Source organism: Hymenobacter cyanobacteriorum, from assembly GCF_022631375.1.
Lineage (GTDB): Bacteria > Bacteroidota > Bacteroidia > Cytophagales > Hymenobacteraceae > Hymenobacter > Hymenobacter cyanobacteriorum.
This window is the reverse complement of the sequence record NZ_JALBGC010000004.1, coordinates 339526-397196: the sequence shown is the minus strand read 5'-3', so window position 1 is coordinate 397196 and position 57671 is coordinate 339526. Positions and strand designations below refer to the sequence as shown.

The 57671-nt window shown below is 55.6% G+C and carries 46 protein-coding genes, 1 tRNA gene and 2 pseudogenes (1 of these 49 running past the window's edge); 11 read left to right on the top strand and 38 right to left on the bottom strand.

The genetic code is table 11. The features are described 5' to 3' along the window. Nucleotides 1–181: 181 nt before the first annotated feature. A complete protein-coding gene (locus MON38_RS15965) occupies nt 182–1096 on the bottom strand; it encodes an aminopeptidase (protein ID WP_241937145.1) in 915 nt (304 codons plus the stop codon). On the opposite strand from MON38_RS15965, the gene MON38_RS15960 reads away from it, so the two are divergent. Together MON38_RS15960 and MON38_RS15955 are read left to right on the top strand one after the other, a co-directional pair. Beyond that, the gene (locus MON38_RS15960) at nt 1091–2461 is read left to right on the top strand and encodes a tetratricopeptide repeat protein (RefSeq protein WP_241937144.1); all 1371 of its coding nucleotides are present in this window, start codon (nt 1091–1093) and stop codon (nt 2459–2461) included. The two genes, MON38_RS15965 and MON38_RS15960, sit on opposite strands and share 6 nt — an antisense overlap. Nucleotides 2462–2464: 3 nt before the next feature. Beyond that, complete coding sequence (locus tag MON38_RS15955; RefSeq protein ID WP_241937143.1) at nt 2465–3820, top strand: hypothetical protein; 1356 nt, start codon at nt 2465–2467, stop codon at nt 3818–3820. Between the two features lie 2 nt (nt 3821–3822). On the opposite strand, the gene MON38_RS15950 is transcribed toward MON38_RS15955, so the two are convergent. The 15 genes and pseudogenes from MON38_RS15950 to MON38_RS15885 form a co-directional block, all read right to left on the bottom strand. Beyond that, nucleotides 3823–4893, bottom strand: a complete 1071-nt coding sequence (locus MON38_RS15950; RefSeq protein WP_241937142.1) for a glycosyltransferase family 4 protein — start codon at nt 4891–4893, stop codon at nt 3823–3825. Nucleotides 4894–4907: 14 nt separating this feature from the next. Continuing rightward, complete coding sequence (gene rffA, locus MON38_RS15945) at nt 4908–6077, bottom strand: dTDP-4-amino-4,6-dideoxygalactose transaminase (RefSeq protein ID WP_338423780.1); 1170 nt, start codon at nt 6075–6077, stop codon at nt 4908–4910. 11 nt (nt 6078–6088) lie between these two features. After that, entirely contained in the window at nt 6089–6805 is a 717-nt protein-coding gene (locus MON38_RS15940) for a GNAT family N-acetyltransferase (RefSeq protein WP_241937141.1), read from the bottom strand. After that, nucleotides 6802–7770, bottom strand: a complete 969-nt coding sequence (locus MON38_RS15935) for a glycosyltransferase family 2 protein (protein WP_241937140.1) — start codon at nt 7768–7770, stop codon at nt 6802–6804. The genes MON38_RS15940 and MON38_RS15935 overlap by 4 nt, the downstream gene beginning before the upstream one ends. A 53-nt stretch (nt 7771–7823) precedes the next feature. After that, on the bottom strand, nt 7824–8969 hold the full coding sequence (locus tag MON38_RS15930) for a glycosyltransferase family 4 protein (protein ID WP_241937139.1): 1146 nt from the start codon (nt 8967–8969) through the stop codon (nt 7824–7826). Then, complete coding sequence (locus MON38_RS15925; protein ID WP_241937138.1) at nt 8962–10206, bottom strand: glycosyltransferase; 1245 nt, start codon at nt 10204–10206, stop codon at nt 8962–8964. The genes MON38_RS15930 and MON38_RS15925 overlap by 8 nt, the downstream gene beginning before the upstream one ends. 488 nt (nt 10207–10694) lie before the next feature. Continuing rightward, on the bottom strand, nt 10695–11699 hold the full coding sequence (locus tag MON38_RS15920; RefSeq protein ID WP_241937137.1) for a glycosyltransferase family 2 protein: 1005 nt from the start codon (nt 11697–11699) through the stop codon (nt 10695–10697). Between the two features lie 11 nt (nt 11700–11710). Then, entirely contained in the window at nt 11711–12712 is a 1002-nt protein-coding gene (locus MON38_RS15915) for an STELLO glycosyltransferase family protein (RefSeq protein WP_241937136.1), read from the bottom strand. Nucleotides 12713–12775: 63 nt separating this feature from the next. Continuing rightward, nucleotides 12776–13714 carry a GDP-L-fucose synthase family protein gene (locus tag MON38_RS15910; RefSeq protein WP_241937135.1) on the bottom strand — a complete coding sequence of 313 codons (939 nt, stop codon included), beginning with the start codon at nt 13712–13714 and terminating at the stop codon, nt 12776–12778. Between the two features lie 47 nt (nt 13715–13761). Beyond that, the gene (gmd, locus tag MON38_RS15905; RefSeq protein WP_241937134.1) at nt 13762–14877 is read right to left on the bottom strand and encodes a GDP-mannose 4,6-dehydratase; all 1116 of its coding nucleotides are present in this window, start codon (nt 14875–14877) and stop codon (nt 13762–13764) included. 89 nt (nt 14878–14966) lie between these two features. Beyond that, nucleotides 14967–15992 (bottom strand): hypothetical protein, encoded by a 1026-nt coding sequence (locus tag MON38_RS15900; RefSeq protein WP_241937133.1) that lies wholly within the window; start codon nt 15990–15992, stop codon nt 14967–14969. A gap of 262 nt (nt 15993–16254) precedes the next feature. Next, the gene (locus tag MON38_RS15895; protein WP_277881525.1) at nt 16255–16755 is read right to left on the bottom strand and encodes a transposase; all 501 of its coding nucleotides are present in this window, start codon (nt 16753–16755) and stop codon (nt 16255–16257) included. A gap of 34 nt (nt 16756–16789) precedes the next feature. Further along, nucleotides 16790–16915 (bottom strand): annotated as a pseudogene (locus tag MON38_RS23000) (transposase); the annotation flags it as partial. A gap of 827 nt (nt 16916–17742) precedes the next feature. Further along, entirely contained in the window at nt 17743–17994 is a 252-nt protein-coding gene (locus MON38_RS15890) for an IS1 family transposase (protein WP_241937131.1), read from the bottom strand. A 223-nt stretch (nt 17995–18217) separates the two neighbouring features. Beyond that, a complete protein-coding gene (locus MON38_RS15885) occupies nt 18218–19411 on the bottom strand; it encodes a glycosyltransferase family 61 protein (protein WP_241937130.1) in 1194 nt (397 codons plus the stop codon). Between the two features lie 425 nt (nt 19412–19836). On the opposite strand from MON38_RS15885, the pseudogene MON38_RS22995 reads away from it, so the two are divergent. The 3 genes and pseudogenes from MON38_RS22995 to MON38_RS15875 form a co-directional block, all read left to right on the top strand. Further along, a pseudogene (locus tag MON38_RS22995) lies at nt 19837–20022 on the top strand (transposase); the annotation flags it as partial. Beyond that, on the top strand, nt 20010–20582 hold the full coding sequence (locus MON38_RS15880; RefSeq protein ID WP_241937129.1) for an IS5 family transposase: 573 nt from the start codon (nt 20010–20012) through the stop codon (nt 20580–20582). The pseudogene MON38_RS22995 and the gene MON38_RS15880, both read left to right, overlap by 13 nt. 70 nt (nt 20583–20652) lie before the next feature. Beyond that, the gene (locus MON38_RS15875; protein WP_241937128.1) at nt 20653–21603 is read left to right on the top strand and encodes an IS481 family transposase; all 951 of its coding nucleotides are present in this window, start codon (nt 20653–20655) and stop codon (nt 21601–21603) included. 13 nt (nt 21604–21616) lie between these two features. Here MON38_RS15875 and MON38_RS22990 read toward each other — a convergent pair whose 3' ends face one another. From MON38_RS22990 to asnB, 17 genes are all read right to left on the bottom strand, one after another. Then, a complete protein-coding gene (locus MON38_RS22990; protein WP_422388749.1) occupies nt 21617–21958 on the bottom strand; it encodes a transposase in 342 nt (113 codons plus the stop codon). A gap of 64 nt (nt 21959–22022) precedes the next feature. Continuing rightward, a complete protein-coding gene (locus tag MON38_RS22985) occupies nt 22023–22358 on the bottom strand; it encodes an IS5 family transposase (protein WP_422388748.1) in 336 nt (111 codons plus the stop codon). Between the two features lie 346 nt (nt 22359–22704). Then, a complete protein-coding gene (locus tag MON38_RS15865; protein WP_241937127.1) occupies nt 22705–23664 on the bottom strand; it encodes a glycosyltransferase family 2 protein in 960 nt (319 codons plus the stop codon). Between the two features lie 27 nt (nt 23665–23691). After that, the gene (locus tag MON38_RS22980; protein ID WP_422388747.1) at nt 23692–24321 is read right to left on the bottom strand and encodes a NeuD/PglB/VioB family sugar acetyltransferase; all 630 of its coding nucleotides are present in this window, start codon (nt 24319–24321) and stop codon (nt 23692–23694) included. 949 nt (nt 24322–25270) lie between these two features. Continuing rightward, complete coding sequence (locus MON38_RS15860) at nt 25271–26389, bottom strand: glycosyltransferase (protein ID WP_241937126.1); 1119 nt, start codon at nt 26387–26389, stop codon at nt 25271–25273. A gap of 27 nt (nt 26390–26416) precedes the next feature. Next, nucleotides 26417–27373, bottom strand: a complete 957-nt coding sequence (locus MON38_RS15855; protein ID WP_277881524.1) for a glycosyltransferase — start codon at nt 27371–27373, stop codon at nt 26417–26419. Nucleotides 27374–27468: 95 nt separating this feature from the next. Next, nucleotides 27469–28131, bottom strand: coding sequence for a formyltransferase family protein (locus MON38_RS15850; protein ID WP_241937124.1), 663 nt, complete (start codon nt 28129–28131; stop codon nt 27469–27471). 56 nt (nt 28132–28187) lie between these two features. Continuing rightward, nucleotides 28188–28931: a WbqC family protein gene (locus MON38_RS15845; protein ID WP_241937123.1), complete on the bottom strand. Its 744-nt coding sequence runs from the start codon at nt 28929–28931 to the stop codon at nt 28188–28190. Between the two features lie 96 nt (nt 28932–29027). After that, nucleotides 29028–30107: a DegT/DnrJ/EryC1/StrS family aminotransferase gene (locus MON38_RS15840; protein ID WP_241937122.1), complete on the bottom strand. Its 1080-nt coding sequence runs from the start codon at nt 30105–30107 to the stop codon at nt 29028–29030. 43 nt (nt 30108–30150) lie between these two features. Next, nucleotides 30151–31929 (bottom strand): ABC transporter ATP-binding protein, encoded by a 1779-nt coding sequence (locus MON38_RS15835; RefSeq protein ID WP_241937121.1) that lies wholly within the window; start codon nt 31927–31929, stop codon nt 30151–30153. Between the two features lie 209 nt (nt 31930–32138). After that, the gene (locus MON38_RS15830) at nt 32139–33074 is read right to left on the bottom strand and encodes a glycosyltransferase family 2 protein (RefSeq protein WP_241937120.1); all 936 of its coding nucleotides are present in this window, start codon (nt 33072–33074) and stop codon (nt 32139–32141) included. A 152-nt stretch (nt 33075–33226) separates the two neighbouring features. Further along, nucleotides 33227–34324 (bottom strand): DegT/DnrJ/EryC1/StrS family aminotransferase, encoded by a 1098-nt coding sequence (locus MON38_RS15825; protein WP_241937119.1) that lies wholly within the window; start codon nt 34322–34324, stop codon nt 33227–33229. 9 nt (nt 34325–34333) lie between these two features. After that, complete coding sequence (locus tag MON38_RS15820; RefSeq protein ID WP_241937118.1) at nt 34334–35101, bottom strand: hypothetical protein; 768 nt, start codon at nt 35099–35101, stop codon at nt 34334–34336. Between the two features lie 176 nt (nt 35102–35277). Then, on the bottom strand, nt 35278–35688 hold the full coding sequence (locus MON38_RS15815; RefSeq protein WP_241937117.1) for a sugar 3,4-ketoisomerase: 411 nt from the start codon (nt 35686–35688) through the stop codon (nt 35278–35280). A gap of 377 nt (nt 35689–36065) precedes the next feature. Continuing rightward, nucleotides 36066–37013 (bottom strand): UDP-glucuronic acid decarboxylase family protein, encoded by a 948-nt coding sequence (locus MON38_RS15810; protein ID WP_241937116.1) that lies wholly within the window; start codon nt 37011–37013, stop codon nt 36066–36068. Between the two features lie 58 nt (nt 37014–37071). Then, the gene (locus tag MON38_RS15805) at nt 37072–38430 is read right to left on the bottom strand and encodes a UDP-glucose dehydrogenase family protein (protein ID WP_241937115.1); all 1359 of its coding nucleotides are present in this window, start codon (nt 38428–38430) and stop codon (nt 37072–37074) included. Between the two features lie 96 nt (nt 38431–38526). Beyond that, complete coding sequence (gene asnB, locus MON38_RS15800) at nt 38527–40431, bottom strand: asparagine synthase (glutamine-hydrolyzing) (protein WP_241937114.1); 1905 nt, start codon at nt 40429–40431, stop codon at nt 38527–38529. 171 nt (nt 40432–40602) lie between these two features. Here asnB and MON38_RS15795 point away from each other — a divergent pair, with 171 nt between their 5' ends. Together MON38_RS15795 and MON38_RS15790 are read left to right on the top strand one after the other, a co-directional pair. Continuing rightward, a complete protein-coding gene (locus tag MON38_RS15795) occupies nt 40603–41049 on the top strand; it encodes an acyl-CoA-binding protein (protein WP_241937113.1) in 447 nt (148 codons plus the stop codon). Nucleotides 41050–41236: 187 nt separating this feature from the next. Next, a complete protein-coding gene (locus MON38_RS15790) occupies nt 41237–42892 on the top strand; it encodes an amidase (RefSeq protein WP_241937112.1) in 1656 nt (551 codons plus the stop codon). Nucleotides 42893–42980: 88 nt separating this feature from the next. On the opposite strand, the gene MON38_RS15785 is transcribed toward MON38_RS15790, so the two are convergent. After that, entirely contained in the window at nt 42981–45206 is a 2226-nt protein-coding gene (locus tag MON38_RS15785; protein ID WP_241937111.1) for a DUF4331 family protein, read from the bottom strand. 324 nt (nt 45207–45530) lie between these two features. Further along, the gene (locus tag MON38_RS15780) at nt 45531–46952 is read right to left on the bottom strand and encodes an FAD-binding oxidoreductase (protein WP_241937110.1); all 1422 of its coding nucleotides are present in this window, start codon (nt 46950–46952) and stop codon (nt 45531–45533) included. A gap of 52 nt (nt 46953–47004) precedes the next feature. Between MON38_RS15780 and MON38_RS15775 the strand changes: the two genes are divergently transcribed. The 3 genes from MON38_RS15775 to MON38_RS15765 all read left to right on the top strand — a co-directional run bounded on the left by MON38_RS15775 (nt 47005) and on the right by MON38_RS15765 (nt 51519). Next, entirely contained in the window at nt 47005–47619 is a 615-nt protein-coding gene (locus MON38_RS15775; RefSeq protein WP_241937109.1) for a C40 family peptidase, read from the top strand. A 150-nt stretch (nt 47620–47769) separates the two neighbouring features. Further along, complete coding sequence (locus MON38_RS15770; RefSeq protein WP_241937108.1) at nt 47770–51258, top strand: TonB-dependent receptor; 3489 nt, start codon at nt 47770–47772, stop codon at nt 51256–51258. A 187-nt stretch (nt 51259–51445) separates the two neighbouring features. After that, nucleotides 51446–51519 (top strand) — tRNA-Ala (locus tag MON38_RS15765). Between the two features lie 129 nt (nt 51520–51648). Here the strand turns inward: MON38_RS15765 and cysK are convergent. Beyond that, on the bottom strand, nt 51649–52572 hold the full coding sequence (cysK, locus tag MON38_RS15760; protein ID WP_241937107.1) for a cysteine synthase A: 924 nt from the start codon (nt 52570–52572) through the stop codon (nt 51649–51651). A gap of 142 nt (nt 52573–52714) precedes the next feature. Then, a complete protein-coding gene (locus MON38_RS15755) occupies nt 52715–53554 on the bottom strand; it encodes a serine O-acetyltransferase (RefSeq protein ID WP_241937106.1) in 840 nt (279 codons plus the stop codon). Nucleotides 53555–53740: 186 nt separating this feature from the next. Here MON38_RS15755 and MON38_RS15750 point away from each other — a divergent pair, with 186 nt between their 5' ends. Then, a complete protein-coding gene (locus tag MON38_RS15750; RefSeq protein WP_241937105.1) occupies nt 53741–54721 on the top strand; it encodes an aldo/keto reductase in 981 nt (326 codons plus the stop codon). Here the strand turns inward: MON38_RS15750 and MON38_RS15745 are convergent. After that, nucleotides 54718–57671, bottom strand: the 3' portion of a protein-coding gene (locus MON38_RS15745; protein WP_241937104.1) for a PAS domain S-box protein. Its footprint extends 262 nt past the window's final position; only the last 2954 of its 3216 coding nucleotides appear in the window; the start codon falls outside the window, past its right edge — the gene reads right to left on this strand; it ends in the stop codon at nt 54718–54720. The two genes, MON38_RS15750 and MON38_RS15745, sit on opposite strands and share 4 nt — an antisense overlap.

Below are 57671 nucleotides of genomic sequence, written 5' to 3'. Positions count from 1 at the left end.
GGAAATGCTATCGAATACAACCTTTTCAATTAATCTCTTTAGCAAAAGCCTTTTGCCAAGTACTTCCGGCCAACCAGACGCTCCGCAATCGATACCGGTCCAGACAGCACTAGAGCCCTGATTTGAATTGCTTCAATCAGGGCTCGTGCGGCGAAAATCGAATTATTTATTTGGCTCTCGCTTACAGCTCGCGCATCAGCACCTGGTAGAGGACGAGCATGCTATCGATGTCGCGTTTGTGCACCAATTCATCAGGTGAATGCACGTGGTCTTCAGGCGCACCAATGAAGCACCAGTCCCAAGGCGCGGCGGCGTGTTGCAGCTCTTTGGCGTCGGAGCCGCCGCTGCCTTCTACTTCGAGTTGGTGCGGGACGCCCGAAGCGGCGGCAATGGCCCGAATGCGGTTGACGTAGCTGCGGCGCGGGATGAGCGAATCGCGCAGCGAAATGGCGCAGCCTTGGCCCGCATGTACGCCTTCTGTCACCCACGTAATGTCGGAGATGAGGGCTTGGCGCACGCCGTAGGTGTCGTAAATATACTTGGCCAGGTAGGCCACCGAGCCGCCGCCGTGCTCCTCCCAACACGAGAAGGCGATGATGCCGTGCTCCAGCGTTTCGCATAGGCGCAGGGCATTCCACACGCCAAGGCGGTTGTCGAGGTAGCAGCTTTGTACCGTATTTTCGGTTTCGCGGAAGTCGCAGTAAAACGTCAGTTCGGTGCCCCGGTCGATTTCGCGCGGGAACGCATAGCCAAGTTCGCCGGTTTCTTCATCAACCGTTAAAGTACAATCTATCTCACCTTGCGAATCCTTCCCTACCAATCGATATCCGGCCTCGGCCTGCGGGCCCCCGATGCGCACGAGCTGGCGCCCGTAGCGCACCGTGAAGCCGATGCTGTCGAGGTGGGCGAAAACGGCTGTGCGGGGCTCACCAAACACCAGCAGCAGGCAATCCTGCAGGTTTTCGTGGGCCACCACGCGGGGCTGGTGCTGCCACGAAGCTTGGTGCCGACGCACGTAGTCGAGGACGAATTGGGTGAGTTGAGCTTCGTTGCCCGAGGGGGCCGCGATGCGGCAAAGCTGGTGCAGGAGTTGCATAGGAAACCGGGAAAACGTCCAAAGCTAGGCCAAAGTCCGTACTTTAGCTGTTCCATTTCCCCTTCGGCTCTTCCGCGGAACGCCAGTCCTGCCCTCTATATACCGTTTATGCTGCGTTCGCTGCTTTGTTTCTGCCTCGCGCTGCTGTTGCTGCCGCTGCCGGGCCGAGCCCAAACGCCTGATACCATTCGCCAGGTGCCGCCGATGCGCACCGTGGCTCTCGATTCGGTAGGCGTACTACCGTCGGCGGTGGACACGAAAGGCTGGCTTCTGCTCGACAAAGACATTCAGCTGGAACTAGATGGGGCCGTCCATAATATTTACAATTTTAAGTTCGACAAAGCGGAGAAGCAGTTTCGCTCGTTGCGCCGCCGCTACCCCAACCACCCCATGCCCTACTTTTTACTGGGCCTCAGCACGTGGTGGAAAATTCAGCCATCTAATTTTCAGTCGACACAGTACGACAAAGCTTTTTTCGCCTATATCGATACGGCCGCGACCAAAGCCCAGAAGCTGTTCGATGCCGACAACAACAATTACGAAGCCAGCTTTTTCCTGTCAGCCTCCTACGGGTTTTCGGCCCGGCTGCACGGCGAGCGTCACGACTGGCGCAAAGCGACCGTAGATGCTCGACGCTCACTCAACTACCTCAAAAAGAGCCAGGAAGCCAATGGACTAAGCCCGGAATTTCAGTTCGGGCAGGCCCTGTTTAACTACTATTCGGTTTGGATTGGCGAGAACTACACATTGCTCAAGCCAGTGCTGCTGTTTTTTCCGAAAGGCGATAAGAAAGTGGGGCTTCAGCAGTTGCGCAGCGTAGCCGCCAATGGCTTCTACACCGCCACCGAGGCGAAGGTATTTTTAATGCGTATCCTCAAAAATGAGGAAAACAACGCTGAAGAAGCCCTACCCGTGGCCAAGCAGTTGGCCACTACTTATCCTGACAACGGTTTCTTTCAACGCTTCTACGCGTTGCTGGCTTACGACCAAGGCGAGTTCACTGACTGTGAGCGGGTGAGCCGCGAAATTCTCGATAAAATCAACAAAGGCATGCCTGGCTACGAGGCCATTAGTGGGCGCTACGCCAGCTATTTCTTAGGCTATCTGATGCAAAACCGCTACCGCGATTTGGCCAAGGCGAAGGATTATTTTCAGCGTTGCATCGTGTTTTCGGAAAGTACTGGTGACACCGACGGCGGATTTTACCTGTTTGCCAATGCCAATTTGGCTCGCATAGCGGCGAAAGAAAAAGACGTAGCAGCTGCTAAGCGCTATTACGAAGTGGTAGCTGATAAGGCCTCTCGCAAATCGGAGATGTATAAAGAGGCAAGTCTTTGGCTGAAAAAGAACCGTAAGGCCGTATAAGCAATGGAACTCAAAGACTTATTTATTACTCCTTTTTATTTAGCTCTCATTTATGCTATTGCCTATGGAGTACGGTCATCGGTCACAAACGTATATACAAAAAAGTACTTTATTCCGGCCCTAACAGTGAAGCTGGTCGGAGCTATTGCTCTAGGCATTCTTTATCATACGCTGTACGCAGGCGATACCAACAACTACTACCACCAGGCTGGCATTGTTTACCATGCTTTTGGTGATTCGTTTGCGGCGGGTTTCGAGTTGGTTACAACTTCTGGCGATGTGACCCCGGCAATTAGTAAATACACCGACCAATTGACTTGGTTTGGTCATGGGAGCAATGAATACTTTGTAATTCGAGTAGCCGCTGTTTTTGCGCTACTCAGTTTCAACACCTACACTGTGATTGCCGTGCTATTTGCTGCCGCCACCTTCACGGGCATGTGGGCTATGTACATGACTTTCGCCAAGATTCAGCCGGCCGCTTATAAGGAATTGGCTACGGCCGTATTTTTCCTGCCTTCGGTATTTTTCTGGGGCTCGGGCTTGCTTAAAGATTCGCTTTGTTTGGGTGCGTTGGGCTGGTTGTTTTATGCTTTTTATCGAGGTGCCATCCAGCGACGTGATATTTTGCGCTGTGTATTACTCGGAACCGGGGCAGTAGGCGTTGTCTTCGCCATGAAAATCTATATTCTGCTGGCATTCATGCCGCCAGCCTTGTTGTGGGTATTCAATGAAAGTACTCGAGATATACGTAGCCCGCTTGTACGCCTATTGGCTAAGCCGGTTTTTCTGGGTTTAGGAGCTGTTGCTGCCTTTTTTGCGATGTCACAATTAGCTGCGGCCGATGCTCGTTTTAATCTTGATAAAATTGGAGAACAAAGCAAGCTTACTGCCGATTACTTGCAACAGGTAAGCAAAACAGAACAAGGCTCGGGTTATAACATTGGGGTTCAGGATGGCACTTTGGGCGGTATGGCCAAACTTGCCCCGCAAGCAGTAGTAGTAGCATTATTCCGTCCTTTTCTGTGGGAGGCTCGCAACCCTACTATGCTACTTTCCGCCTTGGAGTCAACTTATTTTCTTATTCTCACACTGCGTATTTTATGGCAAGTGGGCGTAGGCAGAGCGTTGGCCACCGTAAGCAGTGTGCCAGTGCTTACACTTTGCTTTGTGTTTAGTCTGATTTTCGCCGTTTCCGTCGGCATTTCCAGTGGTAACTTCGGCACGTTGGTACGTTATAAAATTCCCCTCATGCCTTTCTATCTGAGCGGGCTATATATTATGCAAAGCCTTATTAATTCAGCGGCCAGTCTGCGCAAGGCGCGCCAAGCAAGAACTGCCCAATTGGCCCGTGCCTAACGCTAGCTGAACAAGGCCAGAAAGTTGGGGGTGTTGGCCACTACCGAATAACGCTGCTCGATGGTAGCACGGGCTGCTGCACCTAACTGCTGACGCAAGCCGGCATCGGCCAGAATCCGGCGCAGGCTTGCTTCCCACTCCTGGGGCGTGGCGCACACAAAACCATTCTGGCCGTGCTGCACCACTTCGGTATTCATGCCCACTGGCGACACCAGCGGGGGAACACCCAAGGCCATGTATTGCAGGGCTTTAAATGCACATTTACCTTTGGCCCAAAGGTCGTCTTCCAGCGGCATCAGGCCGATGTGAAAGCCCAGTAGGTCGGCAATCTCGGTTTCCTTGCGCCAGGGAAGGTATACCAGCGAGCGCAGCGGGAAAGCTGGCGGCTGGTTTGAGATAACTCGGAACTCAAAATCCAGGCCTTCGGCCTCAAGCTGAGCCAGTACGGGCACCACTTGGTCGAGGTATTTCAAGGTGGAATGCGTGCCCGTCCAGCCAATAACCAAGCGGCCGGGAGCTGCCTGGTCGCGCACCCGGTTGTGCAGGTTCACTGTGTCGATGGTGGTGGGGTTGACAATGGCACGGGGGTTGAACTGCCGAGCGTAGTCGGCCAGATAGGTATTGCCGCAGCTGTTTTTGTAAGCCCAGCGGCAAATATCGGCCACCTTGTGGTGCCACTTCACGCCGGCGGCAATCTTGTTCGCTTCCGAAGTATTGGCTAGCCAAATGGCGTCGTCGAAGTCGTAAATAAGCTTCTTGCGCAGCACCCGGGCCATCAGCCACTCGAATATGGGCGGGCCTACCGGTGCAGCTTCGCGGTGCACAAACACAAAATCGTACTTCGGCACCGAAAACAGCAGGGCTGCCCGTCGGGCAAAGCCGCCGAGGATTCCTACCGCTTTGGCAATGGTGTGTCCGGGCCGGTATAGAATATCCCAGGTAGCTACCGACAGAAAAGGCACGAGCCGGTATTGATGTCCGCTTGCCTGCAGCACGTCAAGGTATTGCTCGAAACGGAAGCGCTGCGAAGGTGCCCGGCCGGGCGGATAGGGAACGACGAATAGAATGCGCACTGAAGAAAGCTTACTTAATAAGTTTGGTAAAATTGCAGCACAACCCCGGCAACATGGTCCTGCTCAGCAGCGGTCAGCTCATAGAACAGGGGCAGCCGCACTAAGCAGTTGCCGTAATGGTCGGCCCATGGCAGGGCCCGGCCGTCATGCTGCGGGTGGTAGTAAGGGCTGCTGTGCAAGGGCACGTAGTGGAAAACCGCCATAATGCCGTGATGGCGCAGTTCCGCAATCAACGCGGTGCGCTCGGCCAAGCTGCGGCATACGAGGTAAAACAGATGGCCGTTGTTGGTGGCGTAGGCGGGCAGCTGCGGCAAGCCCACTCCGTGGGCAGCTAGCGGAGCCAGCGCATGGGCATAGCGTTGCCAGATGGCCCGGCGGCGTTGCTGAATATCGGCTAGGTTTTCGAGCTGAGCCCAGAGATAGGCGGCAATGATGTCGGAAGGAAGAAACGACGAACCCACATCCACCCAACTATACTTAGCCACTTCGCCGCGAAAAAATGCTGACCGGGAAGTACCCTTTTCACGGATAATCTCGGCCCGAGCCCCATATTTCGGGTCGTTGATGGCTAGCAAGCCGCCCTCGCCGGCAATAATGTTCTTGGTTTCGTGAAAAGAGAACGTGCCCAGCTGGCCCAGGCTGCCCAAGGGGCGGCCGTGGTGGTAACTGTCGATGGCGTGAGCAGCGTCTTCTACCACGGCTACCTGGTGCTGGCGGGCCACGGCCAGCACCGTATCCATGTCGCAGGCAATGCCGGCGTAGTGCACCGGCACAATGGCCCGGGTACGGGGCGTGACAAGGGCAGCCAGTGCCCCGGCATCGAGGTTGGGGTTAAGCGGCGTGCTATCGATAAATATTACTTTGGCTCCGCGCAACACAAACGCGTTGGCAGCGCTCACGAAGGTGAAAGATGGCATCAGAACCTCATCGCCGGGACGGATGTCGAGCAGCAGCGCGGCCATTTCCAATGCGTCGGTGCAGGAAGTGGTCAGCAGTGCCCGGCCAAACCCAAGTTGCTGCTCGAAGTACGCATGCACCCGTTGGGTGAAAAGACCATCGCCGGATATTTTACCCGAGCGTACGGCCTGCTCGATGTAGCGGGTTTCGTGGCCGGAGAAATAAGGCTTGTTGAAGGGAATGGCAAACGACATGCGCAGGCAGCTGGCCAGCAAAGGTACGCCCAAGGGCTCCGGCTTCAGAGCCAGAGGTGGTAAACGTGCTCGATGTGCGCAGGCGTAAAACCGCAATAGGCGTAGAAACGGCACGCACGCGCATTGTCGAGCTGCGTGGTGACGCGCACTTGCGCGCACTGCCACTCCCGCGCCGCGGGCAGGGCGGCCTGCAGCAAGTACTGGCCCAGGCCCTGCCCCCGCCTGCCGGCGCGCACCGCCAGCAGGCCGATGGTGGCCACTTCACCATCGGCCTGCATCGTGAGCAGGCCAGTGGGTGTGCCATCGGGGTCAAAGCACGCCCATACTGCCCGGGCCAACTCGCCGGCGAGTGAGTCCCGCAGCCATTGGCTATAGAGCCGTTCGAATACTCCTGGGGCAAATTTCGGGTCGAGCCGGAAGCGAGAATACGTGCCGCTTTGCCAGGCCAGTTCTTCTAGAGCCGGGCTCCAGGCACGAACTAGCTGTGCATTGGACGGGCTGCTGGGGAGTGGACCGGCCAGCGGCCGCTGCAACAGCACTTTACGGTCGACGAGTTGGCCACCAACTCGCTGTACGGCGGCCGCGCTAACCGAGTCGGCAGGGTCGAGCAACAGATACACCAAGCGCAATTGCTGGGCGCGGGCCTCGGCCAGCAGCTCGTTTAGCCCATCGACGTTGACCGGGGCCACCACCGCGCGGGCCACGCCAAAACCTAAAAACTGGCTGTCCCAAGCCAGCGTTTCCAACAGTGGCGTGCTCATGAGGCGGGGGGGGAACCGGGTTCCGCCACCTCATCAATGAGGTAGAGCGGGCGGTTTTTCACCTGTTCAAAGGTCTTGCCCACGTAGAGGCCCACCAAGCCCAGCGCCGCCAGCAGAAGTCCTGAAAAAAACCAGATTGAAATAATAAGACTGGCGTAGCCGGGCTGCAGAATCAGGCCTAACCAATAGCGCACTAGCGTAATGGGCACAAACAGCAGGGCTCCGGCCGCCAGCAGCCCCCCTGCCTGTACGGCCAAACGCAGCGGTTTGTCCGAACTGACCAGTACAATATCGAGGCCCAGGCCCAGCCGGCGGCTCAGGCTATAGGTGCTGCGCCCAGCCGGCCGCGCCGCGTGCTCTACTGGTAAATACCCGGCCCGAAAGCCTACCCAGCGCACCATGGTAGGAAAGTAGCGGATGCTTTCGCGCAACGCAAGCACCGCCGCAATCACCCGGCGGTGGTAAATTCCGAAATTGCCTATCTCAGGATTTTGTGGCAAGCCGGTGAGGTAGGCCAGAACCCAATAGAAGAGCCGTGACAGCAAACGGGTGTGCCAGACATCGCGCCGCTGAGTACGGCAGGCCAGCACCAGGTCGAAGCCCTGGCGGGTGGCGGCAAACAGGGCGGGAATTTCCTCCGGGCGGTCCTGCAGGTCGCAATCCAGCACCACTACCCACTCGCCATGGCAATGGTCAAGCCCGGCCGTAATGGCCCGGTGCTGCCCAAAGTTGCGACTTAAGCGCAGGCCCCGCACCCGGCCGTCCTGCCCGGCCAGTGCTTCAATCCGCGCCCAGGAGTCGTCGGTACTACGGTCGTCGACCAAAATAATCTCGTAGGCGGGAGAGAGCAGCTGCAAGGCCGCGTGCAGGCGCTGCACCAGTTCCTCTACCGTCGCATTGGCCTGATACACCGGGCTGACAACGGAAAATTGCGGACGAGCCAATGAATAAGCGCGGGGTTTCATATACGGATACGGGCACTAAGCTACGGCGGCGCGCTGCAAGACAGGCGGCTATCCTAACGGTCAGCCACTACTGCTCGGTAGCACGCGGCCAACCGCTCGTATGTGTGAGCCGGAGCAAACTTACGCCGTACAAACGCGCGCCCGGCCACTGAAAACGCCAGCCGCTGCGCCCGGCTACCAGCCAGCTCCACAATGGCCGCCGACATAGCGGGTACGTCGCGATTGGGCACTAATAGGCCCGACTGCCCGTTTTCGAATAGTTCGGCCGGGCCGCCGCAGTCGCTGGCAATCAGCGGCACTCCATAGTAAAGCGCATCCAGGCAGGTGAGCGAGAAGGATTCGGCCTCCGAGAAGTTGAGCACCACATCGTGGTTTTTCACCAAGGCCTCTGTGTCGGTGGCGAAGCCGGAAAAATGTACTACGCCCGCCAGACCGGCCTGCTGCACACTGGCCTCCAGTTCCTGGCGGAAGGCTTGGTTCTTGGCCAAGCCCATGTCGCCGCCCACAAAGTGCAATTGCAAACGCGGCTGTTGGGTATAAGCCTGCCGGAATGCCTGCAGCGCCAAGTCCTGGCCCTTACCGCGAATGTAGTTGCTTAGGTACAGCAGCCGGATAGGTCCGGTCACGGCTTCAGCTACTTCATAGGTCGGGTGCGCCTCGCCGCGGGCGGGCAGCGGGTCGTACACAGTCAGCACCCGCGGGTGGCCGGGGGCAAAGTAAGCCCGCACGGCATCCGACACGCACAGCACGCGCTGCGCCAGGCGCTCGGCCAGCCAGCGCCACGGCCGGGCAAAGAGCTGCGGCAGCGCCTGCGGCAAAAACCGTACGTGCGTCAGCACGGGCAGCCGCCCCAGACTGAAAGCGCGGGCCACGTAGCCGGTCAGGTTGTAAAAGTCGTTGAGATGGATGGCCCGCGCCCCTTCACGGCGGGCCAGTCGGTACAGGTGCCAGCCGTTGAGCAGCAGCAGCGGCAGGTAGCGCAGCAGGTCGGCGGGCCGGCGGCTGATTTCCACGAAGGGCAGCTCGTGCACGCAATAGCCATCGGCTTCCAGCACCGGGCGCGCCGTGCTGCCCGTGGGCACCACGTACACGAACCCAAACTGCCCGCGCAGCGGCGTGGTAGCATGGCGCAGCGCATTCAGCGCGCCGGTTACCGCGCGCGAGTTATCGACAACCAGAATGGTAGGCAGCTTATTCACGGCCAACCTGCTCTATAAGCTCCACCCATTGCCCAAAGATGCGCTCCCGGGTGAAATCCTTCATGCGCAGGGCAGCCAATTGGCCTAGGCGAGCGCGCTCGTGCTCGTTCGCTAGCAAAGCCGTCAGGGAAGCCGTCCATTCGGCCTGGTCGTTGACCAGTGTGGCCGGCTGGTTGAGCATGGGCAGCAGTACCCCGTAAGCACCGGTTTCGGCCCGACGCAGCGGAGTAGTAGGGCTGGCCGTAGCAGGCGCCAGCATTTCACGGGGGCCCGTAGGACAATCGGTGCTCAGTACGGGCAGGCCGCATACCATGGCCTCGCCCAGCGCCATCGGAAAACCCTCCCAAGCCGAGGGAAATACGAAAGCCGTGGCCGGCCGCAGGTATTTGAACGGATTTTGCTGCAGCCCCAGAAAATAAACGTCGTAGTCAGGGGTGAGCGGGGCTTCTTCCCAAGCCGCAAACACTCGCAGGCCCAGCGCGCGGGCGTGGCTTAGCAGCGGGTCGCGCAGTTCGCCGTCGCCCACAAACACCAGCTTGGCCGGCTGCTGACGCAGTACCGCCGCAAAGATATCAAGTAGAGGGGCCTGATTTTTCTGCAGCGTGAGGCGCCCAGATGTTACCAGCACCGGCGCTGCGGCGTACACGGCCGCTTCGGCCGCTGAGAGTGCCTCCTGGCTTTTGGCCTCAATCTGGGCCACTTCAAAAAAGTTGTTGATGGTCAGCAGTTTTTCGCGCTTAACTCCGAACCCTTCCACCAACTCCGGAATAATGTCGCGGCTCACCGTCACAATGCGGTCGGCACGGTTGTACAGGGCCGGAATCAGCACCTTCTTGCGCAGCCAACCGATGGGACCGCGAATGTTGGCATCGTGCAGCTTCGAGCCGTGCACGCACAGAATGGTTTTGCCCGGCCCGCCGCTGAGCAGGTTCACGTAGTCGGCCCCTTCGAGATGGCTGATAACCACCAGCGGCTGCAACCGCTCGCGCAGCCGGCGCAGTCCGCTGATGCGGCGCCGAAAATTCTGCAGCTTCGCTACTGCTCCTCCCCCGCCGCTCACTTCCAGGCTCACCACCGGGTTGCCGCTCGGGTACAGGTCGTCGCCGTCGGCATTGAATACGGCCTCCGTCACGGCGTACTTATTGGCCAGTTCCACGCTGTGGTCGTGAAAAACGCGTTGCGCGCCCCCCAACCCTAGGTTTGGAATCAGCAACAGAATTTTAGAGGGGAAAGTCATCGATATGAAGGAATAGCTGAAGCGTTAGTGTTGCAGCAGCGCCGCCAGGCGCTGGCGCAGCGCGCTAGGTTCCACGAGAAAAACTGCCGAAAACGGCTGTAAGCCTACTGTCCCAATCTGGACATCATACTAATATTCTAATTTATTGGTTAATATTTATATACATTCAAAGAGTTGCTTAATAATTAAAAATAATGGCGGCGGTTTGGTTTAAAGAAGGGTGATTTTACTATCTCACTCAAATAATGCTTCCTTGACTTTGGCCTTCCCAACCATGTTGAAAGGCTTTAAAGCTGAATTGAATGGTAAAGTAAAATTTTAGATTAGATATTTCCCCATTCTAGACCACCCGCTTTTATATATTTCATAAAAATTAAACTCCTCTTCTTAATAGTATCATTCCTACTTGATGCATTTTACATTATTTGAATCAACTTCAACAAAGCAATATTAACGTTAAAAAATAAATTCGACTCAAGCATAACTACTCAAATTTTACTCAACGATTTTATCCAGAACTTAAACCGCTGCCGAAGTGTAATTGCAAAATATTTTGCCAATGGACTGTTCTCAAATTCCCAGATTCCTTTTAGCCAGTTTTGCGGATATGTATAACAGACTTCAAACCACCGTTCGCCTAAACCGTGGCGTAACGCGCTAGGTTCGAATAATGGTTTTTCATCATTATACAGGATAATTTTGAGCAGCCACATTTCTACTTCTTTTAAAGTCAAATCGCCAAGTGGGCGGTTGAGCATAGAAATGACATTATGTAGCTTTAGCTCACGCTCAGTATAGGGAAGTCCCCAGTCACTTAGCAATCGCGCACGCACCTCATCCGCTACGCTAGCCCTATCTGTCAGGATGGTGTTTTTACTAACTTTCGGTGGTACCCTATAGTGAAATAGTACTTCAGGCAGCGCAACTGCCCACAACTCTCGTATATACCGGGCAAAAAAATCGTAGTCCTCGGTCTGCCGCAATGCTGCGTCATATTGCATTCCGCCTTCCCTAAACAAGTAAGTCCTTAGCATCAGCGTAGGATTACCAATAGGCAACGTGAATAAAGTTAACACCTGGACGGCCTCCGGAGTCACCGGGTAACGATTTAAATAAATGCTGTCCCCAAAGTTTTGAATCCAACTTCCCACAGCATTTATTTCCGGATGATTTTCCAGATAAGCGACCTGACGGGCTAGTCGCTCAGGGTGGCATATATCATCGCCATCCATTTTAGCAATATACTGCCCGCGTACTGCTGCCAGCCCCGCATTGTCGCTACCCGCCCGGCCCAAATTTTGAGTATTGCGAATCAGTATTATTCGGTCATCTGAAATACTGGCAACTATCGCCGCAGTATCGTCAGTTGATAAATCATCGACTACAATTAACTCAAAGTCAATAAAAGTTTGACTTAAAATGCTTGCTATCGTTTCACGAATGTAAGGAGCAACATTATAAACGGGCAATAAAACGGATACTTTAGGTACCATAGGTTCCACACTTAACGCACTAATGCCTGAACGTCTGTCAGCCAGAGGTCAAGTAATTCAAGTTCCTTTGGAGTCACAATATTTTCTTTTGCCAGTTCAGCATAAGCGCTGCGTAAGTTCTCAGCTACTGTTACGCTTGGATTTATAGCTCTTTTCACCGCCGCAATTACTTTATTTGGATGGAGATAGCACGGTATTTCTGACTCGAAGTCTTTAACATAATCGTGTGGGTTGCGCACCTGTATTACCGTTGCTTCAGTAAAACCAAGTCGGTAGCCGTGCGCCCACATAATCGGCTGTGCCACTAAGCCGCGTAGAATGTCTGTGAATCGAAAAGTTACGTACGCAGGCAGGTAGAGCAAAGGAAAAAGTTCGCTCCGCACGGCAGTATTCTGAGAGTTAAAAGGGCAAAGAGTACCTTCAGCCAAAACAATTGGTGTACGCTTATCGAAAAAAATCTCAGTGTTGTCCACCAGTCGGTATATAGCGTCTACATCAGGGTCACTATCGGCCAAGCCTTGCCAGATTCCGACTTTCACGTTTTCTGTGCTTAAATCACCTTCTTTCATGTTGTGGCTTTCGTCAAGGATAAGGTCGAGCGGATAACCACGGGGCCAGATATGATGCGAAGTAAAATTTTTATATAGGTTTACGAATCCCCTATTTACCGGTGTAGTGCAATACTCTCCTTCCATGCTGGGAAATGTCCAGTCGTCATAAGGAATATTGTCATCGTCGGTGTCGATAATCATTTGAGCGCCCTGCTGCATAGCGTGCAGGTAGCCCATCATTTTGCGCCCATAATGATTAAAAGGAAGTTTAGTCGAAAGTTGAAATCCTTGGCCTTCTTGGTCAGTCACGGATAGATATGTAGCCCCGGCAGCCTCCCACTGAGCCGGTGATTTCTTGTCGCCTGCCACAATAAGCTGATGGGTGGGCAAGGCTGCAAATTTGATAACCGCTTCGGTTGGCGCAAAAATGGACGTAATGACGATGGCAGGCTTGGTACTCATTATGTGAAGATGTAAATCGAAAAAAGAGGTGGTGGGCTGGGCCCACGACTAAAAAAGAAATTGCTAGGCGACAGATGAGACTGTTCCAAATGATTCTTGGTAAACGCGGGCTATACCTTCACGAAGGTCGATGTGATGCTCCCAACCTAATGCACGCAATCGTGACACATCGAGCAGTTTGCGAGGCGTGCCGTCGGGCTTGGTGGCATCGAGTTGAATGTTGCCCGTGTAGCCGGTGACATTACGCACCAGTTCAGCCAGTTCCAGAATGGTAAGGTCCTCACCAGTACCCACGTTAATGGGCGCGGGCGCGCTGTAATTATCCAATAGGTGCAGGCAGGCTATAGCTAAGTCATCAACGTGCAAAAACTCGCGGCGCGGTGTGCCTGAGCCCCATATAACCACCTCTGGCTGACCATTCATTTTTGCTTCGTGAAACTTGCGTAACATGGCAGGCAGCACGTGCGAATTTGCTAGGTCGTAGTTATCGCCCGGACCATACAAATTAGTAGGCATCGCGCTGATATAGTCGCAACCATGTTGCTTGCGAAAATACTCACAAAGCTTGATGCCAGCAATTTTGGCAATAGCATAGGCTTCATTGGTTGGTTCGAGCGGGCTGGTGAGCAGGTACTCCTCTCGGATAGGCTGCGGACACATTTTGGGGTACACGCAGGATGACCCCAAAAACAATAGCTTGCGTACACTGTGCTGATGGCTTTGCTCGATTACGTTGGTTTGCAACTGCAGATTATCCAAAAGGAAATCAGCCGGATAGGTATTATTAGCTTGAATCCCACCAACTTTAGCAGCGGCCAATAATACATATTCGGGCTTTTCGGTTTCAAAAAAAGCTGCTACATCCACTTGTTTCCGCAGGTCGAGTTCTTGCGAAGTGCGTACCACTAGGTTGTGGTAGCCTTCCAACTTTAGGCGGCGCACCAGTGCTGACCCCACCATGCCCCGGTGACCGGCTACATAGATTTTTGCGTTTTTTTCCATCTTTAAAAAGTCAGCGGAGCTTCGTCGAAGCAACGATTGCGCACTATTTACTCTGCGTAAGCCTGTGGGATGTGGTGGCCGCCTTCGCGCAGGTAGGCATCACGCTTAAACAGGTTCAAATCGGCTTGTACCATTTCCTGCACTAGCGCAGGCAGATCGTATTTAGGTTCCCAGCCCAGTTGACGCTTGGCTTTAGTGGGGTCGCCGATGAGTAACTCTACTTCTGTGGGACGGAAATACCGCTCATCAATTTCGACTACCACCGTTCCTGCAGGAAGTTGAAATTCGGCGTCTCGACAGGATGCTACTGTGCCGCGTTCGGCAACCCCTTCTCCCGAAAAGACCACATCAATCCCCAACTCAGCAAACGCTAAGCGCACGAATTCTCGCACAGTAGTCGTGACACCAGTGGCAATTACGTAATCCTCGGCCTCATCTTGCTGCAACATGCGCCACATGGCTTCCACATAGTCCTTGGCATGGCCCCAGTCGCGCTTGGCATCTAGGTTGCCAAGATATAGTTTGCCTTGTAAGCCCAGCGCAATACGGGCAGTGGCCCGGGTAATTTTACGGGTCACGAAAGTTTCGCCACGTTGCGGGCTTTCGTGGTTGAAAAGAATGCCATTACAAGCGTACATGCCATAAGCTTCACGGTAATTAACCGTAATCCAATAGCCGTAGAGTTTAGCTACAGCGTAGGGCGAACGTGGGTAAAAAGGTGTTGTTTCGCGCTGAGGAACCTCTTGTACTAGTCCATACAATTCTGAGGTACTAGCCTGATAAATGCGGGTTTTCTTAGCCATACCCAGCAGGCGCACGGCTTCGAGCAGGCGTAGCGTACCGATACCATCAACATCAGCGGTGTACTCTGGCGTGTCAAAGCTAACCTTCACGTGAGACATTGCACCGAGATTATAAATCTCGTCGGGTTGCACTTCCTGAATAATGCGAATCAGATTGGTGGAGTCAGTCAGGTCGCCATAATGCAGCGTGAAGCGTACATGGGCCTCGTGCGGGTCTTGGTACAAGTGGTCGAGGCGCTGAGAGTTGAGCGAGGATGACCGACGCTTGATGCCGTGGACTTCGTACCCCTTAGACAGGAGCAGTTCGGTGAGATAGGACCCGTCCTGCCCCGTAATTCCGGTTATGAGTGCGCGTTTCAATGGAGTAATGTAAGTATGTTGAACTATTTGTTGCTTATGGTGTATGTCCCTGACCGAGTCTTGGCGTGTTGCCTCATTACGCAATTAGCTCAGTTCAGTTGGCGCACTAACTCTTGCAGAAGCGCAGCCCGGCACGAAGTATAGTGTTTTTGCAAAATGCTGTCATAAAGCGCAAGCGGCACCGTGCTCTGCTCTAAATAATTTAACATCAGCGCCTCAAATTGAGCATAGGAGCCAACATTTGGGCATACTTCGTCTAGCTGGTAAAAGCGGGTCTCTTCGTTGTCGGGATACCTCCCTAAGATTAGGCACTGGGCGCTAAGCAATTCTAAATAGCGTGGTGTGACAGGATTAAAACCGCCTGTACGCTTTTCACCACCATCAATTCCTGGTGTACTATAGAACGAAATTTTGCTGGCTCGCAGCAGTTCGATGTATTCTTCTCTTGTTTTAAACTCGCCTATTATCCCGCGCAGGTTTGATACGTAGCACAATACTCCATCGACTTCCTGCTGACGCAAAATCTCGACATTCGGATATTTGTTGCTAAATTCCTGCAAATAATTGCTTAGCACTGGGTTGGTACGGCCGGCAAGAACGACGTCATATTTCTTTTTGTATATCTTACCATGTTCTGCTTTATAGCGGTCAGACAGACTGAGCGGAAAATGGGCTAGATTCAATCGACAGCCTTGCTCTTTCAAATACGCTACCGCCTCCATACTAGAAATTAGCACGAGAGGACATTGTCGATAAGTTTGCTCAAAAGCGGCTATATCTGTCTGCTTCCACAAGTCGATAAAAGCTGGAATGGCTTTCGCAGATGTAGAGTAGTTGGGCTGGGTGTTAACGCCCATCTCAAACACCAAATAATACCCCTTAAATGGCCTAAACACGTTTGCCTTTTCAACCAAGTTATTAACCGGGTCTATAATTCCGGCTCCAGCCAGAAACTTCCGGCTTAATTTATTGATGAATAATTTCCTAAAAAGTGGAAAAGCATTTAGAATGGATATTTTTAATACTTTAGACAAGTCTTCTTCCCATTCATAGACCAAATCATAAAATGATGCTTTCAGATAAGACCTAGTCGATAATATAGCAGCTATAGTCATTTACTTGCACAATTTAAGTCTGATGGTTGAGCACATTCGGTTGCAAAGATAGTTAATTTACTGCGGATTTTAATAGATTTTTAACTATGAATATATAATTATATAAATACATATTTTATCAACAATTTTGGTAGCTGGATAAAAAAGTCAATTATAACCGATAATAAGGCATCGCGCATTTATCCCCACATCGTGCGACAGAATAGATTAGACGGTGTAATGCACGTACGAGTAAACTAGGGCGTGTGGACAGTTAACGGAGCTAAGCCAAGCGAGGGCGGCGAGTAGGTGCGCAGAGGCGGGGGGAGGCCGCCGTCTTGTCGTAGCGCGTGGCTAAGCTCCTGGCTTCTTTGAGCCGACCAAAGAAGCGTTCGGCCTTGTTGCGGTTGGCGTAGAGGTTCTGGTCGTAGGCGCGGGGCCCGTTGCGGCTGGTTTTGGGCAGCATCACCGGCTCGGCGTGGCGGCCGGCAATGGCGGCCAGCACCGCAACCGCATTGGTGCCATAGGCTTTGTCCGCCACGACGGCCCCGGGTGCGTGGCGTAAGCCCGCTAACAAGGCCGGCAACTGCGTGCAGTCGGCCCAGTGGCCCGGCGTGAGCACCAGGTGCAAGCAGTTGCCCAGCGCGTCGAGCACCGCGTGTAGCTTCGGCGAGAAGCCACCCCGGCTGCGGCCGAAACCTTCGGCCGCAGCCGGGGTGCTTTTTTTGCCCGGCCGCGGCTTTATGGGCCTTGACGGTGGTGGAATCCACCAGCACCCAAGCATAGTCGAGTTCCTGGACCGCTTGGAACAAGGCTTCCCACACCCCGGCTTGCGCCCAGCGCCAAAAGCGCCGCGCGACCGTGTTCCAGAAGCCAAACCGCTCGGGCCAGTCACGCCAGGAAATGCCCGTCCGTACGCGGTAAAGCACCGCATTGACAAACAACCGGTTGTCGCCCCCCGCGGCTCAACCGGCTCAGCGTAAAAGGTTCGAAGGCTTTCCATTCGTGTTCGCTTAACTCGTGGCGGCGCATTCGCCAAAACTACCGCTTACTGTCCACACTCTCTAGCTTGTGCTGTCACGCAACGGAATTAGTGTGAATATTCGCTATATCAATTCAAAACCTGCGAGTACCAGACATGGGTCGAATTAATAGTCGTGAATCGACGGAGTGTCCCTCGACGGTCTTGTTCCAGTGCCCAGCGTTACCAGCGGCCCAGCAGCACTGACTAGATGCCTTGGAAAGAGACATGGTCGGCTTGTTGAAGCCGGCTGCCACTTGGCACGCATACTTCACCTTGAAGGTTAGCCAGTATCTTTTGCGGGGTGGTGCGCACCCCACCAGAATACAGTTTTTAAGTTATAAGTAGCAAAAATTAAGACTTCCCGCTGTCCATTTCAGTTATAATACCTCAGACCCAAGATGGTGGGACAACGTTATTATCGAACTGTTCACGCATTGGCAGTGGAGTAATTTCCTAATAAAATGAAATCGTTGACCTGTGCCACGACAACACCCTTTGTGCGCTCAACCCTCTGCAGGTGGCCACTATTTTCTCACACAGTAATTCATAGAAACACGGTTTTATGAGTAGCTTTTACTCATAAAACCGTGTTAAAAACGTATTGAGTATCTGGTGTTGGTCTAATCAAGGATAATTCTTTGGTTGTACCGGTCGGCGCGAATTTTGATTCGCGCCGTGTGCATGGTTCAGCGATTTGCTGAAGGAACAGGACCTGCGCACGAGCATGCCGCAGCGCTGGCGCAACAATCAATTTAAGGCTTTGATGATGTTGGTCTGCCCTCCGCCCTTAGGATAAGACCGGTGAGGACCGGCCGGAAACAGGTCGGTGAAATACCAACAGTGCCGCCAGTAGCGTTTGGGCAGCGTGGCCCACAGCAACCGGCGGGCCGTGGCCGTGTCGCGGCGACCTAGCACCCAGGCCACGACGCGTCGACTGGCGCGCTCGACGGCCAACCAGAGCCAGACTTTGCGCCGTCGGCGGCTCACAAATGTCCACATCTCATCCAATTTCAGAGCTCCTCACTGCTTGCGTTGCGCCTTTTTATGCCGCAGGCGGGGAAAAGGTGGACATGGCTGCTACGCTTTTTTTGGCCACGGTCATGCGCGAAACGTTCGTCACGCGCCCGATGCTGTGCTGTGCGCTCGGCCAGGCGTACGTGTGTTGAGCTGTTACTATCTGCGATTATACTAACCCATCAGGTATTAGACCACCGACAAATTTTTACTCTACAAATGGCACACTAAAATTGCCATAGACTTTTTTATCAGCTGGAGCATTCAACATTCTCAAGACTGCACCTTCCAACTTGGATACATTCACTTCATACTCCTTAAGCCCATCATATCTTTTATGATTACTACTTGACATAGGTAACCCATCGATATCTTCTCCCAAAACAACATCGTAGTATTTTATTCCCAAGGAGTATGCTTGGCAATAATACTCAGGCATCAGCCTATTTACTGGAATGATTTCGATAACGTGTGCTTTTTCATAACGCATGAAAAATTGTTGGATAAGTCCCATTCCAGTTAGAGCGACAAGGTATTCGGTTTCTTGAAAAAGCTTTACTTGCTCGTCGATGCTTAAATGCTCTGCATATACAACCTCGAATCCATACTTATGGAGCATATCGATTACTTCTGCCTCATTGCTGAGCCCTCGGGTGTATAGCTTTTTATCCCGGCTAAGAAATACTCGCTTACTGGGAATAACTTCACCCAAATTATACAGATTTCTCGTAAAGCTCCAACTTTCTTTTCCAAAATAAAGGGCTTTTGGTCGATATAGTTTCTCTACTTGCAACCATTCATGTGGCTCCTGAATAAGCCAATTGAATGATTGAAAATAAGGGCTTTTGGAAAAAAGATATTGAAAAAAAGGACTATTGTAAACAAATCGATTCACAATAATCGGAGTATCCTTCGGCAAGTCCGTCTTCGACAACACTGAAAGGCGGCACACAGTCTCTACAAGATGATGGTACAGGTTTCTAGTTGCCGAGCCGTCATAAAGCACAGCAGATTTTATAAATTTGGCCTTGCTTCTATGAAGTAGATGAGGTAGTATGTATGGATATTGATAATCAGCAGTGAAGACAACGGTTTGCTCAATTAATTCATTTAATCCTTTTGTGCCTAAACAACGTTCAGGTTCAACTAGAACATCATCAATTTCAAGGACATATTCAGCCTGGTTCTGAATTTCCCAATTGCCTAAATCGTTGTGAAGGAATTTATTAAAAGTTTCTTCATTAAAGCAAATAGGTAAATCTTTAATAACATGCGCCTCATTGAAAAAAAGATAACGCATATCATTGCCCTCGTGTCTTTTTTTCCAAAATTTTTCTGCTGTAGTCCTGCCAATTCTTGAGCGCCACAGAAATGAACGCAAAACTCTTGTGAATATATTCATCTTAATTTAAGCTTTATAGATTGAAAAATTGCCTTATACCGTGAGAATGTTGAAAAGCCAAAGATAGCTCAAATTTGAGCTTTAGTGCAAACCTAGGTTCGGTGTATATAGTAGTCACATTGGTTGAACCTGTGATTCTACTTCCTGCTTGCTTTTCTATAGTTGGTAGTCTTAGTAAGGCTTTCCGCCACTTCTTGGGTGTGAACTTAGTCGGTGCATAGCCGGATTTAGAGCTTATTCAAGAGTGAGCGATATGTTTAAAGTCGGGAGAATAGAGCATTATGCACAATAGACGAGCCCTATAGGTTTCGGCTACTGAAATAGCCTCACTGCTACGTAGGCAAGTGTATTATCTAGGAGCTGTTCTCAATTAGAAGGCTATTTTGGGGCATGAATGCAGACCGCACTTTACTGACTGATTCGATGTGGGCGGAGTTGTCGCCGCTGCTGCCCGGGCAGGCCGGCAAGCGCGGGGTGACGGCGCCGATACGCGGGGCTTTGTGGAGGCCGTGCTGTGGCTGGGGCGCACCGGGGTAGCTTGGCGGGACCTGCCGGCGCACCTGGGCCAGTGGCACCGGGTGTACGTGCGGTTTGCCCGATGGCGGGACAAGGGCACGTGGGAGTTGGCAACAGCCTGGCTGATAACCCACAACCGCCGGCTTCCGCATTCCCGCCAACGGCAGTTGCAGGTGGATTCGACCAGCGTCCGGGTGCACCAGCACGGCACGGGCGCGGCAAACAAAACGGCGAACAAGCCGTAGGGCGCAGCCGGGGCGGCAACACGAGCAAGGTGCACTTGGTCGGGGACGGGGCGGGCCAGGTACTAGGCTGGCAACTCACGGCAGGGCAGGCCGGGGACGCGCCGCAGGCGGCCGGGCTGCTGGTCCACTGGCTGGCCCCGGCCCAACAGGTGCTCGGCGACGCGGCGTACGACAGCGATGCGTTGCGGGCGCTCATCGCCGCAGCCGGGGCCAATGCCGTCATCCAACCCAATCCCCGCCGCAAAAATCAGCCGCTCTTTGACGCGGTGGCGTACAAAGACCGTCACCTCATCGAACAGACGTTCAGCAAGTTCAAGCAGTTCAGGCACATTGCCACGCGCTACGACAAACTGGACCGCTCGTTTGATGCATTCATTTGCTTACGCGTTATCACCCTCTACCTTAATTGAGAACACCTCCTAGATGTATAGTCCCAATGAGTGATGGTGTATTTTCCGGTCTGGAATTTCGCACGCACCTATGGGACAAGTACTCCACGGCAGCGCCCGCACAACGGCGGCAATACGGCGCGCTATCCAACACAGCCAGGAAAGCCTACAAAGCCTAGCCACACGCTTCAGCATCAACCCGAAAACGGTAGCCAAGTGGCGCAAGCGCCCCAGCGTGCTGGATGCGCGCATGGGCCCGGAACCGGTTTCGACGGTGCTCAGCGCCGAGCAGGAAGCCATCGCCGTAGCCTTTCGGCGGCACACCTTGCTGGCCCTGGACGACTGCCTCTACGCGCTGCAGGCCACGATTCCGCACCTGTCGCGCTCGGCGCTGCACCGCTGCTTCCAACGCCACGGCATCAGCCGCCTGCCGCTGAACGAAGACGGGCAGAATCCGCCGAAAAAGAAGTTCAAGGACTACCCGATGGGCTACCTGCACGTCGATTTCGCCGAGGTCCAGACCGAGGAAGGCCGCCAGTATCTCTTCGTGGCCATTGACCGCACCAGCAAAGTGGCGTTTGCCGAACTGCACCCACGGGCCAAACGCGTCGTGGCGGCCGAATTTCTGCGGCGCGTGCTCGACAAGCTGCCGTATAAAGTGCATACCGTGCTGACGGATAATGGGGTGCAATTCACCCCGCAGGCACATCAATTCCTGCCGGGCGGGCACAGCTTCGACCGCATTTGCCGCGAATACGGCGTGGAGCACCGCCTGACGAAACCAGCCCATCCGTGGACCAATGGCCAGGTCGAACGCATGAACCGCACGATTAAGGAAGCCACCGTGCAGCGCTTCCACTACCAGACCACCGACGAACTCAACGAGCACTTGCAAGCCTTTTTGCTGGCCTACAACCATGCCAAGCGCTTGAAGACCCTGCGCGGGCTAACGCCGCACGAACTTGTCTGCGCGCAGTGGCAAAAGAACCCCACTATCTTTACCCGTGACCCGACCCACCTCACGCTGGGACTATACACCTAGAGTGTGTGGACAGTTAGCGCAGCCAATCGAGTGCGGCGAGTAAGTGGGCAGTGGCCAAAAAGGAAACAGCGGTTTTATCGTAGCGTGTCGCGAAGCCTCTGGCTTCCTTGAGTCGCCCGAAGAACCGTTCGGTCTTGTTGCGGTCGGCGTAGAGGTTCTGGTCGTAAGGACGGCGCTCGTTGCGACTGGTTTTGGGCGGAATGACGGGCTCGGCGTGGCGGCCGGCAATGGCGGCGAGCACGGCGTTGGTATCGTAGGCTTTGTCGGCCACGACGGCCCCGGGCGCGTGGCGCAACCCCGCCAACAAGCCCGGCAACTGCGTGCAATCGGCCCAGTGGCCCGGCGTGAGCGCCAAGTGCAAGCCCCCAACGCGTCAACCGCCGCGTGCAGCTTGGTGGAAAAGCCGCCCCGGCTGCGGCCTAAGCCTTCGGCTGCGGGCGTGCTTTTTTTTGCCCCGCCGCGGCCTTGTGGGCCTTGACGGTGGTCGAGTCCACCAGCACCCAAGCGTAGTCGGGTTCCTGCACCGCTTGAAATAAAGCTTCCCACACCCCGGCCTGCGCCCAGCGCCGAAAGCGCCGGGCCACCGTGTTCCACGGGCCAAACCGTTCGGGCAAGTCGCGCCAGGAAATACCCGTTCGCACGCGGTAAAGCACGGCGTTGACAAACAAGCGGTTGTCGCGCCCTCGACTTAACCGGCCCAGTGTGTGGGGTTCGACGGCTTTCCATTCGTGTTCACTTATTTCATGGCGGCGCATGCGCCAAAACTAGCACTTACTGTCCACACGCCCTAGTCGAATAGCGCACGTACCAGTATAGGTTCGGGACCTGCACGGCCTTGAAGGCAAACTGCTACAAACCTTTTGCGCCAAGCTTCAGAACCGGTGGTGCATTAAATTTCACGGTCTAAACCACTCGAGCAGGAATCGTCACGGAAACTGACTATGGGCCGCTCACAGCCCAACGTCGTCAGCTTTGCTTGGCAATAAGGGCGCTAGTTATATCCTACTCTGCCTCATTGATTGCGTATTGTCGCGCATCCCAAAATCGGCGCTTATAAACACATTTCTAGGCGAATATTATCTTAAATTGAATTACTGCTAATCAATTCACTGCAAAGAACCGAGGCAAGCGACGCTCCAAGTATACTGGAATTCGCTGAAGGCCATACAACATACTTTTAACTAAGCAACTTAACTGTTGCTTACGCTTACCTTGCTCACCCAGATAACTGGCGTAGTATCCATATTGTTGAGCTAAGAAGATATCGGCATATTTTCGATTCTTCGGTTCAAATACGTGTTGCTGAAACATCCGGCCTTCGTAAATGCGGCGCTCAAACTGAAATGCGGAGTGAGCGGCTACATTTGAGATGCTTTGGGCATGCAGTCGATAGTACGACATTACCCGAGGCAAATACAAAGCCGGGCCCCACCGAGTGCTTAACAAATGTAGTGTATAGTCGCCGCTGTATACGCCAGAAAACCACTCAGGCAACTGCTGCGGCAGGCTGCATGCCCGAAATACCATCGAGGCAGAGGGAACCACCCATCCTACTCGGGCCAAATCGAGTTGAGTGAACCGCACAGGCGGTGCGCTCTCGGAAGGTGACGGCAGGGCGTGCGTTGCCTGCGCGCTGAAGACAGTGGGGGCCCGGTCTTGCTGATTCTCGAATACGACATTGGCATCGTGAAAACAAAAGGCACAGTCCGGATTCGCCCGTAAAGCATCGATTTGGCGCTGTAATTTGGTAGAATCAATCCAATAATCATCTCCTTCCAAATACGCAATAAACTCCCCTTGACAAGCCGCATGTGTTGCCATCAGGTTTCGCATGATGCCTAAATTCTGAGTATGTGCCAGCACACGCACACGTCCTGGGTAGCGCCGTTCGTACTCTTGAGCAATTGCGCGGCTGTTATCAGGAGAGCAATCCTCCCCTATTACCATTTCGACATCAAAATCAGTTTGCTGCATCAGCACCGACTCAATAGCCTGCGCCAAATAAGCTTCGTGATTATAAGTAATGCAGCAAACGCTTACAGTGGGCAACTTGATTGACATGGAATGAATAAACGAATAGAATATTTACTACCTAGGTTGCAGCGGGACGGCGGGAACCCCAGCCACTGTGGCACCGGCCGGCACATTGCGAGTAACTACCGCACCAGCTCCAATCACTGCCTGCTCCCCAATTATAACATCAGGTAAGACTACCGCCAAGGCACCGATTCGACAGCCATTGCCCAAACTACAGCGGCCTAGAATCCTCGCTCCGGGCGAAATTTCGCAATAATCTCCTACTTCGGTATCATGATGTACCGCAGCACCAGCATTAAGCAAAACGCCCTCACCGAGACGAGCGCTTGGTGATACTAATGTATGGTGCATCAGATTTAGGCCTGCTCCCATCTCTGCTACATGGGGTTCTATCACAGAGGTAGCAGCGATTACTGATGTGAGCAATCCTCCACAAGCTTGAAACTGGCGAGCCATTCTCTGCCTTAATGCTGGGCCTCCCAGCCCAAGTACAAAGCGAGGGTCAATATCAGCTAAGTAGGCCAGTGCTTCAGCGTATGTGCGTAAAAGTGGATACTGCCCTAGTACCTGAAGTGGCTGGTTAGGGGTAACATCGTCAAAGAATATGGCCTGTTCACGCTCAGCAACTGGTAGGCATTGCAGCACTTCTACGGCGTGGCCTCTAGCCCCAACAATCAGCATGTGTGCAACAACTAATAAAGGTGAACTTTTAAGATTGAATCAGCAGATTCGCGCCAGTACAGAGAACAAATACTATCTCAACGACAAAGCATCTGCTGAATGACAATAGTTGCTCGTGAGAAAAAAGCGTGCCGCTGCAGCAAAGGTAGTAAATCGACCTTGTAACACCTGTCACTAAAACAGGTGTAAATTTCATCAGAATTATGCCTACTTACACATTATTTGAATAAATAGTATTTATTATATTAATAATATTTATATTTATTTTTAGCACAAACAATCCGATTGATTACTTGACTTTGAATGTTTCAACTTTTTCAGGATAAGATAGGCAGTAAAAAGCGATTGCCATAAGTGGCCAGCGTACGGGTGGGCGAGTAACTAATGCCTATTTGCTGCTTCAATGGGTTGTGGTATTCTTCGATTTCCTACTGTCTGCGGCAAATTGTCGCTAGTTGCTCGTAAATCAAGCTCATATCGCTGTTAACCAAGCACCACATCCATTAGCTACAAATCCTGGTTGACAAACATGTGGCGCACTGCCAACACAACTTGCAGAACTGAGCGCAGCTACCTCCGTTTGGACTAATTGGCCGGAAAATCCAGCGTACTGATGGCCATACATTGTCCTTTTTTTGCACTGTCTCATCCAAGGCAACCGCGCGGAGCTCAGGTAAGTATGCAATTGTGGCCTATTCACTTGCCACTAGAAGTATCTACTTGTGCTAACATTTAGCACTCGGCCAGCTTCGTACAGGAACCGAGCGCTGTGCTGCTCGGCGATAAATCAGCAGAAAAGTTTGGGTACAAATCAAACTAACATGTCTATCTGGAAGTGACTCCAGCATTTAGTAAGCAAATTTAAACGTTGACAACTAACTTAAATCAGCCAGATAAGGGGCTATATTGGGGACAGGCGGAATGCCTTACTATAGACTAGGACGGCAACTTACTCAGTCCGAACAGGAGGAGAAAGCGTGCTGGAGGCCGAAGTCGGGTTTGGCACAATGGTGGCGGTTTGCAAGCGCTGCTGGAGCTTTTTCACTATGCTAAAGATGCGCAAGGCCTCCGCCCGGCCGGTGAGGGCACAGCGAAACGTATGCAGTTGCCGCATTGTCTCAAAAGTCTCCGGATAGGCTTCATCGTGCCGGTGCAGCCAGTAGGTGAGTATACGCGCTGGATTGCGCAGTAGCTGCCACGCCGTCCATGCTAGCCAGCGGTAGTAGCGCTGCCCAAAAGTGGCCGCATCTAGCGCCGGCTCGCGCAGCAAAAAGTAATATACGAGGTCGGTCATATTCGATGTAGCCGAGCCGCGGCCGACGCGGCGCAGGTAGTCCCAGTTCAGGCGCTCCTTATACATGAAATGACGGAAGCGGAGACGCTCGTCATACCAGGTCGTGTAGCCTGCCAGTTGCAGGGCACATCCGAGTTCTACGTCTTCGCTACCGGAGAGTACCGCCCCTCGCTTGGCAGAGTTGTTAAATTCAAACCCACAAGCCCGCAGCAACTGCCAGCCGCGTTTAGGGATGACCGAACCAGCTCCTGCGACACTCACTCCCCGCGCTAACGGCCCCGACGTAGGGCTTGGCGAACCTATTGCGTATACGGCCTTAAACTGCTCGAACCACGCAGGGGGTGCCACCTCGTAGGCGCCTTCGGCATACGCGCCAAGTGTGCCAATTTCCGGGTAAGCCTGCATAGTAGCGACGGCTTGTGCCAAGTAGTCGGGATACAACCAGTTGTCGTCGTCCACCGTGCAGATGTATGGATATCGAGCCTCATCAAAGCCTCGGATAAGGGCGTTTTCCTTACCCGGCTTCGGCTCATCAAACACCCGCAAGGAGGTTGGAGCACCCAATTCGGCCCATAGTTGCGGGGCCACAACCAATGTATCGTCGGTACTGGCATTGCTTACCAGCACTACTTCCCACTCCATACCAACTGGCACCCGCTGCGCCGCCAGATGAGCCAGAGTCTGGGGTAAACGAAGAGCCCCGTTGTAAGTGCAAACAAGCAACGTGGCACCCACATGAGTAATGGCAGTGTCTGGCAAGCTATAATCTGTCATGTATGCTATATCAAGTAACTTTAAAAGTTAAGCAGTAGCGGCTCGCCCCCGTCCAAGGCGGCGTACCAGCCCCGGTGCCAGCGTACCTGCCAACAGTTTAAGATTGCTAATGCTAGGCACTTTTTTCTGCCCGGTTAGTTGTAGCCAGAGAGACCGAAGCAGGTAGTGGCGTGCTGCTTTGTAGTCCAAATCCCGGAGTTTGATATTCGTCAGGAGTAAATAGTCTTCCGCTAGCTTTTTCATAAGGTTATGGTGGTAGCGGTAATTCAGGTAGCGGTCTACGTTTTCGTGCATTCGAACAAGGCTTAACACGAAGCGTTCGGCGTGTCCGCTACGCGTCACTCCTCCCCGATTAATACGGTATACGCCCATGCACTCCGACAGAAAGCCGACGCGCCCTTGGCTGGCTAAAATGACGAAGACGGGCAGGTCAGAAGCTACGCTATCAAACACCCAGGTGGGCAACTCCGATATCAGCCCGTTGCGGAACATAATTGAGCCCGTGGCAATGTTCCAGTCCCGGGTGATGTCGGCCAGCGTGTATTCCGGCTTTAAGTCGGTTGTCATGAGGTGGGGGCTCCTACCCGAACCATCCTCGTACATCACCAGTGCATTGTGAAAGCAGAAGCTGAAGTCCGAATTTGCTTCCATAAACTCGACCTGACGAGCCAGCTTTTGCGGGTCAGTCCAATAATCATCGCCTTCTAGCAGGGCAATGTACTCGCCGCCACAAGCCTGATAAGTGCGAAAGAAATTAGGGTTCGGCCCTACATTATTCGGAGTAGTTACAAGGCGAATTTTTCCTGGATACCGCTCCTGATATTCCTCGATAATCGCACGCGTATTATCAGTGGAGCAATCTTCGCCTATTACCAGTTCCACAGCAAAATTGGTTTGCTGCATCATTACGCTCTCAATGGCTTGAGCAATGTAAGCGCTATGATTATAGGTAATCATGCTGACGCTAACCTTCGGCTTTCCCATAAAAAATCTACCAAGTTACATTTACCAAATTTTACTCTCTATTAAAAATTCAAAGCTTAAAATCGGAAATAAATACAAAACAGCTAAATATTTTCTTATTTAATATCACAGTGCAAAGGCATTATAAACGACTTTCTCCTTTCCTTGATATCTTCAAAAATTTCATCACTTGTAATCAAATAGTTAAGCAGGTCTCTCAATATAATTTTAATCATTGGGAGTTGTAGTTCCAACACGTCTTCATAACTTTCAAAATCTTCTTTGAGCATAGCTGTTTGAATAATAATTCTACCAGTATCGACACCTTCATCAATATAATGAGCTGTATTCCCCAATAAAGCAGCATTATAGTTCAAAGCTTGGTCTATTGCCGCTAGGCCTTTAAATGACGGCAAAATGGAAGGATGAAAATTAATCAATCTGTTAAAGTATGCATTTATCAAATTTTTCTTCAAAATCCTTTCTCCAAAACACAATAAAAAGTCTATATTATGAGCATTCAACTGCTCATGAATAAACAAAGATGTTACACTATTAATTTTGCTTTTCTGTTCAGAGGTTAGGCCATCGTAATTAAAAAGAATTAATCTTTCCGAAAACAAGTATTTAAGTTGTTGAATAACATCAATCCTGTTGCCATCATAAATAACAATGCTAGGTGAATACTTAGCTAAATTGCTGTTATCCGCATAGAATTTCAACACTCTCGATGCTCCTTGTGAACAGTATATTGCGAATGATTTAATTTCTTTATTCATGAATTCAACTTTTTAAGTGAAAAACACTGAAGTTACAAAGATTTAATAATTAAGCGCTAGTCAAGCTCATAAGAACTGAGTAATTGGTGCGTCTCTGCAACTGTATTGTGCATAAGAACATCAATAATAGATAATCCAGGAACAAATTCTCCTTTGCCTTGAGGATACGGTCGCATGGTTGTAACTAAGAAATTGAGTTCAATATTGTTAATCGCGAATATTTCTTTATCGTAAAGGACTCGCCCACCTTGTGCATTAACGTAATTGGTGGCTTGCTCCAGGCGACATATATCAAGCACTCGTTCCTGGTTGCGCAGATGTCGGTTACCGTATTGGGTTGAGGTAGGAATAATTTCTATATTCAGCCCCAAATAGGCAACAATTTCAACTAAGCTGACGCGGATTAAATCAGCAATTGTTCGGGCATTGCTGTTATTTAAAACTCGCTCGACCAATGCAAATACTTGTTCAAAGTGCGGCGCTCGGCGATACCCTTGCGCAATTGTTTGCAGAAGCTTACTACGCCACAGTGCATTTGTGCCTAAATCAATATCGCAAATGTTACGATTAGGGCTAGGAGAATCGAGTGGAACGGTAAATAAAAAGGGTTTGCCGTTAATTAAAATTCTGTTGCGGTTTATCCAACCGCCTTTAATGAATTGGACATCGTCGTAGACGACAAAACAGTCAGCGGCTGCTAATAGCTGAAAGTATCCAATGTATGGAAATAAGTATGGTTGCATTATAGCCACCGTACGGCTGCTCCGGGCTTGAATAGGCGCACTAAAGTTTGAGGTCATACACCAAAAATTTTGATAGTGTGCGCTCACCTGCCTGCGGCATTGAACATGCACAAAACGCAAACCAACCACACCACATCAGACGCAGTGTGCCCATTAAGACAATGCCTTCTTTATTAACGTGCATATACGCCGCACATCGTCAGGGTTTAAATCCTGGTAGAACGGCAAACTTAGCACACGGACACTGGCGTCTTCCGAAACTGGGCAGGCAGCGCCGGTATGGTAAGGCAATTTATTGAGCGAGGGAAAGAAATACCGCCGGGTATTTACTTCTTCGGCACCCAGCGCATCTTTCACCCGATGCATTGCTTCTTCATTCTCGAAGAGAACCGGGAAATACGCGTAGTTGTACGCCAAGCTTGGCTCGTGGGGCTGCGGGAATTGCAGCGGCAGACCCGCAAGTTCCTGCCGATACAACTCGGCCAACTGGCGCCGGGCAACTATAAAACTCTCCACGCGCGGCAAATTACAAAGTCCCATAGCTGCGTGAAACTCCGAATTCTTGCCATTTACGCCCAGGGAAAAATACTCGTCGCCGATATGCCCAAATGATTTATAGAGCCATACCTTACGGGCCAGGGCTTTATCCTGCATGATGATGGCGCCGCCCTCAACGGTATGGAAAAGCTTGGTGGCGTGGAAGCTACAGGTGGTCAGGTCGCCGTAGCTCAGTAATGAACGTCCGTGCACCTGTACCCCGAAGGCGTGGGCTCCATCGTAAATCACCTTCAGGTTGTGCCGCCGGGCAATATCCTCAATTGCCAAGACATCGCACGGGTAGCCGTAGACGTGTGTGGCGAGAATACCCGTGGTGCGCGGTGTTATCGCCGCTTCAATCTTGGCCGCGTCGATGCAGAAAGTACGGTCTTCAATGTCCACAAACAGCGGTTCACAGTTCTCCCACAGAATGGCCGTTGTGGTAGCCACATAAGAAAAGGGGGTAGTAATTATCTCACCGCTAAGTTCCAGTGCCTTAATGGCAATCTGTAAGGCAATGGTGCCATTACTGGTAAACTGCACCAGCGAATTGCCAAGGTAGCTGCTGAGTTCTGCTTCCAAGCGCTGCACTAGCGGGCCATTATTGGTCAGCCAGCCCCGCTCCCAGATACCTTCCAGATAGCCCACATATTCTTCCAAAGGTGGCAGGTATGCTTTTGTGACGTTGACGCTCAAAGGATGTGAATTTTAGTTGTAAAAAAGACTGATTTAAAAAATATCAGTTCAACTCAACGATTTTACGCACCAAGTCTTCATACTGATGTTCCGCGACTAGCTCTCCGTGGCTCAACTCGTAAATTCTGTCGCATTCGCGCAAAGTAGTAATGCGATGTGCAATGATTAAGATGGTGATAGCCGTATGCGACAATTTATTGATGGCTTCGTTTACTTCGCGTTCCGTTTCATTATCGAGCGCACTAGTGGCTTCGTCAAGTACAAGCACTTCAGTCTGCTTATAGAGCGCGCGGGCAATTCCGATGCGTTGCCGCTGGCCACCTGATAGTTTGGACCCACGCTCGCCGATGAGCGTATTTAAACCTTCTGGAAGGCCAGCGATGAATGTTTGGAGCGATGCCTGCTCAATGGCATAGCGCATACGCTCTTCATCCACTTCTAGGTCGCCCAAAGTAATATTGTCCTGAATGGATGCTTCCATCAGAAATGTGTCCTGTTTCACATAGCCGACTATATTATGCCAAGCGTGCAGGTGCTGTGGTGTTAGGGGCTGGCCGTCGATGAGAATAGCGCCTTGCTGCTCAGTATAAAACCGGAGCAATACATTCATCAAGGTAGTTTTTCCGGAACCGGAACTACCAATAAACCCGATTTTCTCGCCTTTCCGAATCTTGACGTTGATATTACGCAGAGTGGGTTTCTGTTCATTGGGAAATGAAAAGGACAAGTTTTCAAAAACCAGACTGTGCTTAAACGTCAAGGGCAGTTGCTGCGGATGAGGTGCTTCATTGAACTCTGCCCCACGGTACGATTCCAAGTTCTCGATAGTATACTGGAACTGTTTGAGTTGTACTAGAGAAATCAGTATCCTATTCACAGAAGGCATTAAGCGGTAAGCAGCTCCGGCAAACAGCCCAACCAATGCGATGAGATTAGTGGAAGTACTGGGAAAGAAAATAGCGTAAAGAAAAATGGTGAGTATTCCAATAATAGCCACCATCTCAATCATTTTGGTTGGCAACAGGCCGAACAAGTAGCTATCTGCATCGAGATTCTGAACCTCGCCTTGATTAACAAGTAACCGTTCGCGGAAACGGTGTTGCTTGTTAGCTAATTTCAACTCGGTAAAACCATTAAATAGGTCCCCGATAATGGAAAAGGATGCCGGCCTTAGCTCATTGATGCGATTACCGATATTTTGGGAGCGGGTACGAAGTACCCGATACGATAAGATTGTGGTTGGCACCAGTACCACAGCTAACAGTACAAGCAGCAATGGCTTGTATAGCATGATACCCAGTATGATTACACAAACGACGACTATTTCTGAAAAAAACGAAAATAATGGTCGCATGACACCATTTACATACGCGTTTGGCACTGCCAATGTACTGTTAATCAAACTTCCTGAACCGTAATCATTGAAATGCCAGAAAGGAAGATTAAGGTACTTTTTAAGTTGGTTTTTGATTATATTGATACCTACTTCCGCGGTAAATCGAACCGTTATGTAATTTACCCAAGTCGTGAATATATTCTTAATCAGAAAGAACAAGAAAATCAATACAATCAGAAACAGAAGGAAACGTGGTTCCGTCTGAAATCCCATCGAATGGTATATTGGTCCAAAGTATTTGCTTTTGGTGATACCGCCAGGCTCCGCGGCTACCATCATTACGGGTACTAGCGACGCCAGTCCCAACACTTCCATAAAGGACGACACCAACGTTAATAAAAAAAGCCAGACCAATTTTCGTTTTTGTGGACTGGTTAAATAAAAACGGATGCTTGCGAAAGAATAACTGATAATACCTTTATTCATATTAGTGTAATTTTATAAAGCATATGAATGCCTTCATTTATTGCAAGGCATCTCACATCCTTTCCTTCTTCGGGAACAAAGGTAAGGCCTTTCCCTTCCTTCTTTGGGAATGCAAAGGTAAAGCTTTCTGGGCTGTCGCGTTTGAAGTCACAGATATTCCTTGCTCTATGCAACTACACAAAAACGAATCATAAGCTCATCTTAAAAAACTAAGTTTCTGGATATAAATCTTTAACAACGTACAGAGGTCGCTGCCGAGCCGCATCCAACCCACGCCAGACGTATTCGCCGATTACTCCTAAGGCAACCATCTGAAAAGCCGACACGAAGAGTAACACCACCATGAGCGTAGTCCAGCCAGCGGGCTCGTTGGGGTGAGTTATTTTCAGGCCGATAACGTATAGGCCATAGAATAGCGCTGTGATGCCCAGCCCCAACCCTAGCACTGATATGGCGCGAATGGGAACAAACGAGAACGCCAGCAGCGAATCGACCAGCAACTTCACCTTTTTAGAAAGCGTCCAGCGCGATTTGCCGATTTGCCGCTTGCGGCGAGTGTACGGTATGGTAACGTAAGCAAAACCCAGCCATACCATAAGGTAGAACACATTGGTATTGCGCTCGTGTAGTTTGAGTATCTCAGTGGCTACTTGTCGGTCAAAAAACACAAAATCGAAGCCACCGTCGGGAATGTTGCGCAGGGCCAGGTTTTTCATGAGCCAATGAAAGAACTTAGCCATGGTAACAGCCAAGCCGGTCTCTTCGCGGTTCTGGCGGTTGCCAATCACTAATTTAAAGCCGTGCTTCCAATGGGAGTACATCTGCGCCATCAGTTCGGGCGGGTCCTGCATGTCGGCCGTGATAATGGCCAAGCAGTCACCAGTGGCGTGGGCCATGCCGGCCACAATGGCGTTGTAGGAGCCCACGTTTCCAGCCAAGTCAACGATACGTATGCGGCTTGGGTAAGCATCCTGTGCCCGGCGCAATGCCCCTAATGTGTCATCGCCCGAGCCATCGTTCACAAACACGTACTCGAACGTGACGTCGGGCGGGAAATTAGCTTCGTTCGCCACCAGTTCACGGGCCGTCACCGGGATGTTATCCTCGTTGAAGTAGCAGGGAATGATGACGGAGAGCCTAGGCATTGTTTGATTGGCGATTATTAAGTTGTCAATATCCGGAGCATGTCATACAGAGCGTAATTGAGACGCCCGTGCATGGCAATAACTAAATGCAATTACACTAACGGAAGCGACATGCATCGGCTTATCTCAACACAATGGTCTGTTACAAAACCTCAAAAATTTCGGATTGCCACCGCTACGGCGGCAACGTGGTCCTCGCTCATACCCGGCCATATGGGCAGGCTCAGGCAAGTTGCGGCCAGTTCAGTGGCAATAGGATAATCACCAGCAGCCAAGTCCAAGCCATGGTAAGCCTGCTGCCGATGCGGTGGCACGGGGTAATGGATAAGCGTACCAATGCCCTGGGCTGTGAGGTGCTGCTGCAAGGCGTCGCGATGCTCAGTGTGGATTACATATAAATGGTAGACGTGGGTGGCTCCCTGCGCCACTACCGGCAGGCGCAGCCCAGCAATGCCGTCTAAATGCTTGTCGTACCAGGCTGCCACCTGCTGGCGCTGGAGCGTCCACGTTGGCAGTTCCGGCAGTTTCACCCGCAACAAAGCTGCCTGTAGCTCATCGAGGCGGGAATTGTAACCCATTACCTCGTTGTAGTACTTACGTTGCGAACCATAATTGCGCAACACCCGAATGCGCTGAGCTAGGTCATTACTGTTTGTGGTTATGGCTCCGGCGTCACCGAGGGCTCCTAGATTTTTGCCAGGATAAAAGCTGGTACCATTAACATGTCCAAAACTGCCGGTATATTGCCCAGCATAAGATGCCCCTTGAGCTTGGGCGTTATCTTCTATTACAAATAGGCCATGTCGGGTGGCGATATTCATTATTTCCGTCATGCGACAGGCCTGCCCATAAAGATGCACTGGCATGATGGCGCGGGTCCGCGGCATGAGGGCCGCTTCAATGCAAGCGGGGTCGAGGTTGCTGGTGGCAGGGTCGGGCTCTACGGGCACGGGCGTAGCCCCGACCTGCGTCACGGCCAGCCAAGTGGCGATGTAAGTATTAGAAGGCACGATGACTTCATCACCGGGTCCGATTTCCAAGGCACGCAGCGCTAGTACCAGCGCGTCGAGGCCGTTGGCGACCCCCACGGCGTGGGCCACCTGGCTAAAAGACGCGTATTCTTTCTCAAATTGCTCTACCTCCCGCCCCAGCACATACCAGTGCGAGTCATAAACCCGGGCAAAAGCGTTTTGCATAGCCTCGCGCAGGGGCTTATGCTGCGGCTCAAAAGAAAGAAAAGGCACCTGCATGCCGCAAAGTTAACTGCTATGGCAGGCTAGTACGTGACTGGTGCTGCCCAATTGAAAACCCAGCTTTTCACAAGAACGGAAAACAGCGTGGTTGGTGGCCTGGGTGGTCATCAGCACGGCTTCGTGGCCGGCAGCTTGCGCGCGGCGCACGGTTTCGGCTAGCAGCTTTACGTGCCAGCCCCTATTAGCCGGTCCCACGGCCGCAAGCAGTACCCGCGACAGCCCCATGCCCAGTGCCGCTGAATCTTCGGACAGTTCGCTGATGGCTAAAAAAGAATCAACGGGAACTGCAGCTTCATCGGGCACCAATACGGCGGCGGCCAAGCCCGCGGCCACGGTGTTTTCGGCATAATGGGCCAAATAAGCATCGGCCCGGGCGTCTCCAAACCAAGCGTCGGCGTGAAAACGGTCGTAGGGATTGCGGGCAGCAGCGGCCACCCGGCCAATTTGCCCGGCCTCACTCACTGCGGCCATCCGCACAGGATAACGCGGATAATCGAAAGCCGACAACTGGTCGCGATAATACGTAAGACGGGTTTCAACCAGCCGCCACCCGGCCCCGGTAAGGGCCTGTAGCATCCGGATGTCTTCGGCTGGAACTACGCTGAAGGCATAAAAAGCTGTATGGCGGTCGGTCAGTTGCTGCCGCAGTTCTTGAGCTGCCTGAACCAACTCGACCGCGGCAGCTTCGGTCGTGAAGAGCCCGGTGAACAGGCGGTAAGTTGGAGTACCGAAATAGGTCGAATCCCAGGCCAACTGCCTCAATAGCCAGTACACCTCTGCCCCGGCCGCTAGGGATTGGCATCGGAAAATTGTGTTTCCAATTCCTCCATCCCATCGGGCAGCGGCTCCCGTCCCAAATAGTTCCTGTTGTCGCTCAGTAGGGAACCGCCGCAAAAAATAATAGGGGGAGTAATATGCCAGCGCCTCGGCCCGGGCTACTATCAGCGGGTTTAAGCCGGGGTTTTCCATCGTTGCTTAAATGCTTCGTGGTCCCGGATATAATCCGCCTCGTCGTAGGGCTGCGAGGCCAGCACCAATTGCACGGCCGAGTGCGAATACTGCATCGTATGCCATGCGCACGGGGGCACGTACAGCCCGACATGCGGGTCCTCGAGGCGGAATAACTGAATTTCGCCGTTGGCTAGCTCCGTGGTGGCGAGAATGCGCCCGGCGGCGGCAATAATCACCTGCTCGGTTTTATGATGAGCGTGCCGGCCGCGCACAATGCTTTCCGGCGTGTAGTACGTCCAGAAGATACGCTTAACTTCGAAAGGCACTGCCTCTTGCTGTTCAATCACGGATATGTAGCCAATAGCAGGGTCGCCCAGCTTGGGCAGTTGAATGAGGTGCGGCTTATTCATAGACAGTGACAATTACACACGGCAGCACTACATAATATTCGGGCACGGTCCGATAGCTCGACACCACCACGGTTTGCCCACACAATAAAGGGGGCACTCCACATCGCGCGCCCCTTTATTGCATTGTGTTTATTGTAAGCCACTAAACCAGCCTCCGGCAGTCCTAGCGGAGTACCAAAACGGTCGCGCCATAGTTATACCGGGGCTGCACCATAGCTGAAGCCATTTTAGACCGTATCTGCTCCAATAGTAAACTGGCTGCCCCCGGCTAGCTTTATTCATAAAATTTGGTCTTACCATAAGATGGCCAGTTTTGAACTTTATCTGGTCGCGAACATTCTGAAAAACACTTTGTGTACTGGCTTAGCTTCGCTAATTTATTTCACGTGCTCCTTTAAGTATTCCAAAGTACGGCGCAGACCTTCGGCGCGGTCCACTTTGGGTTCCCAGCCCAGAATTTCTTTGGCCTTGGTGATATCTGGCCGGCGCTTCATGGGGTCGTTTTCGGGCAGGGTCTGAAAGGTCGGCTTAAACTCGACGCCAGTAAGGCGCGCGATTTCCTCCCCGAACTCCTTGATGGTGATTTCGTCGGGGTTACCGATGTTCACCGGCAAGTGATAATCACTCAGCAGCAAGCGGTAAATGCCCTCTATGAGGTCGTCCACATAGCAAAACGAACGGGTTTGCGAGCCGTCGCCGAATACCGTTAGATTTTCGCCACGTAGGGCTTGCGACAGGAAAGCTGGCAGTACGCGGCCATCGTTGAGGCGCATGCGCGGGCCGTAGGTGTTGAAAATACGGATGATGCGCGTTTCCAGGCCATGGTGGTTGTGGTAGGCCATCGTGATGGCTTCCTGGAAGCGTTTGGCTTCGTCGTAGCAGCCGCGCGGCCCAACGGGGTTCACGTTGCCAAAATACTCTTCTACTTGCGGGTGCACTTCGGGGTCGCCGTACACTTCCGAGGTGCTGGCAATTAGCATGCGGGCACCTTTCACTCGCGCTAGGCCCAGCAAATTATGCGTGCCGAGCGAGCCCACTTTCAGTGTCTGAATAGGTATTTTGAGGTAATCAATCGGCGAGGCAGGCGAGGCGAAGTGCAGAATGAAATCGAGCTTGCCGGGCACGAACACGAACTTGCTCACGTCGGACTGGTGAAACTCGAAATCGGGCCGCCCAAACAAGTGTTCTATGTTTTGGAGTGAACCCGTAATCAAGTTGTCCATGGCGATGACGTGGTATCCCTCTTTCAAGAACCGGTCACAGAGGTGCGAGCCTAGAAAACCAGCCCCTCCGGTAATCAAGACACGCTTTTTTTCTTCAGCCATGTTATTGATTTGCAAGCTACAAGCCGCCATCGTTAGAAATTGATAAAAAACCGGGCGCTTACAACCGGGCCTTCGCCGCAAATGCCGGCTCTGGATGGGTAGTCTGGATACCGATGCAATGATAGGCGAAACCCAACTCCTTCAGCTCTCTGGCATCGTAGATATTACGGCCATCGAAAATAACTTTCTGCTTCATCAGGCGGCTTACTACGGCAAAATTCGGCACTCGAAACTCGGGCCACTCCGTTACCACAAGCAAAGCGTCGGCATCGATGAGGGCATCAAATTCATCCTTAGCGTAGGCAATGGAACTGCCCAACAAGTGTTCGGCTTCTTTCATAGCCACGGGGTCGTAAGCCGAAACGGTGCAGCCGGCCACCAACAGCTTCTCGATAATAACCAACGAAGGTGCCTCGCGCATGTCGTCGGTTTTCGGCTTAAAGGACAGGCCCCAGAGGGCAATTTTCAATCCTTTCAGTTTGCCGCTGAAGTGCTTGCTTACTTTATTGAAGAGCACTGATTTCTGGTCGTCGTTCACGCTTTCCACGGCGCGCAATACTTGCATGTCGTAGCCGTTTTCGTGGGCAGTCCGAATGAGCGCCTTCACGTCCTTCGGGAAGCAGGAACCGCCGTAGCCAATGCCGGGATAAATAAATTTGGTGCCAATACGGGCATCGGAGCCAATGCCGCGGCGCACCATGTTCACGTCGGCCCCCATGATTTCGCACAGGTTGGCAACATCGTTCATGAAACTGATTTTCGTAGCTAGCATGGCATTGGCCGCATATTTGGTCATTTCGGCCGACGGGATATCCATGAAGATAATCGGGTGGCCATTCAGCAAAAAGGGCTTGTAGAGCTTGGTCATCACCTCTTCAGCCCGCTCTGACGACACGCCCACCACAATACGGTCGGGCTTGAGAAAATCGTCAATGGCCGCGCCTTCTTTCAGGAACTCGGGGTTGGAGGCCACGTCGAACTCGATGCTTTCGCCGCGCTTAGCCAGCGCTTTTTCGATTTCGGCGCGCACTTTAGCGGCCGTGCCCACGGGAACGGTGCTTTTGGTTACAATCACGCTGTAGCTGCTCAGATGTTCGCCAATGCCGCGGGCCACGGCCAGCACGTATTGCAAGTCGGCTGAGCCATCTTCGCCGGGCGGCGTGCCCACGGCAATAAACGCTACATCACAGTCTTGCACGGCCCCGGCCAGCTCAGTCGAGAAATGGAGCCGGCCCTTATCCACGTTGCGGGTCACCATTTCTTCGAGGCCCGGCTCATAAATCGGCAAAACACCCTGGCAGAGGTTGTCGATTTTTCGCTGGTCAATGTCGATGCATGTGACGTCGATACCGACCTCGGCAAAGCAAGTTCCGGTTACTAACCCGACGTAGCCGGTACCTACCACTGCGATTTTCATTCTTTCAGTTAAGAGTTAAAAGCTGAGAGTTGAAAAAGTCGATGTCATCAGAGAAAAAAGCAACTCTAAACTCTGAATTCATTACTCTTAACTTTTTCAGGCCATGTACTGCTTCCACCAGGTCTGGAACACGATGAGGCCCCAGATGCGGGCGTGTACGTCGCCGGGGCTGCGCGAGAACAACTGGGTTTTGAGCGCGCGAATGGCATCGACGTCAAAAATGCCCTGCGCTTCGATGAACTCGTCGCGCAGCAGGTCGTTTTCAATCAGGCTCCGCAACTCGCCGCGCATCCACTTCAGCAGCGGCACTTCGAAGCCGTGCTTGGGGCGGTCGTAGAGCTCAGCGGGCAGCTCGGAGCGGAAGGCGTCCTGCACGATGCGCTTTTTCATCGTGGCGTCGACCTTGCTGCTCACGGGCAGCGAGAAGGCGAAGTTCACCACCTTGTAGTCGAGGAAGGGCGTGCGTACTTCCAGCGAGTTGGCCATGCTCATCATGTCCACTTTCGTGAGCATGTCGTAGGGCAGCACCAAAGTCATGTCGGTGAGCAGCACCTCGTTGAGGTCGCCGTCGGAGTGCAGGTGCTCCAGAATATCCTTGCGGCGCTTGGCGGCGGCTTTCTTGCCCACTTTGGCGCGGCTGGCCGGACTGAGCAGGTTGCTGGCATCGGCGGCCGAGGCGAAGCTGGCCCAGTCCCAGTACCGGTCCTTTACGCCGGCCGTCATGCCGCGGGCGAAGCGCTGCAGCTGGCGAATGCGGTTGCCGAAAAAGCCGTTGCGCGACTTGGGCAGGGCGTCCCACACGAAGCCCAGAGCCGTCACGGCTTCAGCCGCCGCGCCGCCCTGGCGCACCTTGAACTCGCCCATGTGCTTGTTGTAGCCGCCGAACATTTCGTCGGCGCCGTCGCCGCTCAGGGCCACGGTTACTTTCTGGCGGGTGCGCTGGCTGAGGATGTACACGGCCAAAGCTGATGAATCGGCAAACGGCTCATCAAGATAGTCCAACATGCTGTGGATGTGCTCGTAGAGGTCGTCGTTTGTCAGTGAGAAAACCGTGTGATTGGTCTTGTGGCGGTCGGCCACCAGGTTGGCATACTTGGTTTCGTCGAAGAAGGGCTCGTCTTTGAAGCCGATGCTGAACGTGTTCAGGTGCGGGGTGTGGCGGGCGGCCAGCGCCGTGATGACGCTGGAGTCGATGCCGCCGCTGAGGAAGGCGCCGAGGGGCACGTCGGCCACGAGGCGGCGCTGCACGGCCCCGTCCATCAGCTCGACCAGCTTTTTCTGCTGCTGCTCGTAGCTGAGCTTGTTTTTGGCGACCTTCTTGGGGTCGTAGGGAATCTTATACCAGGCTTTGCCCACCACCTTGTTATCCTTGATATACAGGTAGTGGCCGGGTAGCAGCTTCTTCACGCCCTTGAAAATGCTGGCCGGGCCGGGAATGTAGTTGAGCTGCAAATACTGGCTCAGGGCCACGTAGTCGAGCTTGCGGGGCACGCCCAGCGCCATCATCGACTTCATCTCTGAAGCGAAAAACAGCCGGTCTTCGTCGCGGTAAATCAGCAGGGGTTTCACGCCGTACCGGTCACGGGCGATGAGCAGGGAGTTTTCTTCCTTGTCGTAAATCGCGAAGCCGAAAAAGCCGTTGAGCTTTTTGATGAAACCCCGGCCTTCGGTGATGTATAGCTGAAGAATGACTTCCGTATCGGTCTGGGAGTGAAACTTGCAGCCGCGCTTGATGAGCTTCTCGCGCAGTTCGCGGTAGTTGAAAATTTCACCGTTAAACACGATGGTGTAGCGGCCCGACTCGTCGGTCATCGGCTGGTTGCCGTCGGCCGAGAGGTCGAGGATGGCCAGCCGGCGGAAGCCCAACCCGCACTGGTCGTACACGAAGTGGCCCTCCGAATCGGGACCGCGGCGAATGATGGCGTCGGTCGACGCCTGCAGGTTGGCCAGCGACTGGCGACCCGTTTCGGTAAAAGCAAATACTCCGGTTATTCCACACATAGTCGCCCGCAAAAGTACGACCCCGCAACCTAAAGGTCCGCAGCGGGGTATTGTCTGCACCACGGATTTATTGGATTCGTCGGATTTCGCGGATTTCGGGGACGATTTCCCGGTTGGCCTCTTGGCCTGCAAGCATCTGCTACTGTACTTTTCTTCTCAACCCCAATTCCCATGGACCTCAACGCACAATTTCAGGCTGCGGCCGATAAAGTAAATAACCTGCCCGGCGACGTAGCCGCCCAGCACATGACCGAGCTGTACGGCCTCTACAAACAGGCGACCGAGGGCGACGTGAACATGAAAAACGACGAAGTCGACGCTTCGGCGGCCGACCAGGCCAGCGGCCCCGCCGGCCTCTCGCAGGCCCAGTGGGATTCGTGGAACCAGTTCAAGGGCGTTTCGGAAGAAGAAGCCAAGCGCCGCTACGTAGCCAGAACCAACGAAATCACGGGCGCGGCCGGCTCGGATAAAACCGGCGGCGCGGCCGAAGCCGGCGAGGTGCCCACCGACGGCCTCACCGGCGCGCCCGCCTCGGGCGACCACGGCGGGCTGAAAGGCGACATCAAAGCCGGCACCCCCTACGGCGGCGAGGATAAGCTGAAGGGCCAGCAGGCGTAGCGTATTGCTGCCAGCGGATTAACCACAATCAGTATGTTAGCAGAAGCCGGCTTCCTTGGGGAGGCCGGCTTTTTTGTGGCTGAAAGGCAAAATGTTATGCGCTGTGGCATGCTTGCTGGTGGGTTTTGGGGCAGTATCATTGCGGCCCGGCCAGGAGGCCGCTCCTCCCCTACTCCATTTGTTGCTGATGAACCGTCGTCTTTTTCTGAACCAGAGCACCCGCGTGGCCCTCACGGCCGCGCTGCTGCCCGCCGTAGCTTGTCAAACCAGTCCTGACAAGCCTACCGCTGATGCTCCGGCCAACGCGGCGGCATCCGGCGAAACGGCCGGCGCTCCCGCAGCCGACAACTTCGAGCTGCATGAACTGACCGTGGCTGACCTGCAGGAGCGCATGGCCAAGGGCACTGACACCGCCCGTAGCCTGAGCGAAAAATACCTGGCCCGCATCAAGGCCCTGAACGAGGCCGGGCCGATGCTGCGCGCCGTTATCGAAACCAATCCTGACGCGCTGACCATTGCCGACGAACTGGACCGGGAACGCAAGGCCGGCAAAGTGCGCGGGCCGCTACACGGCATTCCGGTGCTGGTAAAGGACAACATCGACAGCGGCGACCAGATGATGACCACGGCCGGCGCCTCGGCGCTGGTGGGCCACAAGGCGAGGCAGGATGCTTTCATCCTGAAAAAGCTGCGCGCCGCCGGGGCCGTGCTGCTGGGCAAAACCAACCTGAGCGAGTGGGCCAACTTCCGCTCGTCGCACTCGGTGAGCGGCTGGAGCAGCCGCGGCCGCCAGAGCCGCAACCCCTACGCCCTCGACCGCAGCACTAGCGGCAGCAGTTCGGGCTCGGGCGCGGCGGTGGCGGCCAACCTCTGCGCCGTGGCCATCGGCACCGAAACAGACGGTTCGGTAGTGTCGCCTTCGTCGTGCAATGGCCTCGTCGGCCTCAAGCCCACGGTGGGCCTGCTGAGCCGCAGCGGCATCATCCCGATTTCGAGCACGCAGGACACGGCCGGCCCCATGGCCCGCACCGTGCACGACGCCGCCCTGCTGCTGGCCGCGCTGGCCGGCCCCGATGCCGCCGACGCGGCCCAACTGCCTATTCCGGCCAATTCACCCGCCGACTACACCACTTTCCTGAAATCCGATGCGCTGAGAGGCCAGCGCCTGGGCGTTGAGAAAGCTCACCTGAACGGCCCGCCCGCCGTGGCCGCGCTGCTGAAAGAAGCGGTGGCCGCGCTCAAAGCCCAAGGCGCGACCATCGTGGAAATAGAGCTGAACAAGCTGGTGAACCCGCTCGGCGAAGCCGAATTTGACGTGCTGCTCTACGAGTTCAAAGACGGCGTGAACAAGTATCTGGCCGGGGCCGGGGCCAGCGTAAAAAACTTGGCCGACGTCATTGCCTATAATAAGACCCACGCCGCCGAGGCGATGCCCTTCTTTCAGCAGGAAACCCTGATTCGGGCCGAAGCCACCGATGGGCTCGGCAATGCCAAGTACAAAGCCGCCGTGCGAAAAACCGTGGCCGGCGCGCGCCAAGCCATCAACGGACTATTGAAACAGCACCAGTTGGCCGCCATCGTGGGTGTGACCACCGGCCCGGCCTGGTGCATCGACTGGGTGAACGGCGACTACTCGACGGGCGTGGACTTCTCCTCGCCCGCCGCGATGGCGGGCTACCCGCACCTCACCGTGCCGATGGGCCAGGTGCTGGGGCTCCCGGTGGGCTTGTCATTTGTGGGCGGGGCTTATGAGGAAGGCCGGCTGCTGGGGCTGGGCTACGCCTACGAGCAAGCTACGCACAAAAGAGCAGCCCCGAAGTTTTTGCCTACGGTACAAGCTTAGCCTGGCGGCCATTATGCAATCAAAAAAGCAGCCGGCCCCAACGGGACCGGCTGCTTTTTCAGGGGCTTGCTTCGGCGCAGAAAGGCCACTACTGTTTTTCCAAATGAATGGATTGCAGCACCGTTTTGCCCGAGGAAATAACCAGGATGTACTGGCCGGGAGCCACGCTGTTCGCAGGCTTCCAAGTCAGGTCGTGAGAGCCCGCGTTCTGGGTTTTCTCGCTGGCCAAGACGGCTACCTTGCGGCCCGTAATGTCTGTTACCATAAAGGTGAGCGTGGCGCGGGCTGCCAGCTCGTAGCGCACCGTGGTCTGGTCTATCACCGGGTTGGGGAAGACCTGTGCCGCCAGAATAGCTGGCTGCAAGCCTAAGCCGCTGGCTTGCCGTTGCGACGTTACCGTAGGCTGAGCTTTGGTACCGCTCCAGGGGTCTTGCAGGAAGGGCCAAGCGGCGCGAATGGTCGTATCGTTGCGCTCCACACCGGTCGTGAAGTTCAGCACGCTGTTCAACTGCGCGGTCACCGGGTTGGTGGCCGACGCCGTGTAGTCGTCGTACCACAGGCCCAGCGAGGCCAGCACCACGCCGCTCACCGTTTGCAGCTCGATACGCGGGGCGTCGTCTTCCAGGCGGCGTCCATTGGGGAAGCCGTCCATGTTGGGAATGAATTCCAGGTTGGAATTCGTGTTGTAGGGAGCCGTGGTCAGGCCCAGCTTGGCGGCGGCCAACAGGCCTTCCGAGCTAAATTCGGCCGAGTTGCGGGGCGTTACGGGCACGGCCATGTTCAGGCGCAGCATGTCGCCGCCCACGCTCGTGGCCGTTCCCACCGGCAGAAAGTTGTTGATGAAGGGCTTGCCTGCGGCCAGCGGGTCGCCGTTTTTGCCGGTAGCCAGCTGGAATGGCCGCACGTTGGGCACCCCGGTGTGGAAGATGGGCAGGATGTCGACCGAGCGGGGCTGGCCCGCGCGCAGCAGGTATTCGCCCAGGCCGCCGCTGGCAATGGGTGCCAGCGCGGTGCCGGTCACCGCCGTAGTGCCCGCCAGGCCCGAAACGCCGGGCGCGCCGTTGCGGAAGTCAAACCCCGCGGTTGGCAGGTTGGCCCGGCCGGCCAGCGACTTGCTTTGGATGCGCAACATGCTGAAGCCCGGGACGGCCTCGCCAAAATACGTCTGCCCGGCCGGTTTGGGCGCAGTTGTCGCCGAGGGATTGTTATCGGCCATGTACAAGGCCAGTTCCGGGTTGGTGAAGTTCACATCATAAGTCCGGTTCTCCGAGTAAGGCGTCCGTGCGTTGTACTCGTCCTTATTGCCGTAGTTGCTCACCACTTCGTTGGTGAGAGGCATGCCCAGGCGCGACACCTGCACGTAGTTTCCCGAGTAGGTTTGGGCGCCGGTGGTGTTGCCGTTGGCATCGGGGGCCACCAAGGTGCGGAGGGCCGGGCGGCTGGCCGAAGCCCACACACCAATCACGAAAGCAGGGTCCAGAATGCTGGTTGCCGCCGATACCTGCAGGCCATCGCGTTGCAACTGGCTGATGGGAATTTGCAGCGCAATGCAGTTCACGTTTTTGTGGTACAAGCCGTCGCGGGCCCGCGTGGGCCGGATGTTGCCCAGGTCCTCCACCGCACCAATGTCAACAAAGAAAGGGTCATCGGCCGTGCCGCAGAAAACTTTGGTGCCGGCGTTGGCACCGGCGGCCACCGTCTGAATGGAGTTGGTAATGAGTTGCCGGTAGTTGGCCGCGGCAAAACCCACGGTAGCATCCGAGATAGCGCGGGGGCCTACGTTGTAGGGGGGCACCACGCCGCCGGTCACGATGGTGGTGAACGTATTGCCGCCGTCGCGGCTCACCTCGCAGGTGTAGGTTGCTTTCTGGTTTTCCTTCACCCCGGCCCCGGCGTTGCGGATGCGGAAGTGCGTGGTGGGGTCCTGGTTGGTAAGGGCAAACGTGAAGCGGTACGTGATGTCATCGCCGGGCGAGGTAGGCGTACCGGCCGGCGACCCGTTGGGAATGGACGGCCGGTTTTTGATGTGGATTTCGTAGCGCACGTTCTCCCCGAAGTTGTAATACACCGGGCCGCCCTGCGGCAGCTGGAACGGAATGTAGTTGGCAATGATGGTCACCGTGTTCGGGTCGTCCGGGCTGCGGAAGGCGTACACGTCGGTGTTGTCGGCCAGCGGGTCGTAGGAGATGAGCGGGGCCTCGCGGTGGCTGGAGGCTTCGAGCTGGCCGGGCCTGACGCCCACGGCCAACGCGCCCGCCAGTACCGCCGAGCCCAGGCACACACCCAACACTGGTTTGGTAAGTAGCTTCTTCATAAGGTAACCGAAAAAGAGAAAAGTGGAAAGATGGATGAACCGGTGCGCCGAAAACACAGCCGATTTTCTTTGACGAACATTCAGGCCCCGACGTTGTCCACTTATTTCTGGTTTTCGGCCTAGCGCCGAGCCCCCTCCCGAGTAAGCTCGAGTATCTTATTAGCAATAGGCTGTGCAAAAATTTGTTTAACTGCGGAAAATAATTTTGACTATTTCGGAAAATTCGGCTTGCTACCCGTTGCCCGCCCCTTCCCTCGAACGATAAACGGGAACTTTGGCCGTAGCCAAAGTCCCCGCTGCACCAACCAGCTACCCTTGCCGGATTCAGAAAATCTTGCCCGGGTTCAGAATTCCGTACGGGTCGAATACGCCTTTTATGCCGCGCATCAGGTTCAAGTTAGCCTCTTTCAGGGCGATGCCGATGTAGCCTTTCTGCACCAGTCCGATGCCGTGCTCGCCCGAGATGGTGCCGCCCAGCTTCACGCAGAGTTCGAAGATTTCGCTGATGGGCTGGCGCAGGCCCACGTTCCACATCTCGTCGTCGAGGTCGCCGCGGATGATGTTGACGTGCAGGTTGCCGTCGCCGGCGTGGCCATAGCATACGCTCTTGAACCCGTAGCGGGCGCCGATTTCCTTCACGCCGGCCAGCAGGGTAGGCAGCTCGGCGCGGGGCACCACGGTGTCCTCCTCCTTATACACGGAGTTGTAGCGCACCGAATTGCCGATGTTGCGGCGAATTTTCCAGAGGTCGTCTTTTTGGCCGGCGGTGTCAGCCAATAGGATTTCGTCCACGTCGTACTGCTCCAGCACGCCATACACCTGCTCGGCTTCCTTATAAAGCTGGTCCAAATCCTGGCCATCGAGCTCAATGAGCAGATGGGCTTTGATGTCCTCGGGCAGCGTGAGGGGGATTTTCAGGTAGTCGGACGACCAGGCAATGGCCTCGCGCTCCATAAACTCCATTCCCGACGGAATGATACCGGCCCGGAAAACCGCCGATACTGCCTCGGCCGCCTGCGCCTCGCGCCGGAAGGGCACCAGCATCAGAATATTGTGCTGCGGGAAGGGCAGCAGCCGGAACACCACTTTGGTGATGATGCCGAGCGTGCCTTCCGAGCCCACCATGAGCTGGGTGAGGTTGTAGCCGGTGGAGTTTTTGAGCGTGTTGGCGGCCGTCCAGATGATGTCGCCGGTGGGCAGCACCACCTGCAGATTCAGCACGTAGTCCTTCGTGGTGCCGTATTTCACGGCTTTGGGACCGCCGCTGCTGTGGGCCAGGTTGCCGCCCAGCGAGCAGCTGCCCTTGCTGGCCGGGTCGGGCGGATAGAACAGGCCCACTTCCTTCACCGCATTCTGAAAAACTTCGTTGATAACGCCCGGCTCCACGGTGGCCTGCAGGTTGCGCTCGTCGATTTCGAGGATTTTATTGAGCCGCTCGGTGCTCAGCACCACGCCGTGGTGGATAGGCAGCGCGCCCCCGCTGAGGCCGGTGCCGGCCCCGCGCGGCGTCACGGGCAGGCGGTGTTGGTGGCAGAGGCGCATGATTTCGCCGATTTCCTCGGCCGAGCCGGGGCGCAGCACCACGTCGGGCGCGAAGTGAAAGTCCTCGGTGTGGTCGCGGCCGTAGTCGGCGTAGGCATCGGCGGTGGCGGCGGCTTCGGCGCGCTGGGCCGTGAGCACGTGCGCCGGGCCCACAATGGCCTCGAAAGCGACCAATAATTCGGGAGTCAACTCGTTAAAATTCATAAGCGGCAAAACGAAAAGGCCGCGCAAACTATCTTTGCGGCCGATGGGGAGGGTGACAACGAAGATACTACCGCTGCTACTGGCTTTGCTTTTGCTGGCCGGCTGCCACCGCAAGCTGAATTACCGCGACGGCCAGTACCGCTCGGCCCGCGAAATGGTGCGCCTGAAAAAAGGCGGGCGCGTGCATCCCGTGGGCAAAACCAAAGTGGTGGGCGTAGCGCCCAGCGGCGCCAAAATTAAAGTGGTGGCCAAGCGCCCCGCCCGCGTGGGCAGCGCCACTGGCACGCTGGCTTCGGTGATTGAGGCGGCCCGCTCCTACCAAGGTACTCCTTACTTATACGGGGGCACCACGCGCCTGGGCCTCGATTGCTCGGGCCTGCTGCAATTGTCTTTTGGCGAGGCCGGGGTCACGATTCCGCGCTCGTCCAACGAGCAGGCCGTGTGGGGCGACCCCGTGAAAGCCACCGACCTGCGGCCCGGCGATTTGGTTTTTTTCGGGGCTTCACCCGGCAGCCGCACCATTACCCACGTGGGAATGGTGACGGTGGCCGATGCCGAAGGAGTCGATTTCATTCATGCCTCTACCTCACTGGGCGTGGTCGAAAACAGCTTAGAATCTGATTATTACCTGAGTCGATTCATTCGGGCCGTGCGTCCGCGCCTGTAATTGGCTTATTCCACTAATCTTCTTGCGCAAACGGTTTCATTAAATCTTCCTTAAAAATGGTAAATTTGCCGTAATATTGACCCTTTCAGCTTAGCCGTACCTTTGCCTCGCTTTTAACTAAAGCTCACTGTTTCCACCAACCACTTTTTTATGAACCACTCCTATTTACGCCACTTTGTGTTGCTGGCGTTGATGCTCTTCACCGCCCACCTGGGCTGGTCGCAGGGTGCCACCACAGCCGCCATGAGCGGGGTTATCACCGACAAAACCGGCGCGGGCCTGCCCGGCGCAACGGTAATTGCCGTGCACACCCCCACGAATACGCAGTACGTAACGCCCACCAACTCGGAGGGCCGCTTCAACATTCAGAACATGCGCGTAGGTGGCCCCTACACGATTAAAGTGACGTTCGTGGGCTACAAGGACTTGGTGCGCGAAGGCGTGAGCCTGACCCTAGGCCAGAACCTGCGCTTCGACCAGCAGCTGAACGATGCTTCGACCGAGCTGACCGAGGTGACCGTAACGGCCCGCCAAAACCCGGTGATGAACGCCGACCACACCGGTGCCAGCACCACGGTGCAGCGCGAAACCATCGAGCGCCTGCCCACGCTGAACCGTTCGCTGAACGACTTCACCCGCCTCACGCCCCAGGCCAACGGCCAGAGCTTCGGCGGCCGTAACTCGGGCTTCAACAACATCACCGTTGACGGAGCCATCTTTAACAACGCCTTCGGCCTGTCGTCGACGGTAGGTGGCCAAGCCGGTGCCCAGCCCATCTCGCTCGACGCCATCGACCAGATTCAGGTGAGCATTGCGCCCTTCGACGTACGTCAGGGTTCGTTCACGGGTGCCGGCATCAACGTGGTGACGCGCTCGGGCTCGAACAAGGTTTCGGCTTCGGTGTACGACTTCTTCCGCAACCAGGACTTCGTGGGCAGCACCGTAAACGGTGTGAAGTCGGACTACCCCAAGTTCAACTTGAACAACATTGGCTTCCGCGTAGGCGGTCCCATCATCAAGGACAAGCTGTTCTTCTTCATCAACGCCGAATCGGAGCGTCGCAATGACCCGCCGACCGGCAACTTCACCGCCTCGCGCGATGGCAGCACGCCCGGTGGCACGGTATCGGCCGCTTCGGGCCGCGACCTCGACGTGTTGAGCAACTTCCTGCAGCAGCAGTACGGCTACAATGCCGGCCCGTACGAGAACTACCAGTTGAAATCGAACAGCGACAAAGCCACGATTAAGCTCGACTGGAACATCAGCAACAACAACCGCTTCAACATCAAGTACAACTACCTGAAATCGTACGCCGACATTGCGCCGAGCACGTCGGGCGCTATTGGTGGCTCGCGCTTCCAGTCGCAGTTCGGCCTGCCGTTCCTGTCGTCGTACTACCGCATCAACAACAACCTGAACTCCATCATTGCCGAATTGAACAGCACGCTCGGTGGGGGTAAGTTTTCGAACAACCTGACGGCTGGCTACTCGGCTTTCCGCGATTTCCGCGAAAGCAGCGGCGGCATCTTCCCGCTGGTTGATATTGGTAACGGTGTTGGCCGCACGGCTTCGGGCACGGCGGGCATCACGGCCTCCAACACCCTCACTGCGTTCGGTTACGAGCCTTTCTCGGCTTTCAACATCCTTAACTCGGACGTGTACCAGTTCGGCGACAACTTCACGGCTTACCTCGGCAAGCACAACGTGACGGTGGGTACTTATAACGAGTACTACAAGTTCCGCAACGGCTTTGCCCCGAACTACTACGGTAACTACTCTTACAACTCGCTCGAAGATTTCTACGCTTCGGCCGGCTTCAACTACGACCGCGCAACGGCTACCTACACGCCTTTCGCGGCCGGCACCGTGCGCCCCGGCGCCCAGCGCTACAACCTGCAGTATTCGGCCGTGCCCGGTGGTGCTTTCCCCTTCGCCGACATCACGGCCGCTCAGCTGGGCCTGTATGTGCAGGATGAATGGTCGCCCCGCAGCAACCTGAAAGTAACGTACGGCGTTCGCGCCGACCTGCCCTTCCTGACCTCGGACCTGCAGCAGAACGACAACGCCGCCAAACTCACCTTCCGCGACGGCGTGCAGCTCAACACGGGCTCGGTGCCGAAGAAGTCGGTGCTGTTCTCGCCCCGCGTAGGCTTCAACTGGGATGTGAACGACGACCGCAAAACGCAGCTGCGTGGTGGTACGGGCATCTTCACGGGCCGTGTGCCTTTCGTGTGGCTCTCGAACCAGGCCAGCAACAACGGCGTGCAGTTTGGCTCTTACACCGCAACGGGTAGTGCCGCTATTCTGCCGAACACGACCAGCACGTCGATGTTCAACCCCAACGTAGACGCTTACCGCCCGCAGAACGCGGCGGCTAACACGGCCTACAACCTGGCTGTTACCGCCAGCGACTTCAAGTTCCCGCAGGTATGGCGCACCAACCTGGCCGTTGACCAGGAACTGCCCGGCGGCGTTATTGGTACCCTCGAAGCCTTCTACACGAAGGACCTGAACGCTATCTACCACCAGAACGTGAACCTGCCCGGCACCGAAGCTAACCCGACGTACCGTGCCACGCCCGTGGGCACCGGCGGCGACAACCGCGAGGTGTTCTATGTGCTGAACAACTTGGGTGCTGGTATTACCACTCCTACCCGCAACTACCAGATTTACGCTGGTCGCGGCGGTGCCTCGGCTACGAACCCCAACATCAGCGATGCTATCCTGATGAAAAACACCAACAAGGGCTACTCCTATGCCATCACCGGCCAGCTGCAGAAAACCTTCAGCAGCGGTTTCTTCGCCAGCGTGGCTTATACCTACTCCGACTCGCGCTCGGTAAACGACGGTGGTTCGATTGCCCAGTCTATCTGGCGTGACCGCTCGGTGTCGGGCGACCCGAACTCCGATGCGCTCAGCTACTCGAACTTCCTGCAGCAGCACCGCTTCATTGCATCGGCATCGTACCGCAAAGAGTACCTTGGCCATCTGGGCACCACGCTCTCGCTGTTCTACGAGGCTGCTCCGGCCGGCCGCTATTCCTACGTGTACTCGGGCGACATGAACGGCGACAACCAGACGTCGAACGACCTGATGTACATCCCACGCTCGCAGAGCGAAATCAACCTGCGCGATATCACCCTGTTGCCCGCCGCAGGTACTGCTCCGGCCGTTATCTACACTGCGGCTGACCAGTGGAACGACCTGAACAACTTCATCAACCAGGACGACTACCTGAGCAAGCACCGCGGCGACTACGCCGAGCGTAACGGCGCCGTGCGCCCCTGGCAGAATCGCCTCGACTTCCGTTTGCTCCAGGACATTTTCACCAACCTGGGCAACGACAACCGCAACACCCTGCAGATTAGCATCGATATCTTCAACATCGGTAACCTGATTAACAGCAAGTGGGGCGCTTTCCAGACGGCCAATAAGGTTAACCCGCTCACCTTCTCGGGCTACAACCAGCAGGGTCAGCCGGTATTCACCTTCCCTTACCTGACCAACCCTACTCGCACGAGCTCGACGGATGCGACCGTGGCGGGTGGCACCAAGCTCACCGAGACTTTCCGTTACGACACGGGTGGTATTGGCTCGCGCTGGCAGGGTCAGGTTGGTATCCGCTACATCTTCAACTAAGCACTTTCGCTTAGCGTAGCCCCGGAAAGCGGGCAGGAAGCAATTCCTGCCCGCTTTTTTTGTGGCTGATTGTTTGGCGTTTGCGCAAAATCAGCAAAAAAAGTGGGCGCATTGTTTGCCAGCGCAACAAATGGCCGTACTTTTGTCGAACCAAAGCGCAACTGGCACGGCGGTAAACAACAAATCAGGGGGATTAGCTCAGCTGGCTAGAGCGCTTGCATGGCATGCAAGAGGTCATCGGTTCGACTCCGATATTCTCCACTGAAGGTGTGAATGAAAACAAAAAGCCCGTCTGGTTCGCCAGATGGGCTTTTTGCTTATACTGCCCAGTCGCATCAAAAAAGCCCCGGAATGATTTCCGGGGCTTTTCTATTGTCATCAGTTCCGCCGTTACACAAACAGGCCTTCGACCGACAGGTACCGCTCGCCGGTATCGTAGCAGAAGGTGAGCACGCGGCTGCCCTGGGGCATGTCGGGCAGCTTTTTGGCGATGGCCGCCAGTGAGGCGCCCGATGACACGCCGACGAACAGGCCTTCCTCGCGGGCAGCGCGGCGCGTCATTTCGTAGGCTTCGGCCTGGGCTATCTGAATGGTGCCGTCGAGGATGTCGACGTGCAAGTTGTCGGGAATGAAGCCTGCGCCGATGCCTTGGATGGGGTGCGGCCCCGGTGCGCCGCCACTGATGACGGGCGACGCCTCGGGCTCGACGGCGAAGGTTTTCATGCCGGGAAAATGCGGCTTGAGCGTTTCGGTAACGGCCGTGATGTGGCCGCCGGTGCCCACACCGGTGATGTGAAAATCGAAGCCCTCAGGCGCGTCGCGCAGAATTTCCTGGGCCGTGGTTTCGGCGTGGATTTTCGGGTTGGCAGGGTTGGAGAACTGCATGGGCATCCAGGCGCCGGGCGTGTTCTTCACAATTTCCTGGGCTTTCTCGATGGCACCCTTCATGCCTTTTTCGCGGGGTGTGAGTTCCAGATTAGCCCCGTAGGCGGCCATGAGGCGGCGGCGCTCAATGCTCATGCTTTCGGGCATGACGAGGGTCAGCTTGTAGCCCTTCACGGCCGCCACCAAGGCTAGGCCCACGCCGGTGTTGCCGGAGGTGGGTTCCACAATCAGGCTGCCTTTGGTGAGGGTGCCGTCGCGCTCGGCCTGCTCCACCATACTCAGGGCAATACGGTCCTTGATGGAACCGCCGGGGTTGGCACGCTCCAGCTTCACCCACACCTCCACATCGGGGCGGGTGGCGGCAAACAGGCGGTTGAGGCGGACCAGCGGCGTGTTGCCAATGGTTTCGAGAATGGAATTGGCTTTCATGGTGCGGGGGACTTGGGGAATTAGAAAAAGCGGTTGTCGTCCTGAGCGCAGCGAAGGACCTTCTCACGCAAGCAAACTTGTCGTTCTGACGGGAGAAGGTCCTTCGCTGCGCTCAGGATGACAGATGTGCAAAAAATCGTCATTAAATCGAAAATACCAGTTCGGCCGAGGGGTCGAGGCTGCGGGAAATGTTGATGTGGGCGCGGTGATACACGCGCGAGTGCGAGGGTACGCTCTCGGTGAGCCACACGTTGCCGCCGATGATGCTGTGCGCCCCGATAACCGTGCTGCCGCCCAAGATGGTAGCCCCGGCGTACACCACCACAAAATCTTCGAGGGTGGGGTGGCGCTTGGTGCCCTGCAGGCCCTTGGTCACGCTCATGGCCCCGAGCGTGACGCCCTGGTAAATCTGCACGTTGGCGCCGATGACGGCACTTTCGCCGATGACGATGCCCGTGCCGTGGTCGATGCAGAAGGCCGCACCAATTTGCGCGCCGGGGTGAATGTCGATGCCCGTGCGCTGGTGGGCGTACTCGCTGAGCAGGCGCGGCAGGCGCGGCAGCCCGCGCACGTACAGCGCGTGCGCCACGCGGTAGAGGGCCGTGGCGTAGAAGCCGGGGTAGGAACTCACGATTTCGCCGAGACCCTGAGCGGCGGGGTCGCTGGCCATAATAGCGGTGGCATCGCGCACCAGGGCGGCGCGCAGGGCCGGCAGCTGGGCCGCAAACTCGTTGGCCAGCACCGAGGGCGCGGCGGGCAGGTCGGGCACCTGGTTCAGGAGTACGGCCAGCTCGGCCCGGAAGTGGTGGAGCTCGGCGGCGACGGCGTCGGCGCTGGGCAGCGGCCGCTCGGCGCGCTGCGGAAACAGCAGGGCGAGGATGCCATCGGCCAGGGCGCAGAAGGCCGCGCCGGGCAGGGCATCGGGCACGGTGGCGTGGGCGTGGGCCAGCTGCTCGGCAAAAGAGAGGGTTTCGGAAGACACGGTAGCAGAAAAAAGCGGTATAGGAACCGGGGCAGTAAACCAGCCGGCCGCGCCGAAGGTTTGGGTTGGGGCAACGGCCGAGGGGAGTCAGCCGTTTGGCAGCAATGCGCCGGACGGGGCTTGCTCCGCTCAAAAGGTACGCATTCGCGCCTTCTAATTTCACCTCCTCCCCTACTTTCTCAACTGATGACTACCCGCGAACTCGGCCGCACCGGCCAGCAGGTTTCGGCCCTCGGGCTGGGCTGCATGTCGATGGCCTCGGATTACGCCTACGGGCCCAGCGATGCCCGCGAAGCCACCGCCACCCTGCACCGCGCCCTGGAGCTGGGCATCACGTTCTGGGACACGGCCGACGTGTACGGTTTCGGGGCCAACGAAGAACTGCTGCGGCCGGTGCTGCAAGCGCGCCGGGCGGAGGTATTTCTGGCCACCAAGTTCGGCTTCGTGGCCGACGGCCAGGGCGGCACTGCGCTCAACGTGCGCCCCGAGCGCATTGCCGCCGCCTGCGACGCCAGCCTGCGCCGGCTGGGCGTCGAGGTAATCGACCTGTACTACGCCCACCGCATCGACCCGGCCGTGCCGGTGGAGGAAATGGTGGGCGCGATGGCGGCGCTGGTGCAGGCCGGCAAAGTGCGGTTTCTGGGCGTGTCGGAGGCTTCGGCGGCTTCGTTGCGGCGGGCGGCGGCCACGCACCCCATCGCGGCGCTGCAATCGGAATACTCGCTGTTCACGCGCGATGTGGAGGCCGATATTCTGCCCGCCTGCCGCGAGCTGGGCGTGAGCCTGGTGGCCTTTTCGCCGCTGGGCCGGGGCTTGCTCACAGCCACCGGGCCGCAGCTGGCGGCGCAGGACTTGCGCCGCAGCATGCCGCGCTTCGACGACGAGAACCTGGCCGCTAATGCGCCGCTGCTGGCGGGCCTGCGCGAGCTGGCTGCCGCCAAAGGCTGCACCCCGGCCCAGTTGGCGCTGGCCTGGCTGCTGGCGCAGGACGCGCATCTGCTCCCCATTCCGGGCACCAAGCGCGTGAAATACCTGGAAGAAAACGCAGCGGCGGCCAACGTGGCACTTACCCCGGCTGAGCTGCACCAATTGCGGACACTGCTGGCGGCGCACCCGGTGGCAGGGGCGCGCTACGGCGAAAGCGCGGCGCGGCTGGTAAACCGCTAAGCGCCGGGCGCGGCCGGTTGAGGCTGGTAGCCCACCACCCACTTATACACCATTTTCAGCAGCGGCACTTCTTCGAAGGGTTTGGTGAGGTAGTCGTTCATGCCGGCGGCCAGGCACTTGTCGCGCTCGCCCACAATGGCGTTGGCCGTAAGGGCCACAATAGGCGTGGTAAGGCCGAGGCCTTGCCGCAGCTGGGCGGTGGCCTGATAGCCGTTTTGCACGGGCATCTGCACGTCCATCAGGATGAGGTCGTAGGGCTGAGTGCGGGCCAGGTCCACAGCCAGCTGGCCGTTGGAGGCCTCCTGCACCTCGATGCCGGCATTGGTGAGGAAAATGGTGGCCAGCATGCGGTTGAACACGTTGTCTTCGACCAGCAGCAGGCGCTTGCCGCGCAGGGCCTGCTGCTGGTACTCGAGGTCGTCGTACTGCTTCTGCACCAGCGACTGTGGGTGGCCCACCGGCAGGCGCAGCACAAATCGGCTGCGGGTGCCGGCGTGCTTGCGGCTTTCGAGGCGCAGCTGGCCGCCGAGCAGCGCCACCAGCTTCTGGCTGATGCTCAGGCCCAGGCCGGTGCCGCCAAACTGCCGCGTCACGGACGAGTCTTCCTGGCTGAACTCCTCAAAAATCTGCTCCAGGTATTCGGCTTCGATGCCAATGCCGGTGTCTTCCACCACAAACTCGACCAGCGCCTCGTGCGGGGCGGGCCGGCCCAGCAGCGTGCAGCAGAGGCGCACGTGGCCCTGCTCGGTGAACTTAATGGCGTTGCCGGCCAGGTTGAGCAGCACCTGCGTGAGGCGGTGCGGGTCGCTGAACAGCACGGCGGGCAGGGCCGGGTCGAGCCGGGTTTCGAAGAGCAGGCCTTTCTCTTCGGCCCGGTAGCGCAGGGTTTTTTCGACTTGCTGGCACAGGCGGGCGGGGTCGAAGCCGATGTGCTCGATGGCGAGGCGGCCGGCCTCAATCTTGGCCGAATCGAGGATGTCGTTGATGATGACCAGCAGCATATCGGCCGAAGCCGTGATGGCGTGCAGGTAGCTGGCCTGGGTGGCATCGAGCGCGGTTTTTTCCAGCAAGTGGCTCATGCCCAGAATGGCGTTCATGGGCGTGCGGATTTCGTGGCTCATGTTGGCCAGGAAGCGCTGCTTGGCCTGGGTGCTGGTTTCGGCCACGGCTTTGGCTTCGCGCAGGCCGGCTTCGAGCTGCTTCTGAGGCGTCACGTCGAGATAGATGCCGATGGAGCCCACGTGGCGGTGGTAGCTGTCGTAGAGCGGGGCGCCGCTCACCAGCAGCCACTTGGGCGCACCGGATTTGGTGGTCACCATAATTTCGTAGGAATCGGCCACGCCGTCCTGGCGCGACTGCAGCTTGCTTTCGACCAGCGCCAGGTCGTCGCCGGAGAGCAGCAGCGGCGACAGGCGCTGCCCCTGCAGCTCCTCGGTGCAGAACCCGGTCATGTCGCAGAAGCTCTGGTTGGCGTAAATCAGGTGGTCGTCGAGGTCGGCTTCGACCAGGCCCAGCGACATATTTTCGATGATGCCGCGGTATTTTTCTTCGCGGCGGCGCAGTTCGGTTTCGGCCCGCGTGCGGGCCGTCACGTCCTGAAACTTCCAGAGCTGGCCCAGGTAGCGGCCGTAGTCGTCGTGCACCGGAATGTAGTCGCGCTGCAGCACGCGGCCATCCAGCAGTTCCAGCTTATCGCCCAGCACCAGCTCCTTGCGCGCCAGCAGGGCCGCGATGCGGGCCAGGTAGGCGGCGGGCTGGCGCATGTGCTCGCCCGATTGCGCGGCCAGCTTGCCCCCATCCACCCCAATGAGGCGGGCGGGCGCGGTGGGGCTGTTCAGCAGCTGGCAAAACGCCTCGTTGGTGAGCATGATGCGCCGGTGCTCGTCTTCCAGCACAATGCCCTCGCGGAAGTTGTCTATAACAGCGCTCAGGCGGCGGTTGGTAGCCGCCAGGGCGTGCTGCGTTTCCTTCAGGGCCGAAATGTCGGTGTTCGAGCCGGTGAGGATGGTGGGGTGGCCGGCCGCGTCGCGGGCCGTTATCATGGCCCGGGCCAGCACCCACTTGTAGCGGCCATCGGCGCAGCGCAGCCGCAATTCGTGGGAGCAGGTAGGTACGGCCCCCGTCAGGTAGGCCGCTGCCAGGCGCTGCACCGCGTCGTAGTCGGCCGGATGAATCAGCTTGCGCATGTCATCGTCTACCAGCGCAAAAGCGTCATCCGAATACCCCAGCATGGCCTTGTACTCCGGCGAAAAATATACCACCCGGGTGCGCAGGTCCTGCTCCCAGGTACCGTCGCCGAAGCCTTCGAGGGCCAGCTGCCAGCGCATTTTGCTCTGGCGCAGGGCCGTTTCGGCCTGTTTCAGCGGCGTGATGTCGAGCAGAATGCCGCTGTATTTCACCCAGCCGACGCCGGTTTCCGTCACAATGGAGCTGCCCCGCAGCCAGCGCACGGGCTGGCCGGGCACCAGCACGCGGCCCTCGTAGCTCCAGGGCAGGTGGTGCAGGGTGGCGTAGTCGAGATTCTGCAGGAAGCCCTCCAGCTCGTCGGGGTGGATGAAGTCGGTCATCCGGTTCAGGTCGGCCGGCTCCAGGCCGAACAGCTCGCGCACCTTGGGGCTCACGTAGTCGAACTGGTAGGGGCCATTGTCGTACTTGCGCCACTCGTAAAGCACGCCAGGCACGTTTTCGGCCAGCGTGCGGAAGCGCTGCTCGCCGTTGGCGCGGTCCAGCTGCTCCTGCTTCCAGCCGGTAATGTCCTCGAGCAGGCCCACGTAGCGCACGGGGCTGCCGGCCTCGGCGGGCACGGGCCGCACACTCACCCGCAGCCAGCGCACGGCCGTTCGCTCGGGCAGCGGCAGCTCGTACCAGAACGGCCGCTGCAGGCGCAGGCCGGCCTCGATATAGGCTCCCAGCGCCGAATCGCGCACGTGCCCCCGCAAAAACGTGGCCG

Coding starts and splice junctions, on each gene's coding strand:
- MON38_RS15965 (WP_241937145.1), bottom strand. CDS start 1,096: ATGCAACTCCTGCACCAGCTTTGCCGCATCGCGGCCCCCTCGGGCAAC.
- MON38_RS15955 (WP_241937143.1), top strand. CDS start 2,465: ATGGAACTCAAAGACTTATTTATTACTCCTTTTTATTTAGCTCTCATT.
- MON38_RS15940 (WP_241937141.1), bottom strand. CDS start 6,805: ATGAGCACGCCACTGTTGGAAACGCTGGCTTGGGACAGCCAGTTTTTA.
- MON38_RS15935 (WP_241937140.1), bottom strand. CDS start 7,770: ATGAAACCCCGCGCTTATTCATTGGCTCGTCCGCAATTTTCCGTTGTC.
- MON38_RS15925 (WP_241937138.1), bottom strand. CDS start 10,206: ATGACTTTCCCCTCTAAAATTCTGTTGCTGATTCCAAACCTAGGGTTG.
- MON38_RS15920 (WP_241937137.1), bottom strand. CDS start 11,699: ATGGTACCTAAAGTATCCGTTTTATTGCCCGTTTATAATGTTGCTCCT.
- MON38_RS15915 (WP_241937136.1), bottom strand. CDS start 12,712: ATGAGTACCAAGCCTGCCATCGTCATTACGTCCATTTTTGCGCCAACC.
- MON38_RS15910 (WP_241937135.1), bottom strand. CDS start 13,714: ATGGAAAAAAACGCAAAAATCTATGTAGCCGGTCACCGGGGCATGGTG.
- MON38_RS15900 (WP_241937133.1), bottom strand. CDS start 15,992: ATGACTATAGCTGCTATATTATCGACTAGGTCTTATCTGAAAGCATCA.
- MON38_RS15895 (WP_277881525.1), bottom strand. CDS start 16,755: ATGCTTGGGTGCTGGTGGATTCCACCACCGTCAAGGCCCATAAAGCCG.
- MON38_RS15890 (WP_241937131.1), bottom strand. CDS start 17,994: ATGTGGACATTTGTGAGCCGCCGACGGCGCAAAGTCTGGCTCTGGTTG.
- MON38_RS15885 (WP_241937130.1), bottom strand. CDS start 19,411: ATGAATATATTCACAAGAGTTTTGCGTTCATTTCTGTGGCGCTCAAGA.
- MON38_RS15880 (WP_241937129.1), top strand. CDS start 20,010: ATGGCGGGACAAGGGCACGTGGGAGTTGGCAACAGCCTGGCTGATAAC.
- MON38_RS15875 (WP_241937128.1), top strand. CDS start 20,653: ATGGGACAAGTACTCCACGGCAGCGCCCGCACAACGGCGGCAATACGG.
- MON38_RS22985 (WP_422388748.1), bottom strand. CDS start 22,358: ATGCGCCGCCATGAAATAAGTGAACACGAATGGAAAGCCGTCGAACCC.
- MON38_RS15865 (WP_241937127.1), bottom strand. CDS start 23,664: ATGTCAATCAAGTTGCCCACTGTAAGCGTTTGCTGCATTACTTATAAT.
- MON38_RS22980 (WP_422388747.1), bottom strand. CDS start 24,321: ATGCTGATTGTTGGGGCTAGAGGCCACGCCGTAGAAGTGCTGCAATGC.
- MON38_RS15860 (WP_241937126.1), bottom strand. CDS start 26,389: ATGACAGATTATAGCTTGCCAGACACTGCCATTACTCATGTGGGTGCC.
- MON38_RS15855 (WP_277881524.1), bottom strand. CDS start 27,373: ATGGGAAAGCCGAAGGTTAGCGTCAGCATGATTACCTATAATCATAGC.
- MON38_RS15850 (WP_241937124.1), bottom strand. CDS start 28,131: ATGAATAAAGAAATTAAATCATTCGCAATATACTGTTCACAAGGAGCA.
- MON38_RS15845 (WP_241937123.1), bottom strand. CDS start 28,931: ATGACCTCAAACTTTAGTGCGCCTATTCAAGCCCGGAGCAGCCGTACG.
- MON38_RS15835 (WP_241937121.1), bottom strand. CDS start 31,929: ATGAATAAAGGTATTATCAGTTATTCTTTCGCAAGCATCCGTTTTTAT.
- MON38_RS15830 (WP_241937120.1), bottom strand. CDS start 33,074: ATGCCTAGGCTCTCCGTCATCATTCCCTGCTACTTCAACGAGGATAAC.
- MON38_RS15825 (WP_241937119.1), bottom strand. CDS start 34,324: ATGCAGGTGCCTTTTCTTTCTTTTGAGCCGCAGCATAAGCCCCTGCGC.
- MON38_RS15815 (WP_241937117.1), bottom strand. CDS start 35,688: ATGAATAAGCCGCACCTCATTCAACTGCCCAAGCTGGGCGACCCTGCT.
- MON38_RS15810 (WP_241937116.1), bottom strand. CDS start 37,013: ATGGCTGAAGAAAAAAAGCGTGTCTTGATTACCGGAGGGGCTGGTTTT.
- MON38_RS15805 (WP_241937115.1), bottom strand. CDS start 38,430: ATGAAAATCGCAGTGGTAGGTACCGGCTACGTCGGGTTAGTAACCGGA.
- asnB (WP_241937114.1), bottom strand. CDS start 40,431: ATGTGTGGAATAACCGGAGTATTTGCTTTTACCGAAACGGGTCGCCAG.
- MON38_RS15795 (WP_241937113.1), top strand. CDS start 40,603: ATGGACCTCAACGCACAATTTCAGGCTGCGGCCGATAAAGTAAATAAC.
- MON38_RS15790 (WP_241937112.1), top strand. CDS start 41,237: ATGAACCGTCGTCTTTTTCTGAACCAGAGCACCCGCGTGGCCCTCACG.
- MON38_RS15785 (WP_241937111.1), bottom strand. CDS start 45,206: ATGAAGAAGCTACTTACCAAACCAGTGTTGGGTGTGTGCCTGGGCTCG.
- MON38_RS15780 (WP_241937110.1), bottom strand. CDS start 46,952: ATGAATTTTAACGAGTTGACTCCCGAATTATTGGTCGCTTTCGAGGCC.
- MON38_RS15770 (WP_241937108.1), top strand. CDS start 47,770: ATGAACCACTCCTATTTACGCCACTTTGTGTTGCTGGCGTTGATGCTC.
- cysK (WP_241937107.1), bottom strand. CDS start 52,572: ATGAAAGCCAATTCCATTCTCGAAACCATTGGCAACACGCCGCTGGTC.
- MON38_RS15750 (WP_241937105.1), top strand. CDS start 53,741: ATGACTACCCGCGAACTCGGCCGCACCGGCCAGCAGGTTTCGGCCCTC.